At 65.6% G+C, this 55,487-nt stretch carries 54 protein-coding genes, 1 tRNA gene and 3 pseudogenes; 37 read left to right on the forward strand and 21 right to left on the reverse strand.

Annotated features, from left to right (window positions below):
* Positions 1-20: 20 nt before the first annotated feature.
* Both fdhD and ALII_RS0106300 read left to right on the forward strand, forming a co-directional pair.
* On the forward strand, positions 21-842 hold the full coding sequence (gene fdhD / locus ALII_RS0106295) for a formate dehydrogenase accessory sulfurtransferase FdhD (RefSeq protein WP_024586477.1): 822 nt from the start codon (positions 21-23) through the stop codon (positions 840-842).
* Positions 843-873: 31 nt separating this feature from the next.
* Positions 874-1,170, forward strand: coding sequence for a formate dehydrogenase subunit delta (locus tag ALII_RS0106300; protein WP_244437344.1), 297 nt, complete (start codon positions 874-876; stop codon positions 1,168-1,170).
* A gap of 39 nt (positions 1,171-1,209) precedes the next feature.
* Here ALII_RS0106300 and ALII_RS0106305 read toward each other — a convergent pair whose 3' ends face one another.
* From ALII_RS0106305 to ALII_RS0106335, 7 genes and pseudogenes are all read right to left on the reverse strand, one after another.
* Positions 1,210-2,670, reverse strand: coding sequence for an aldehyde dehydrogenase family protein (locus tag ALII_RS0106305; RefSeq protein WP_029660267.1), 1,461 nt, complete (start codon positions 2,668-2,670; stop codon positions 1,210-1,212).
* An 830-nt stretch (positions 2,671-3,500) separates the two neighbouring features.
* Positions 3,501-4,205 (reverse strand): annotated as a pseudogene (locus ALII_RS23070) (ABC transporter ATP-binding protein); the annotation flags it as partial.
* The gene (locus ALII_RS0106315; protein ID WP_024586481.1) at positions 4,198-4,929 is read right to left on the reverse strand and encodes an ABC transporter ATP-binding protein; all 732 of its coding nucleotides are present in this window, start codon (positions 4,927-4,929) and stop codon (positions 4,198-4,200) included. The pseudogene ALII_RS23070 and the gene ALII_RS0106315, both read right to left, overlap by 8 nt.
* 202 nt (positions 4,930-5,131) lie before the next feature.
* Positions 5,132-6,091, reverse strand: a complete 960-nt coding sequence (locus tag ALII_RS0106320; protein WP_024586482.1) for a branched-chain amino acid ABC transporter permease — start codon at positions 6,089-6,091, stop codon at positions 5,132-5,134.
* Positions 6,088-6,954: a branched-chain amino acid ABC transporter permease gene (locus ALII_RS0106325; protein WP_024586483.1), complete on the reverse strand. Its 867-nt coding sequence runs from the start codon at positions 6,952-6,954 to the stop codon at positions 6,088-6,090. The genes ALII_RS0106320 and ALII_RS0106325 overlap by 4 nt, the downstream gene beginning before the upstream one ends.
* A gap of 103 nt (positions 6,955-7,057) precedes the next feature.
* Complete coding sequence (locus tag ALII_RS0106330) at positions 7,058-8,254, reverse strand: amino acid ABC transporter substrate-binding protein (RefSeq protein WP_024586484.1); 1,197 nt, start codon at positions 8,252-8,254, stop codon at positions 7,058-7,060.
* Positions 8,255-8,311: 57 nt separating this feature from the next.
* Positions 8,312-9,760: an aldehyde dehydrogenase gene (locus ALII_RS0106335; protein ID WP_024586485.1), complete on the reverse strand. Its 1,449-nt coding sequence runs from the start codon at positions 9,758-9,760 to the stop codon at positions 8,312-8,314.
* A gap of 161 nt (positions 9,761-9,921) precedes the next feature.
* Here ALII_RS0106335 and ALII_RS0106340 point away from each other — a divergent pair, with 161 nt between their 5' ends.
* Positions 9,922-10,788, forward strand: coding sequence for an AraC family transcriptional regulator (locus ALII_RS0106340; RefSeq protein ID WP_024586486.1), 867 nt, complete (start codon positions 9,922-9,924; stop codon positions 10,786-10,788).
* Between the two features lie 7 nt (positions 10,789-10,795).
* Here the strand turns inward: ALII_RS0106340 and ALII_RS0106345 are convergent, their stop codons facing one another.
* The 7 genes from ALII_RS0106345 to rpmH form a co-directional block, all read right to left on the reverse strand.
* Entirely contained in the window at positions 10,796-11,059 is a 264-nt protein-coding gene (locus ALII_RS0106345; RefSeq protein WP_024586487.1) for a hypothetical protein, read from the reverse strand.
* A gap of 9 nt (positions 11,060-11,068) precedes the next feature.
* Positions 11,069-12,349, reverse strand: a complete 1,281-nt coding sequence (locus ALII_RS0106350) for an amidohydrolase family protein (RefSeq protein ID WP_024586488.1) — start codon at positions 12,347-12,349, stop codon at positions 11,069-11,071.
* 28 nt (positions 12,350-12,377) lie between these two features.
* Positions 12,378-13,034 carry a ribosome biogenesis GTP-binding protein YihA/YsxC gene (gene yihA / locus ALII_RS0106355; RefSeq protein WP_024586489.1) on the reverse strand — a complete coding sequence of 219 codons (657 nt, stop codon included), beginning with the start codon at positions 13,032-13,034 and terminating at the stop codon, positions 12,378-12,380.
* Positions 13,035-13,165: 131 nt separating this feature from the next.
* Positions 13,166-13,717, reverse strand: a complete 552-nt coding sequence (locus tag ALII_RS0106360; RefSeq protein WP_024586490.1) for a fasciclin domain-containing protein — start codon at positions 13,715-13,717, stop codon at positions 13,166-13,168.
* A 131-nt stretch (positions 13,718-13,848) separates the two neighbouring features.
* Positions 13,849-15,675: a membrane protein insertase YidC gene (yidC, locus tag ALII_RS0106365; RefSeq protein WP_024586491.1), complete on the reverse strand. Its 1,827-nt coding sequence runs from the start codon at positions 15,673-15,675 to the stop codon at positions 13,849-13,851.
* 20 nt (positions 15,676-15,695) lie between these two features.
* Positions 15,696-16,034: a ribonuclease P protein component gene (rnpA, locus tag ALII_RS0106370; protein WP_024586492.1), complete on the reverse strand. Its 339-nt coding sequence runs from the start codon at positions 16,032-16,034 to the stop codon at positions 15,696-15,698.
* Positions 16,035-16,068: 34 nt separating this feature from the next.
* On the reverse strand, positions 16,069-16,203 hold the full coding sequence (gene rpmH, locus ALII_RS0106375) for a 50S ribosomal protein L34 (RefSeq protein ID WP_024586493.1): 135 nt from the start codon (positions 16,201-16,203) through the stop codon (positions 16,069-16,071).
* A 382-nt stretch (positions 16,204-16,585) separates the two neighbouring features.
* Between rpmH and ALII_RS0106380 the strand changes: the two genes are divergently transcribed.
* The 5 genes and pseudogenes from ALII_RS0106380 to ALII_RS21850 form a co-directional block, all read left to right on the forward strand.
* Entirely contained in the window at positions 16,586-17,335 is a 750-nt protein-coding gene (locus ALII_RS0106380) for a TVP38/TMEM64 family protein (protein ID WP_029660270.1), read from the forward strand.
* 11 nt (positions 17,336-17,346) lie between these two features.
* Positions 17,347-18,774 (forward strand): FAD-dependent oxidoreductase, encoded by a 1,428-nt coding sequence (locus ALII_RS0106385; RefSeq protein ID WP_024586495.1) that lies wholly within the window; start codon positions 17,347-17,349, stop codon positions 18,772-18,774.
* A 17-nt stretch (positions 18,775-18,791) separates the two neighbouring features.
* Positions 18,792-20,279, forward strand: coding sequence for a HAMP domain-containing sensor histidine kinase (locus tag ALII_RS0106390; protein WP_024586496.1), 1,488 nt, complete (start codon positions 18,792-18,794; stop codon positions 20,277-20,279).
* Positions 20,280-20,423: 144 nt separating this feature from the next.
* Positions 20,424-20,500 (forward strand) — tRNA-Arg (locus tag ALII_RS0106395).
* A 340-nt stretch (positions 20,501-20,840) separates the two neighbouring features.
* Positions 20,841-21,494, forward strand: a pseudogene (locus tag ALII_RS21850) (ArdC-like ssDNA-binding domain-containing protein); the annotation flags it as partial.
* 82 nt (positions 21,495-21,576) lie between these two features.
* Here ALII_RS21850 and ALII_RS0106405 read toward each other — a convergent pair.
* The 3 genes from ALII_RS0106405 to ALII_RS0106415 are packed head-to-tail and all read right to left on the reverse strand — an operon-like array spanning position 21,577 to position 24,775.
* Entirely contained in the window at positions 21,577-22,566 is a 990-nt protein-coding gene (locus ALII_RS0106405) for a tyrosine-type recombinase/integrase (RefSeq protein WP_024586498.1), read from the reverse strand.
* Positions 22,563-23,504, reverse strand: coding sequence for a tyrosine-type recombinase/integrase (locus tag ALII_RS0106410; protein WP_024586499.1), 942 nt, complete (start codon positions 23,502-23,504; stop codon positions 22,563-22,565). Before ALII_RS0106410 ends, ALII_RS0106405 begins: the two co-directional genes overlap by 4 nt.
* Positions 23,501-24,775, reverse strand: a complete 1,275-nt coding sequence (locus ALII_RS0106415; protein WP_244437346.1) for a site-specific integrase — start codon at positions 24,773-24,775, stop codon at positions 23,501-23,503. Before ALII_RS0106415 ends, ALII_RS0106410 begins: the two co-directional genes overlap by 4 nt.
* An 84-nt stretch (positions 24,776-24,859) precedes the next feature.
* Between ALII_RS0106415 and ALII_RS21855 the strand changes: the two are divergent.
* The 11 genes and pseudogenes from ALII_RS21855 to ALII_RS0106475 all read left to right on the forward strand — a co-directional run.
* A pseudogene (locus ALII_RS21855) lies at positions 24,860-25,171 on the forward strand (zincin-like metallopeptidase domain-containing protein); the annotation flags it as partial.
* On the forward strand, positions 25,168-25,509 hold the full coding sequence (locus ALII_RS0106430; protein ID WP_024586502.1) for a hypothetical protein: 342 nt from the start codon (positions 25,168-25,170) through the stop codon (positions 25,507-25,509). The pseudogene ALII_RS21855 and the gene ALII_RS0106430, both read left to right, overlap by 4 nt.
* A 125-nt stretch (positions 25,510-25,634) precedes the next feature.
* A complete protein-coding gene (locus ALII_RS0106435) occupies positions 25,635-27,797 on the forward strand; it encodes a chromosome partitioning protein ParB (protein ID WP_024586503.1) in 2,163 nt (720 codons plus the stop codon).
* 92 nt (positions 27,798-27,889) lie between these two features.
* Entirely contained in the window at positions 27,890-28,150 is a 261-nt protein-coding gene (locus tag ALII_RS0106440; RefSeq protein WP_024586504.1) for a DUF6117 family protein, read from the forward strand.
* Positions 28,150-28,347 carry a hypothetical protein gene (locus ALII_RS21065; protein ID WP_035449427.1) on the forward strand — a complete coding sequence of 66 codons (198 nt, stop codon included), beginning with the start codon at positions 28,150-28,152 and terminating at the stop codon, positions 28,345-28,347. Before ALII_RS0106440 ends, ALII_RS21065 begins: the two co-directional genes overlap by 1 nt.
* A gap of 301 nt (positions 28,348-28,648) precedes the next feature.
* The gene (locus tag ALII_RS23275; protein WP_348265977.1) at positions 28,649-28,828 is read left to right on the forward strand and encodes a hypothetical protein; all 180 of its coding nucleotides are present in this window, start codon (positions 28,649-28,651) and stop codon (positions 28,826-28,828) included.
* The gene (locus tag ALII_RS0106455) at positions 28,821-29,234 is read left to right on the forward strand and encodes an antirestriction protein (protein ID WP_244437348.1); all 414 of its coding nucleotides are present in this window, start codon (positions 28,821-28,823) and stop codon (positions 29,232-29,234) included. The genes ALII_RS23275 and ALII_RS0106455 overlap by 8 nt, the downstream gene beginning before the upstream one ends.
* 158 nt (positions 29,235-29,392) lie before the next feature.
* A complete protein-coding gene (locus ALII_RS0106460; RefSeq protein WP_024586507.1) occupies positions 29,393-33,748 on the forward strand; it encodes a strawberry notch family protein in 4,356 nt (1,451 codons plus the stop codon).
* Positions 33,748-34,788, forward strand: coding sequence for a toprim domain-containing protein (locus ALII_RS0106465; RefSeq protein ID WP_024586508.1), 1,041 nt, complete (start codon positions 33,748-33,750; stop codon positions 34,786-34,788). Before ALII_RS0106460 ends, ALII_RS0106465 begins: the two co-directional genes overlap by 1 nt.
* A gap of 320 nt (positions 34,789-35,108) precedes the next feature.
* Positions 35,109-36,050, forward strand: coding sequence for a DUF2493 domain-containing protein (locus tag ALII_RS0106470; protein ID WP_024586509.1), 942 nt, complete (start codon positions 35,109-35,111; stop codon positions 36,048-36,050).
* A 163-nt stretch (positions 36,051-36,213) separates the two neighbouring features.
* Entirely contained in the window at positions 36,214-36,630 is a 417-nt protein-coding gene (locus ALII_RS0106475; protein WP_024586510.1) for a hypothetical protein, read from the forward strand.
* 115 nt (positions 36,631-36,745) lie between these two features.
* Here ALII_RS0106475 and ALII_RS0106480 read toward each other — a convergent pair whose 3' ends face one another.
* Entirely contained in the window at positions 36,746-38,110 is a 1,365-nt protein-coding gene (locus ALII_RS0106480; RefSeq protein ID WP_152529554.1) for a hypothetical protein, read from the reverse strand.
* Positions 38,111-38,782: 672 nt separating this feature from the next.
* On the opposite strand from ALII_RS0106480, the gene ALII_RS0106485 reads away from it, so the two are divergent.
* Complete coding sequence (locus ALII_RS0106485; RefSeq protein WP_024586512.1) at positions 38,783-39,184, forward strand: single-stranded DNA-binding protein; 402 nt, start codon at positions 38,783-38,785, stop codon at positions 39,182-39,184.
* A gap of 118 nt (positions 39,185-39,302) precedes the next feature.
* Here ALII_RS0106485 and ALII_RS0106490 read toward each other — a convergent pair whose 3' ends face one another.
* Complete coding sequence (locus ALII_RS0106490) at positions 39,303-40,049, reverse strand: sulfite exporter TauE/SafE family protein (RefSeq protein ID WP_024586513.1); 747 nt, start codon at positions 40,047-40,049, stop codon at positions 39,303-39,305.
* A 492-nt stretch (positions 40,050-40,541) separates the two neighbouring features.
* Positions 40,542-41,585 carry an IS110 family transposase gene (locus tag ALII_RS0106495; RefSeq protein ID WP_024586514.1) on the reverse strand — a complete coding sequence of 348 codons (1,044 nt, stop codon included), beginning with the start codon at positions 41,583-41,585 and terminating at the stop codon, positions 40,542-40,544.
* Between the two features lie 213 nt (positions 41,586-41,798).
* Between ALII_RS0106495 and ALII_RS22850 the strand changes: the two genes are divergently transcribed.
* Positions 41,799-41,966 (forward strand): hypothetical protein, encoded by a 168-nt coding sequence (locus ALII_RS22850; RefSeq protein ID WP_173401398.1) that lies wholly within the window; start codon positions 41,799-41,801, stop codon positions 41,964-41,966.
* A gap of 9 nt (positions 41,967-41,975) precedes the next feature.
* Here the strand turns inward: ALII_RS22850 and ALII_RS0106505 are convergent, their stop codons facing one another.
* A complete protein-coding gene (locus ALII_RS0106505; RefSeq protein WP_024586515.1) occupies positions 41,976-42,191 on the reverse strand; it encodes a helix-turn-helix transcriptional regulator in 216 nt (71 codons plus the stop codon).
* Between the two features lie 227 nt (positions 42,192-42,418).
* Here ALII_RS0106505 and ALII_RS0106510 point away from each other — a divergent pair, with 227 nt between their 5' ends.
* The 16 genes from ALII_RS0106510 (at position 42,419) to ALII_RS21865 (ending at position 55,168) form a co-directional block, all read left to right on the forward strand.
* A complete protein-coding gene (locus ALII_RS0106510; RefSeq protein ID WP_024586516.1) occupies positions 42,419-42,682 on the forward strand; it encodes a DUF2285 domain-containing protein in 264 nt (87 codons plus the stop codon).
* Positions 42,683-42,837: 155 nt separating this feature from the next.
* Positions 42,838-43,161 (forward strand): DUF6499 domain-containing protein, encoded by a 324-nt coding sequence (locus ALII_RS22940; RefSeq protein WP_024586517.1) that lies wholly within the window; start codon positions 42,838-42,840, stop codon positions 43,159-43,161.
* Between the two features lie 19 nt (positions 43,162-43,180).
* Positions 43,181-43,648 carry a DUF2285 domain-containing protein gene (locus ALII_RS21860; RefSeq protein WP_244437350.1) on the forward strand — a complete coding sequence of 156 codons (468 nt, stop codon included), beginning with the start codon at positions 43,181-43,183 and terminating at the stop codon, positions 43,646-43,648.
* Between the two features lie 137 nt (positions 43,649-43,785).
* Complete coding sequence (locus ALII_RS0106525) at positions 43,786-44,046, forward strand: helix-turn-helix domain-containing protein (RefSeq protein WP_024586519.1); 261 nt, start codon at positions 43,786-43,788, stop codon at positions 44,044-44,046.
* Between the two features lie 20 nt (positions 44,047-44,066).
* The gene (locus ALII_RS0106530) at positions 44,067-44,930 is read left to right on the forward strand and encodes a replication initiator protein A (RefSeq protein WP_024586520.1); all 864 of its coding nucleotides are present in this window, start codon (positions 44,067-44,069) and stop codon (positions 44,928-44,930) included.
* A gap of 292 nt (positions 44,931-45,222) precedes the next feature.
* Positions 45,223-45,981, forward strand: coding sequence for a site-specific DNA-methyltransferase (locus tag ALII_RS0106535; protein WP_024586521.1), 759 nt, complete (start codon positions 45,223-45,225; stop codon positions 45,979-45,981).
* Positions 45,978-46,472: a DUF2840 domain-containing protein gene (locus tag ALII_RS0106540; RefSeq protein WP_024586522.1), complete on the forward strand. Its 495-nt coding sequence runs from the start codon at positions 45,978-45,980 to the stop codon at positions 46,470-46,472. Before ALII_RS0106535 ends, ALII_RS0106540 begins: the two co-directional genes overlap by 4 nt.
* A complete protein-coding gene (locus tag ALII_RS0106545; RefSeq protein WP_024586523.1) occupies positions 46,469-47,029 on the forward strand; it encodes a S26 family signal peptidase in 561 nt (186 codons plus the stop codon). The genes ALII_RS0106540 and ALII_RS0106545 overlap by 4 nt, the downstream gene beginning before the upstream one ends.
* 34 nt (positions 47,030-47,063) lie before the next feature.
* A complete protein-coding gene (locus tag ALII_RS0106550; RefSeq protein ID WP_024586524.1) occupies positions 47,064-47,390 on the forward strand; it encodes a DUF736 domain-containing protein in 327 nt (108 codons plus the stop codon).
* A gap of 237 nt (positions 47,391-47,627) precedes the next feature.
* Positions 47,628-48,389, forward strand: coding sequence for a lytic transglycosylase domain-containing protein (locus ALII_RS0106555; protein ID WP_024586525.1), 762 nt, complete (start codon positions 47,628-47,630; stop codon positions 48,387-48,389).
* Positions 48,386-48,634, forward strand: coding sequence for a hypothetical protein (locus tag ALII_RS22320; RefSeq protein ID WP_152529555.1), 249 nt, complete (start codon positions 48,386-48,388; stop codon positions 48,632-48,634). Before ALII_RS0106555 ends, ALII_RS22320 begins: the two co-directional genes overlap by 4 nt.
* A complete protein-coding gene (locus ALII_RS0106560; protein ID WP_024586526.1) occupies positions 48,631-50,367 on the forward strand; it encodes a VirD2 family relaxase/mobilization nuclease in 1,737 nt (578 codons plus the stop codon). The genes ALII_RS22320 and ALII_RS0106560 overlap by 4 nt, the downstream gene beginning before the upstream one ends.
* A 148-nt stretch (positions 50,368-50,515) precedes the next feature.
* Positions 50,516-52,558, forward strand: a complete 2,043-nt coding sequence (locus ALII_RS0106565) for a conjugal transfer protein TraG (protein ID WP_024586527.1) — start codon at positions 50,516-50,518, stop codon at positions 52,556-52,558.
* A gap of 3 nt (positions 52,559-52,561) precedes the next feature.
* On the forward strand, positions 52,562-53,002 hold the full coding sequence (locus tag ALII_RS0106570; RefSeq protein ID WP_051375790.1) for a ribbon-helix-helix protein, CopG family: 441 nt from the start codon (positions 52,562-52,564) through the stop codon (positions 53,000-53,002).
* A 427-nt stretch (positions 53,003-53,429) separates the two neighbouring features.
* Positions 53,430-54,682 (forward strand): IS3 family transposase gene (locus tag ALII_RS0106580; RefSeq protein ID WP_152529556.1). Its coding sequence is split into 2 segments (ribosomal slippage): positions 53,430-53,784 and positions 53,784-54,682, totalling 1,254 coding nucleotides; the frame shifts between segments, so codons are not numbered across the junction.
* A gap of 87 nt (positions 54,683-54,769) precedes the next feature.
* On the forward strand, positions 54,770-55,168 hold the full coding sequence (locus ALII_RS21865) for a TetR/AcrR family transcriptional regulator (RefSeq protein ID WP_081718911.1): 399 nt from the start codon (positions 54,770-54,772) through the stop codon (positions 55,166-55,168).
* Positions 55,169-55,487: the final 319 nt, after the last annotated feature.

Here is a 55,487-nt window from a genome sequence, read left to right on the forward strand (position 1 = left end):
CCAGAGGGGGGTGCCTAGCGATGCGCAATCCAATCACCACCCTCCCCCGCCTCGCACACCGCACGACCGGGACCTCGATGGCGGATCGCAACGTTCCCGAGGAAACGCCGGTCGCGCTGTCTTATAGCGGCACCACGCATGCCGTGATGATGGCTTCCCCGGCCGACTTCGAGGATTTCGCGATCGGGTTCTCGCTGACGGAAGGCATCATCGCGTCGCCTGACGAGATCGAGGCGATCGACGTCGAGGATCATGGCGCTGGGATCGACATCCAAATCCGCCTCTTCGACAAGGCGAACACGCGGTTCGAGGCGCGGCGGCGGCGTCTTGCCGGGCCGGTGGGCTGCGGGCTGTGCGGCATCGAATCCATCGAGGAGGCGATGCGTGCCGTGCGTGGCGTATCCGACGCGGCGCTGGCGCTTTCCGCGCACGACATCACGCAAGCAGTGCGGCTCCTGTCCAAGGTGCAGCCGCTCCACAAGGAAACCGGCGCCGTACACGCTGCAGGATTTTACGTTCCGGGCCGCGGCGTCATCCTGGCACGCGAGGATGTCGGCCGGCACAATGCGCTCGACAAGCTTGCCGGCGCATTGGCGCAGGCAGGCGTGGACGGTTCGACGGGAGCGGTCGTCGTCACGAGCCGCGTTTCGGTCGAGATGGTGCAGAAGACCGCCGCGATCGGCGCGTCTTTCATCATTGCCGTTTCGGCACCGACGGCGCTCGCGATCCGCACCGCCGAAGACGCCGGCATGAGCCTCGTCGCGCTGGTGCGCGGTGACGAATTCGACATCTTCACCCATCCCGAACGTCTGACGCCCGAGAGCAGCTCCCATGTCGCATGAGGCCTTCAACCCCTATACGAAGCTGATCCGCATGGCGAACCAGATCGGCACCTTTTTCGAGTCGAAGCCGCACGATCTGGGCGTCGCGGGCGTTGCCGAGCACATCAACAAGTTTTGGGAACCACGCATGCGTGGTCACTTCTTCGAAGTGGTCGACAAGGGCGGCGAAGGGCTGAAGCCGATCGTGCTGGAAGCCGCCGCCACGATCCGTCGCCCGGGCGAACCGATCAGCCCGGAGCAGGCGCACCAGGCCAATGCCAGCGTGCCGGGCGACAAGGGCGAGGCATCCGGCGAAACCAAATCGCGCATCGCCGCATCGCAGGGGTAAGAAAAAGGCCGGGCAATTGCCCGGCCTTTCCCGTTTCGATCAGAACATCGGCGGATAGGGCCGACCGCCACGATCAAGCGTGATCCAGCGCGTCTCGGTGAAGGTCTCAAGCGACCAGCGGCCACCGTGTTTGCCGACGCCCGACGCCTTGAAACCGCCGAACGGAACATGCGGCTCATCGTTCACCGACGAGCAGTTGATGTGGCAATTTCCGGTGTCGAGCTTGTTGACGATGGCAAGTCCCCTGCCCTCGTCGCGGGTCATGACGCCGGCCGAGAGGCCGTATTCGCTGTCATTGGCGATCTCGATCGCCTCGTCATCGGTGCGGAACGGAATGACGGGCACGACGGGTCCGAAGGTCTCGTCCTGGTAGATCTTCATGTCCGACGTCACGCCGGTCAGGATCGTCGGCTCGACGAAGCGGCCCTCGATCTTGCCGCCGAGCACCACCTTCGCGCCCTTGGCGATGGCGTCGTCGAGCTGTTCCTTTACCTTGGCGACCTGCTTGTCGTTGATGAGTGGGCCGATGATGTGCTCCTTGCTCTTGGTCGGGTCGCCGACCTTGAGCTTCTTCGCGCGCTCGACGAACTTCGCCAGGAAATCGTCGAAGATCTTCTCGTGGACGAGGACCTTTTCGACCGACATGCAGATCTGACCCTGATGCATGAACGAGCCGAAATTTGCAGCCTGCGTGGCGCGCTCCATCTCGGCGTCGTCGCAGACGATCAGGGAATCCTTGCCGCCGAGTTCGACGCAACACTTCTTCAGATGCGCACCGGCCTTGGCAGCGACCTGACGGCCGACGGCCGTCGAGCCGGTGAAGGAAATGCCCTTCACGTAAGGATGCTCGATCAGTTCGTCGCCGACTTCGGCCACGTTTTCGCGCGAGCAGGTGACGACGTTGAAGACACCCTTTGGCAGGCCGGCTTCCTCGAAGATTTCGGCGAAGAGCAGGCCACCGAGATAAGGCGTTTCCTCGGACGGCTTGAGGACGATCGTGTTGCCGGCGACGAGCGGAAACAGGAAGCCGCGCGCGGTGAGAATGCAGGGGAAGTTCCAGGGTGAAATGACCGAGACGACGCCCATCGGGCGGCGCGTCGCCATCGACACCTTGCCGTATTCGGACGGCATGACCTCGCCGATCGGATTCCAGACCGACGCTGCAGCGGCGTGGAAGACTTCCGTCACGTAGCCGGTCTCGAACATGCCCTTGCCGAACCAGCCGCCGCCTTCGGCCTGGATCGCATCGACGATTTCCATCTTGCGGCGCTCCCAGATCTCGGCCGCCTTGTGGAGATAATGCGCGCGCTTGGAGAAGGGCAGCGCGGCCCATTCGGGGAACGCCTTGTGCGCAGCCTCGATGGCGGCAGCGGTCTCGGCGCGGCCGGAATCCGGCACCTCAGCCCAGACCGAGCCGTCGGCCGGGTTCAGATCCTTGAAGGTCTTCTTCGTCGCGGACCAGCCGCCGCCGATATACATTCCTTCGAAAACACGAGCCATTTTCAAGCCTCCTTATGCTTCTTCCGCTTCTTGGGCGATTTCTTCTTTGGGTGGGAATCGGCGTCCAGCTTCGCCGCCGGTTGCGGCGGGATCGTGAACGCGGTGAGGGTTTTGCGACGCGCGGCGACGTGCTCGGCCTGGATGGCGGCGGCGCGCGCCACCACGTCGGACAAGTCGATGCGTTTGGGAGCTGCGGCGACCTGCACGTCGTCATCGTCGATGTCGAAGCCGGCGCTGTTGTGACCAACGAGGCCGTGGCCGCCATTGAGCTTTTCTGGCGCCGCGACGACCGACTTGCGCGGCAGGACGGGCCGCTCGATCGGCTTGCGCCGGCTTGCGACATGGGCGGCAAGGCGCCTGGTCGCGCGGTCGGAGAGCGCGGCGGCGTCAAGCGCAAGTTCCGGGCGGCGCGGCTCGGTCGACGGCTTGACGAATGCCGGGCGCTCCGACGGCTGCGGGGTGCCGGCTCCGCGCGTCAGCCGGTTCGCCATCACGTGAGCGACAAGCCGTTCCTGCGCTCGCCGCGCCAGTTCCCCCGCCTGATCGGAGAGGCGGCCGGCATCTGCGGAGGCCGGTTTCGGCTGTGCCGCTTCCCTGGCGGCGACGTCCCACGGATCTGGACCGGCCTTCGGGTCGTAGCGCCCGGCAAAGGCGCTCGGCGCGGCGCTTTCACGGCGCAGATAGCGCACGAAGGCCGTCTGGATCGCGCCGGCGCGACGCGCGAGGTCGCCCGCCATCCCGCCCATCGCCTCGAGCGTTGCCGGCAGGGCGAGGAAAGGCGGCAGTGCGATGCCGCGCTTCGCGCCACGCTTGGCATCGTCCGCCTTGCCGCCGCCGAGATAGGCGTTCGCGACAGCCGGGTCGTTCATCAGATTGACGGCCGTGTCCTCGCCGGTGATGAGGCCGTTCTCGATCAGATAGCCGCGATCGGCGATCTTGAGGCTGAGCTTGGCGTTCTGCTCGACGAGCAGGATGCCGACACCGGTGGCGGCCACGGCTTTCAGTGACTTGAACAGTTCCTTCGACAGGAGGGGGGACAGGCCGAGCGAGGGCTCGTCGAGCATCAGGATATCGGGCTTCGACATCAGCGCGCGGCCGATCGCCACCATCTGCTGCTCGCCGCCCGACATGGTGCGCGCGATCTGGCTCTTGCGCTCGGCAAGGCGCGGGAAGAGTTCGTAGATGCGCTTCAGCGTCTGCGCCTCTCCCTGCCGCGCGCGACCGGCGAAAGCGCCGAGTTGCAGGTTCTCGGCCACGGTCAGGTCGCCGAAAATGCCGCGGCCTTCCGGTACGAGCGCGATGCCTTCCTCGACGATCCGGTGAGCCTTGACGCCCCGGATCGGCTTGCCGTTCATCGTGATCTCGGTGCCGGGCTCGGTCTTCACGAGGCCCGCGATGGCCTTGAGCAAGCTCGATTTGCCGGCACCGTTCGCGCCGAGAATGACGCAGATTTCGCCCTTGGCGATCTTCGCCGATACGCCTTCGAGCGCAAGGTGGCGGCCGTAACGGACGCCGAGATTCGTCACCTCAAGCATCGTCGTCATCCCCGAGATAGGCGCGCACGACTTCCGGCTCGGACAGGACCTTCGCAACGTCGCCCTCGGCGATCTTTGTGCCGGTGTTCATGACGACGCAGCGGTCGCACAGCGTGCGGATTGCGTCCATGACGTGCTCGACCATGATGATGGTGCGGCCTTCGCGGCGCAGATCGTCAATCAGCGCGATGCCGATCTGCAACTCGGTCGGGTTGAGGCCGGCCAGCCATTCGTCCAGCAGCAGCACGCGCGGATCGGACGCCAACGCACGCGCCAGTTCGATGCGCTTCTGGTCGATATAGGTCATCGACGCGACCGGCATGTCCGCCCTGCCATCGAGCCCGACGCGGGCGAGAAGCTTGCGGGCGAGACCATGGGCATCCGCGCCCCATAGCCGGTTGCGCGCGAAGACGGCGCCGGCCATGACGTTTTCCTCCGCGGTCATCGACGGAAGGATGCGCACGAGCTGGAAGGTTCGGGCGACGCCCTGCCGGGCGATATGGTGCGCGGAGTGGCCGGAAATGCGCTCGTCCTTCAGCCGGATTTCGCCAGCGCTGGGGCGCAATGCGCCGGAGATCAAATTGAGCATCGTCGTCTTGCCGGAGCCGTTCGGTCCGATTAGTCCAAGAAGTTCGCCTTCACGGACGTCGAAGGAGACGTCGTTGACGGCGACGAGGCCGCTGAACTTCTTCTGCGCGCGGTTAACGGAGAGGATGGCGGTCATGGGCGACCCCCTTTGACGCTGGAGCCCTGCATACCCCCACCCCTCACCCCTCCCCACAAGGGGGAGGGAGACGTCAGCGAGGCAGACTGTCGGACTTTGTACAGCCAGGCGCGACGCCGGCGAACTCCCTCCCCCTTGTGGGGAGGGGTAAGGGGTGGGGGTGTCACCGCGCAATTGGAACCGAAGAGGGCGAAAGCCACGTTCATGCCACCTTCTCCTCGCCGACCGGCTTCTCCGACCGTTTCATCCTTGCGCGCAACTGTTCCAGCCTTCCGGTCACGCCGTCGGGCAGGAGATAGACGATGGCGAGGAAGGCAAGGCCCATGACGATGGGCGTGTGGTTCGGGAATTGCGCGGAGACCTGATCGAACAGGATGGTGAAGGGAATGACGCCCACCAGCGGACCCCACAGACGCTTGGTTCCACCAAGCAGAGCCATGATGACGACGAGGAACGAGATCATCGGATTGAATGCCGATGGCGGCTCGATATACGCGTAGCGCGGAGCGGAGATGGCACCGGCAATGCCGATGAAGGCGCCGGAGATCATGAAGAGAATGATCTTGGCCCGCGCGGTGTCGATGCCGACATGGCGCGCCACCGTCTCGTCATTGCCGATGATCTTCATGGCAAAACCGAGCCGCGAGCGGCCGATGAGCCAGCCGGCGACGAAGACGGCCACGGTCAGCGCCAGCAGCATCCAGTAAATGTGCATCTCGGTGAAATCGGTGAAGACGTAGAGGCCCATTCGCGTCGAGACCTTGGTCTGCGTCCATGAAACCAACTGGCGCACGAGTTCGGCCAGGCCCAGCGTGAAGATGACGAAATAGACGCCGGAGAGCCTGAGCGTTGCGAGGCCGACGAGCCCAGCCAGCACGGCTGCGACCACTCCGCCACCGAGCACGAGGGCGAAGAATGGCACGTGGTCGACCCACAGTCCGACCGTATAGGTGCCAAGCCCAAAGAAGGCGGCCGTGGCGAGCGAGATGTAGTGTGTCGGGCCGGAGAAGAGCGTCCAGGCCGTGCAAAGCGCGGCGTAGAGCATCAGATTGACGCCGAGCGAGAGGTAGTAGCCCTGGCTGAAAAGCGGCAGCGTCGCGAGAGCGGCGACAGCGATCGCGCCGAGAAGGCCAATGCGGATTTCCGACTGGTCGAGCGTCATGTCGTCTGCCTCCCGAACATGCCTTGCGGGCGGAAGAGGAGGACGATGATGAAGAGCGCATAGGTCGCGGCGATGGTGAGGCCGGGATCGATGAGGCTCGCGACCGCCGTCTCGGTGATGCCGAGGATGAGGGCCGCCAGCACCGCGCCGCGAATGTCGCCGACGCCGCCCATGATGACGATGATCAGCGCCTTCATGGTGAAGACGACGCCCATCGACGCGTTGAACGTATAGAAGGTCGACAGAAGCGCTCCGCCGCAGGCCGTCAGCGCGCCACCCAGCGCGAAGGCGAAGGCCGCGGTCTTGGCGACGTCGATCGCGACGAGCCTGGCCGAGTTCGGATCGACGGCGACGGCGCGAACGGCCGTGCCCTGTCGCGTGCGGTAGAGGAAGAAGTAGAGCCCGATGGCGATTGCGACCGCCGCGCCGAAGGCGACCACACGGTTGAGGCCGAACGGATTGCCGAGGATCATGAAGCGCTCGGCAAGGAAGGTGTAGGAGAAGTAGGAGCCGCCGAACGCGAGCAGCATCAGGCCCTGCAGGAGGAAGAGCAGGCCAAAGGTGGCTAGGATCGAATCCACCTCCAGCATGCCGCGGTTCTTCGCCCGATCGACCAAAGGCTTCAAAAGGATCGAATAGATCGCCCAATTGATCGCGAAAGCGGCCGGCGCGATGACGAGCAGCCCGAGAAGCGGGTTGATGTGCATGGCCGTGAACAGCCAGAAGGCGATGAAGCAGGCCGCGACGAAGGTTTCGCCATTGGCAAGGTTCATGATGCGCGCGACGCCATATTGCAGCGTCAGCCCCAGCGCGATCAGCGCATAGGTGCCGCCCAGCAATATGCCTGTGACGATGATCTGCATTTCCTAGATTACCACTTCGTTCCCTGTCGCAGCATGGGCGAATTGGGCGTCATCCCGGCTCCGCTTCGCTTGGCGAAGCGGCCGGGACGACGCCCCTTCGGTGCTATTCCCAGCCTTCCTTCTTGATCGGCTCGATCGCCCCGTCGATGCCGTTGGCGGCGACGCCGTAGAAGACGCCGTCCTTCCACTGGCCGACGGTCCAGAGGTTGCGGTTGACGTTGTTCTCAAACTTCACCTCGCCCATGACGGTATCGAAGGTGCCGGTCTTGATGGCCTCGACGACGGCTTCGCGGTCCTTGGTGCCGGCGGCCTCGATTGCCTGCTCGAGGACCTGGAGACCCGAATAGGTCACGGCGCTCGCCCAGTAATCGGCGTCCGCGCCCGTCACTTCCTTGTGCTTGGCGCGGTACTCCTTGATCTTCTCGTCATCCGGGTTGGTGCCGCCTGCGCCCAGAACGCCGTTCGCCGTTGCGCCGAAACGGCCGGCATAGGCCGGGAAGGACGCGCCGACGCCGACATAGAAGGCGCCGACGTCAAGGTCCTGGATCTGCGCCTGTTCGGTGAGCGCGAAGGTGTCGCCCGGATAGGAGAAACCGACGAAAGCGTCCGGCGCGGCAGCCTTGGCCTGGCTGACGATGGGGGCGACGTCCTGCGTGCCGAGCGGATAGGATGCTTCGTAAACGATCTCGAAGCCTGCCGCTTCGAGCGCCGGCTTACCGGCACCAGCGAGTTCGAGGCCAAACGCGTCGGCGACATGGACGAGCGCGACCTTGTTGCCGATTTCCCCGGCATCCTTCAGTTTTTTCAATGCGGCGGCAGTGCCCTCAGCCAGTTCCTTCGAGGTGCCGAGCATCCAGAACGAATTCGGCCAGCGGCCGGCGAATTCCTCGACGCCATCGGTGATGGCGCTGGTCGTGATGTGCGGGTAGCCGTAACGCGCGATGATCGGGGCCGTCGCGACGTTGAGGCCGGTCGAATAGGGCGTGACGATGAAATCGACATTGTCGACGGTGGCTAGGCGCTGGATATTCTGGACCGCGGTCTCGGCCGAAGTGCGGTCGTCATATTCGACCAGTTCGATCTGCATCTGCTGGTCGCCGACCTGGAGACCGCCGCGTCCGTTCACTTCCGACACCCAAAGCTGGATGTTAGGCCAGTGACTGACGGTCGCGCCGGCCGCGAGCGGGCCGGTCTTGGGCGCGCTCGCGCCGATCTTGATGGTTTCCTGCGCGGCCGCGTGGCCGGCAAGCGCCAGCGTCGCGGCGCCGGCTGCAAGTGCGATGAACGTGCGTCTGATCATGTCCTGTTTCCTCCCAGTGTTGACAAAGACCCGGCATCCTCCTGCCGGAATTCGGTTTCAGATCGGATAGTCCGGCCGTCCGCTCTGGATGGTGATCCACCGCAATTCGGTGAATTCGTCGATGCCGGCCCGACCGCCGAAACGGCCGTGGCCGGATGATTTGACACCGCCGAACGGCATTTGCGGCTCGTCGTGTATCGTCGCCGAATTGATGTGGCAGATGCCGGTCTCAAGACGCTGCGCCACCATGAGCGCACGCGTGACGTCGCGGCCGAAAACGGCGGCGGACAGGCCGTATTCGGTATCGTTCGCAATCGAGACGGCCTCGTCGATATCGGTGAAGCGGATGAGCGAGGCGACGGGGCCGAAGCTTTCCTCATAATAGATGCGCATGTTGGGCGTCACGCCGTCGAGGATCGTCGCGTCGAGCCAGACCGAGCGCTGTTCGCCCCCGACGACGAGGCGCGCACCCTTCTGCATGGCGTCGTCGATCAGCGCCTTGACGCGCTCTGCCGCCTGTTCGCTGATCATCGGCCCAATTTCGCTCGCGCCATCGCGCGGATCGCCAAGGCGAAGCCGCTTCACTGCGGCGGACAGGCGCTCGAGAAAGGCGTCTGCGATGCTGTCCTGCACCACCAGACGCTCGGTCGACATGCAGATCTGGCCCTGGTTGAAGAAGGCGCCGAAGGCGGCGGCCCGGGCGGCTTCGTCGAGATCGGCGTCGTCGAGTACGATCAGCGGGGCCTTGCCGCCAAGTTCCAGCAGTGCAGGCGTCAGGTGGCGTGCGGCAATCTCCGCGATGATCCGTCCGGACCGCGTCGAGCCGGTGAAATTCACCCGCCGCACGGCCGGATGCGCGATCAGCGCTTCGACGATTTCCTGGGCATGGTCTTCCTGGTTGTGAACGACGGCGATCGCGCCCTCGGGAAGCCCGGCTTCAGCGAAGATGTCGCACACCATCGCATGCGTGCCCGGGCAGAGTTCCGAGGCCTTGAAGACGACCGTATTGCCGCAGGCCAGCGGCATGGCGATCGAACGAACGGACAAGACGATCGGCGCGTTCCAGGGCGCCAGCGACAGGACCACGCCGCAGGGCTGGCGCACAGCCATGGCGAAGGAGCCGGGCCTGTCGGCAGGGATCGTTTCGCCCGTCAATTGCGTGGTGAGCGCCGCCGCCTCGCGCAGAATGGACGCGCCGAGCCGGCAATTGAGTTCGCTCCAGGCGCGCGTGCCGCCAGTCTCGTCGGCGATCTTCGCGACGAACAGTTCGGTGCGTTCCAGCAAGAGGTCGGCGGCGCGGTTCAAGATCGCACGGCGTTCGGATGGAGGGGTCTGCGACCATTTCGGGAAGGCCGCGGCGGCGCGGTTGGCGGCATGCCGGGCTTCCGCAACGCTCGACCCATGGACGCGCGTGACCACCGTCCCCGTCAACGGGCCGACCCGCTCCAGATGGGGGGCTTCGACGACCTCCCCGACGGGAGCCGCGATCCGCGCTGCCTTTGCCAATTCATCCTCCCGCGAAGCGCATTTTCCGCTTCAGCCGCCACGGCTCCTTTGGAGTTCCGTTCTCCCGGCGACCCGATGATTGAAGCGCAAGGCACCCGCACTTGATATGAACAAAACTGGTGATCTATTGTAAGAATCCGGTTTCCACGCGGACTGAAAAGATGGATGTCGCTACAATCGATTGCGGACTGCACGCGCGGTTCTGGTCATTCAACGGGGCGACCGGCGGCGTGGCACGCCAGCTCGTCCTCATGACCGATGGCGGCGGCGAGGCGGAAGCCGGCGGCCAGAGGCTTGCCATCGCCGCGCCCGCATTGCTGTGGCTGGGCGACATGAAGCCGGGACGATTGCGGCTCGAGGCGGGCGCGACCGGGCTTCGGGCGCAGATCGGCGACGACACTCTCGTCGATGCCATCGGCGACGAGGCGCAATCGGTCGCCCTGCGCTACCTGGTCGACCGGGACTTCACGCTTTCGCTTGCCGGTCATGCGGAAGCGCTGGGCTTGATCGAACGATGCCTGAGCGCCGTGATCGCGGAGCGACAACAGCCTCGCGAGGCGTCGGCCCTGTTGCTGTCGGCGCTTCTTCGAATCGTCCTCGTCTCGATGCTGCGCGTTTCCGGCGGCCGGGAATCGCTGCCTGGGGTGGGCGAGCGGATGAGCCTGCTGCAGCGGTTCCGCCAGCTCGTCGAGATGAATTTCCGCAACCATTGGCCGGTGGCGCGCTATGCGGCCGCGCTCGGCGTCTCGCCCGACCGGCTGCACGCGATCTGCACCGACGGGATCGGCAAGTCACCGAAGGCGCTGGTCTCGGAGCGGCTGGCGCGCGAGGCTATGCTGCGACTGGAGAGATCGTCGCTGACGATCCAGCAACTCGGCCATTCGCTCGGGTTTTCGGACCCGGCGCATTTTTCGAGCTTTTTTCGCAAGATGACGGGCACGCCGCCGGGCCGCTATCGCCGCGCGGTCATCGATGCGCGGACCGACCGCCCTGCGCTGCATGCGCCCAGCTTCGCCGAATGGCCGTGATCCGTGTTCAGTCGCGGCGCACGGGCACGAAGACCGGGCGGTAGACGACAGCGGGCGTGCGCGACCAGCGGTCGAACTCGGCGCGGCTGGCGCGTGCTTCCGCGCGGCGGTCGAGATCGATGCGTTGCAAGCACCCCGCGAAGGCATCGGTGCCGACGCGGAAGCCGTAGGAGCGGCACGTCTCCTCATCGAGCGCGCGGCGTTCTTCGGGCGTGATCGTGGTGCATGCAGCGAGAGCCAAGGCAAGAAACGCCAGAACCGCGGATCGCATTTTGGCCTCCTAGCCCAGTTTGTGCCGCCGCCGCACGCTCTGCGGCCGCCCGTTGATGGTCAGGCGGGAATCGTTGCGCTGCTTGCGCGACACGATCTTGCCCTTCGACACCACGCAGAGCCGGTCGGGCCGCAGGCGCAGCGCTTCGATCGGGTCGCCGGCGTCGAGCACGACCAAACTCGCAAGATTTCCGACCTCAAGCCCATAGCCTTCGAGCCCCATGATGGCGGCATTTTCCGTCGTCACCATGTCGAAACAGCGGCGCATGTCGGCCGGGCTCGTCATCTGCGCCACGTGCAGCCCCATGAAGGCGACGTCGAGCATGTCGGCGGTGCCGAGCGAATACCAGGGGTCGAGCACACAATCCTGGCCGAAACCGACGCGAATGCCGGCCTTCAGCATCTCCGGCACGCGGGTCATGCCGCGGCGCTTGGGATAGGTATCGTGGCGGCCTTGCAAGACGATGTTGATCAGGGGGTTCGGCACCGCCGAGACCTCGGCCTCCGCCATCAGCGGAAGGAGCTTCGAGACGTAGTAATTGTCCATCGAGTGCATCGAGGTCAGGTGCGAGCCATTCACCCGGCCGTGCAGACCGAGACGTTGCGTCTCGCAGGCCAGTTGCTCGATATGGCGCGACAGCGGATCGTCCGTTTCGTCGCAATGCATGTCGACGCGCAGACCGCGTTCGGCTGCGATTTCGCACAGTTCGGTCACCGAGCGGCGGCCGTCTTCCATCGTGCGTTCGAAGTGGGGAATGCCGCCGACGATGTCTACGCCCATGTCGAGCGCGCGGATCGTGTTTTCGCGCGCGGTCGGGTCGCGATAGAAACCGTCCTGCGGGAAAGCGACGAGTTGCAGGTCGAGGTATGGCGCCACGGTCTTTTTCACGTCCAGCAGCGCCTCGACGGCGAGCAGCCGGTCGTCGCAGGTGTCGACATGGGTGCGGATAGCCAGAAGGCCCATCGAGACGGCCCAGTCACAATAGGCGAGCGCCCTCTCCTTCGCCGCTTCATGCGTCAAGAGTGGCTTCAACTCCCCCCAAAGGCCGATGCCTTCGAGAAGCGTTCCCGACGCATTGATGCGCGGCGTGCCGTAGGACAGCGTCGCGTCCATGTGGAAATGCGGGTCGACGAAAGGCGGTGCGACGAGGTCACCGGTCGCGTCGACCAGTTCACGCGCATCGCTGCCAAGCTGCGGCGCGATCGCGGCGATACGATCGCCGCGAATGCCGATATCAGCCGTGCGGCCGTCGGCCAGCGTCCCGCCCTTGACGATCAGATCGAAGTTCATCGCCGCCTCTCCCGGTCGCAACCCCCGGTCAGGTTATGCAGGCCAACATGATCGCCTCGCGCAACTCCTCGAGCCCTTCGTTCTTCTCCGACGAGGTCGCAAGGACCACGGGAAACGCGGCCGGGCGGCGCTTGATCTTCTGTGTCGTCTCTTCGATCAGCGGCTCGATGTCCGCCGTCTTGATCTTGTCGGTCTTGGTCAGGACCACCTGATAGGAGCAGGCTGCCTTGTCGAGCAGGTCCATCACGTCGGAATCGTTCTGCTTCACGCCATGGCGGGAATCGATCAGGAGATAGACGCGCTTCAGCGTGACGCGACCCTTCAGATAATCGAAGACGAGTTTCGTCCAGGCGTCGACCTGCGCTTTCGGCGCCTTGGCAAAGCCGTAGCCGGGCATGTCGACCAGCGCCATCGGCGGCAGGTCGCCTGCTTCGCCTGAGTACCCATCAGGCACGAAATAGTTGAGTTCCTGGGTGCGGCCGGGCGTATTGGACGTCCGCGCGAGCCCTTTCCTGACGACCAGGCCGTTGATCAGGGACGACTTGCCCACATTCGAGCGGCCGGCGAAGGCGATTTCGGGCGGGCCTTCGGGGGGCAGGAACTTCATCGACGGGACGCCGCGAATGAAGATCCAGTTCTTCGGGAACGGTGCCGCCACGATGGGTGCCGGGCGGGGGTCTTCCATATCGCTCAACGCAAGTCTCCACGGCCGTCAGGGCCGTTGTTGGCATTGAGCTTTCAGCCCGCCTTGTCAAGCGCGGGCAGACAGGAGCCGCTCGGCCGGACATCTGTTGTCCGGCCGTGCGCTTCTTCCTGTCAGGGAAGGAGGACGCGATTGACGACGTGGATGACGCCGTTCGACTGATTGACGTCGGCCGTGGTGACGACGCTCGTCGTCCCGTTCGAATCGGTCACGGCCACGCCGCGGCCGGACGGCACGACCGTCAGCGTTCCACCCTGGACCGTGGTCAACTGGGCTTCGCCGCCACCGGCATTGGCACGGCGCAGAAGCTCGGGACCGCTGAGCTTGCCGGGAACGACATGATAGGTGAGCACGCTCGTGAGCTGGCCCTTGTTCTCCGGCATGAGGAGCGTGTCGACGGTTCCGGCAGGCAGCATGGTGAAGGCGTCATTCACCGGTGCGAACACGGTGAAGGGACCCGGGCCGGACAGGGTTCCGGCGAGATCGGCGGCCTGGACGGCGGCGACGAGGGTGGTGTGGACCGGTGAGTTCACCGCATTTTCGACGATGTTGCGCTCGACGAGCATCGGCGCACCGCCGACGGTGGGGTTCTGCTGGGCGGATGCCGGAATGGCCAGCGCGACGGCGGCCGATACCAGAAGGGTCGTGATCGAAAGCTTTTTCATAATGCCTCTCCCAAAGCGTTGTTGTGTCGTTGACATCGGCAGTTACGGGAGGGCTGAGCGTCCAGTTTCGAGGTTCACCTAACTGTGACTACAAAAAAGCCCCGCTTGCGGCGGGGCTTTTTATCCATTGCCTACTCGGCCGGTTCCTTGGGCTTTCGGCGGAACATGCCGGACAGATTGTCCCAAAGCTCGATCTTGGCGCCCTGGCGCTTCATGATCAGGCCCTGCTGGAGAACGGACAGGGTGTTGTTCCAGGCCCAGTAGATCACGAGGCCGGCCGGGAACGTCGCCAGCATGAAGGTGAAGACGACCGGCATCCAGTTGAAGATCATCGCCTGGGTCGGATCGGGCGGCGTCGGGTTCATGCGCATCTGCACGAACATCGTGATGCCCATGATCAACGGCCAGACGCCAATCATCAGGAAGGACGGCACGTCGTAGGGCAGAAGGCCGAAGAGGTTGAACAGCGAAGTCGGATCGGGCGCCGACAGATCGTTGATCCAGCCGAAGAACGGCGCGTGGCGCATCTCGATCGTGACGTAGATGACCTTGTAGAGTGCGAAGAAGACCGGAATCTGGAGAAGGATCGGCCAACAGCCGGCGATCGGATTGATCTTTTCCTTCTTGTAGAGCTCCATCATCTCCTGCTGCTGCTTCATCCGATCGTCGCCGTATTTCTCACGGATTTCCATCAGCTTGGGCTGCACCTTCTTCATGTTCGCCATCGACACGTAGGATTTGTTGGCGAGCGGGAAGAAGATGAGCTTGACGAGAACGGTGGTCGCGAGAATGGCAACGCCGAAATTGCCGAACAGACGGAAGAACCAGTCGATGACGAAGAACATCGGCTTGGTGATGAAATAGAACCAGCCCCAGTCGATCAGGAGTTCGAACTGGCGGATGCCATAGGCTTCTTCATAGGCGTCGATGACGCCGACCACCTTGGCGCCGGCGAAGACGCGCGTCTCGATTTCGGTCGACTGGCCGGGCGCGACGGAAACCGCGTCGGACAAATAGTCCGCCTGGTAGCGGACGCGGCCATCGTCGAAATAGGAATAGCGCGGCTGGAACGCCTGACCATCGGACGGGACCATCGCCACCGCCCAGTATTTGTCGGTGATGCCGAGCCAGCCATCATTGCTCTTGCCGGGCGTGATCTGACGATCCTCGGCGAGCGTCGAATAGTCGATCTCCTGCAGCCCCTCTTCCCCCGTCACCCCGATCAGGCCTTCGTGAAGCACGAAGATGCCTTCGATGTCGGGTGTGCCGACGCGCGTGATGCGGCCGTAATTCATCAGTTCGACCGGCTCGCCGCCGGCGTTCGTGACGCTGTCGGAGATGGTGAACATGTAGTCCGCATCGACCGCGATGGTGCGCTCGAAGGTCAGGCCTGCATCGTTGGTGTAGGTCAGCGTGACCGGCGCGTCCTGCGTGAGCTGCGGATTGCCTTCCACGGCCCAGACCGTCTGCGGTCCGGGAACCGCGCCGGCATTGCCCTGCCCGACATAGCCGACTTCGGCATAATAGCCGTTGGCGAGCGCGGACGGGTTCAACAACGAAATGTTCGGCGAATTCGGCTCGACGGTGACGCGGTAGTCCTTCAGCAACAGGTCGTCGATGCGGGCGCCCGTGAGGTTGATCGAGCCGGAAAGACGCGGCGTGTCGATGGCGATGCGATCGGTCGCGCCGATGGCGCCGTCGCGCGTCTGCGGCGCGGCCGACGGGGCTCCGCCGCCGGGCACTTCGGCCTGCGTCCCGGGCGCGCTCGGCACGTCTCCATCACCGGGCGCGACACTGGAGCCCTGCCCCTGGGGGGTGGCCGCCTGCTGTTGCTGCGCCTGGATCTCGGCTGCCTCGCGCTGCGCCTCGATGCGGGGGTTCATGTAGAACACCTGCCAGAGGGTCAGGATCACGACGGAAAGCGCGATGGTGATGAAGAAGTTGCGATTGTTTTCCATCAAGGAATCCCTATCCCCGCTCAGCGAAATCGGCGGGAGAGTTCTGCCTTCAATTCGTCGAACGGCGTCTTGAGCAGTTCGCGGCGGCCGACGATGACATAGTCGGTGCCGCACGCCATGTCACGCGCCGCATGGACGCGAACGGCTTCTTTCAACCGGCGACGAATGCGGTTGCGAACCACCGCATTGCCGACTTTCTTGGTGACGGTGATGCCCAGACGCGGTTCTCCCGCGTCGTCACGCCGCATCGCCTCCAACAGAAAAAGCCGCCCCCGGCGCTTCTCGCCCCGGCGAACGGCCAGAAACTGGGCGCGCTTCTTCAGGCGCGCCGGTGCATTTTCGTGCGGCCGGTCGGTCAATCCCGTTGCCCTATGGCGCCCGGCCCGCGACGACTTACGCGGACAGACGCTTGCGGCCGCGGGCGCGGCGGGCAGCGATGACCTTCTGACCACCCTTGGTGGCCATGCGCGCGCGGAAACCGTGGCGGCGCTTGCGGACGAGTTTGGACGGCTGGTAGGTACGCTTCATTTATTTAATACCGCGGGGTGCGGCCCTTCTTGGTAGCTGTCTCATCGGACGAGGAGCTTCGGCCGGCCATGCGCAACATAAGTCGCGCCAGAACCTGGGCCCGAGCGTGCGCGGCTTATAGAAAGATCGCCCGCGCGAGTCAATCGATGTCGGTCACGTCGGAGTGAAGCGCGCAGGGCCGCTCGTCAACACCGCTTGAGACCAGGCGTGCGGGATTGTGGGCGGACGGAATGCGCGCCATGTGTATCGGCACGACGCATCTCCGCACCGGGAGCATCCCTTGCCAGCCAACCTCGCCAATGCCAAAGCCATGACCAATCTGTCGCGACCGACCCTTCGCGTTGCGGCCGCGACTTCGCGCGAGCGGACAAAGGACGGCGCCATGACAGCAGGCCGATCGAAATCGATCTGGCGTTTCGTGCCGCTCGCCATCCTCGTCGGCGGACTGGCAATTGGTTATGCGCTCGGCTGGCACGAATATCTGAGCCTTGGCGAACTCGCCGCGCGCAAGGACCAGTTGCAGGCCTATGCGTCCTCCTACGGCATCCTCGCGCCATTTCTGTTCGGTCTTCTCTACATGGTGGCGACGGCGTTCGCCTTTCCCGCCGCAGGCGCCCTCACCGTCTTCGGAGGCTTTCTCTTCGGCTGGGCGCTCGCCGGCATCGTGGTCGCCGTTTCGGCGACGATCGGCGCGACGCTGATCTTCCTGGCAGCCCGCTCCGCGCTCGGCGATGCGCTACGCAGCCGCGTCAAGGGACGCGCGGAAGCCTTGTCGAAAGGCTTTGAGGACAACGCGTTCGGCTATCTGCTCGTTCTGCGCATGACGCCGGTCCTGCCCTTCTTCGTCGTCAACGTGGCACCGGCCCTCTTCAAGGTCAGCCTTGGCACCTATGTCGCCACGACCTTCCTGGGCATCCTGCCCGGCACGTTCGTGCTCGCCTATCTGGGAGCCGGCGTCGACAGCGTCCTGACGGCCGCCAAAGCCGCCGGCCGGACGCCGACGCTTGGCGACATCGTGACGACGCAGATCACGCTGGCGCTCGTGGGGCTTGCCCTGCTGGCGATTTCGGCCATGCTCGTCAAGGCCTACTGGACGCGCAGGACCGCATCCAAGGCGCCTGCCGCCGACTGATCGGATCATTCATGCACGAGCATCTCACGCCGGACATCTGCGTCATCGGGGCCGGATCGGGCGGGCTGTCGGTCGCCGCCGCGGCGGCCGCCTTCGGCGTCGATGTCGTGCTGGTCGAACGCGGCAAGATGGGCGGCGACTGCCTCAACTATGGCTGCGTACCGTCCAAGGCGATAATCGCAGCGGGAAAACGGGCGCACGCCATGCGCACGGCCTCGATCTTCGGTATCGAAGAGGTCGACCCGGCGATCGATTTCAGCGCCGTTCACGCCCATGTACGATCGGTGATCGATGCCATCGCGCCCAACGATTCCGTCGAACGCTTCGAGAGCCTCGGCGTCAAGGTGATCGAGGCCGAGGGGCGCTTCGTCGATGAGCGGACCCTCGAAGCTGGCGGTCATCGGATTTCGGCGCGGCGCTTCGTCATCGCAACCGGCTCGTCGCCCGTCATCCCGCCAATCCCCGGCATCGAGACCGTGGAGGCGCTGACGAACGAGACGATCTTCGATCTCGAGCAGAGGCCCGACCATCTCGTCATCGTCGGCGGCGGGCCGATCGGGCTCGAACTCGCGCAGGCGCACCGCCGGCTCGGATCACGCGTCACGGTCGTCGAAGCAGCCGGTTTCCTGTCGCGCGAAGATCCCGATCTGGCAGCCATCGCACTCGATGCTCTTCGCGAGGAAGGGATCGCGCTTCTCGAGCGACATTCGGTCGTTCGTATCGAGCGGACGGATGACGGCTTGCGCCTCGTCGCCAGATCCAAGGATGGTGGCGAGCGCATCGTCGAGGGTTCGCATCTGCTCGTTGCCGCGGGCCGCTCGCCGAACCTGGCCGCCCTCGCGCTCGACGCCGCGAAGGTCCGACACGACAAGAAGGGCATCGCCGTCGATGCGGGCCTGCGCAGTTCCAACCGGCGGATCTATGCGATCGGCGACGTGGCGGGTGGGCCGCAGTTCACTCATGTCGCCAACTACCATGCCGGCATCGCGATCCGCGCGCTGCTGTTTCGTCTTCCGGCAAAAGCGGACTACGCGTCGCTGCCGCGCATCACCTTTCTCGACCCCGAACTCGTGCAGGTCGGGCTGACCGAGGCAGAGGCACGAAAGGCGCATGGCGAAGTGCGGGTGCTTACCTGGCCGGTCCACGACAATGACCGCGCGCAGGCGGAGCGCGAGACGACCGGGCTGATCAAGCTCGTCGCAGACCGACGCGGACGCGTTATCGGTGTTTCGATCCTTGCCAAGGGCGCGTCCGAGATGGGCAATTTCTGGTCGCTGGCCCTGTCGAAAAAGATGCGCGTGCGGGATCTGACCAGCTTCATCTCGCCCTACCCCACCATGGGGGAAATTGGCAAACGCGCTGCCATGTCCTATTTTACGGATATGGCCCGCAAACCCGTCATCAGGCGAATCATTCGCCTTCTTCGGGTCTTCGGATAGGGGTGGCAGGAGACGCCGTGAGGGACCGCGAGACAGAGGGCAAGGCGGTGGCGCTCGACAGGCGCGCAAGCGTCGCGCTGGGCCGTGGCCTTTCGACCAAGCTCCTCGTGCTGACCATGCTCTTCGTGCTCATCGCCGAAGTGCTGATCTTCATTCCCTCCATCGCCAATTTCCGTCTGCGCTGGCTCGAAGAACGGCTGAGCACGGCCGCCGCCGTCGCCACCGTGCTCGTCGACGAAGACGCGTCGAGTCTCTCGCGGGCGACGCAGGACGACGTCCTCGCCTCGCTCGGCGCGAAGGCCGTCGCCGTGCGCGACGAAGGCATGTCCCAACTCCTCGTCGCAGCGGAAATGCCGCCGGCGATCGACGAGCATATTGCGATCGAAGCGACGTCGCCGATTGCGGCGGTGCGCGATGCGCTGTCGACCGCGCTTTGGGGCGGCGACCGGATGCTGCGGGTCTTCGGTCCCGTCGGCGACAGCACGAAGGAATTCGAGCTTATCATTCCCGACGCCGACCTTCGCTCGGCCATGATGGTCTATGCCCGCAACGTGGCGATCCTTTCGCTGATCATTTCAGTGATTACGGCCGGCCTCGTCTTCTGGGCCATCAACCGCATGATGATCCGCCCGATCCGCCGGATGACGCACTCGATGCTCGCCTTTTCCGCCGTGCCGGACGACCCGGCCCGTGTCATCCGGCCCGACCGCCGGACCGACGAGATCGGCATTGCCCAGCACGAACTGGCGAGCATGCAGGGAGAATTGCAGCGCACTTTGGGCGAGCAGAGGCATCTGGCGGAGCTGGGCCTGGCCGTCTCCAAGATCAACCACGACATGCGCAACATGCTGGCGGCCGCACAATTGATGTCGGATCGGCTGCGCCTGATCGACAATGCGACCGTCCAGTCCTTCGTGCCGAAGCTCGTGCGCACGCTCGATCGCGCGGTATCCTATTCCGAAGGCGTTCTCGCCTATGGCCGCACGCAGGAAGCGCCCCCGTCGCGGCGCCGGTTGCGCCTTGCCCAGATGGTCGACGATGTCGGCGAAATCCTCGGCCTCGCGCCCGAGGGCGATATCGAGTTCGTGAATGCGGTCGATCCGGGGCTCGAGGTCGAGGCGGACGCCGATCACCTCTTCCGCGTTCTCGCCAATCTGGCGCGCAATGCCGTCCAGGCGATGCAGACGGATACGGAAAGCGCCGTCGTCAAGCGGCTGACCATCGGCGCGATGCGGGAAGGAACGGTCTCGAAGATCACGATCGAGGATACCGGCCCCGGCCTGCCCAAGCGGGCACGCGAAAATCTCTTCGCCGCCTTCCGCGGTGCGGCGCGAAGCGGTGGCACCGGCCTCGGGCTGGCGATCGCACACGAACTCGTCCGCGCCCATGCGGGAACGCTGGAACTCGTCGAGACACGCGGTGGGCGCACCATCTTCGAGATCTGCATCCCCGACCAACCCATCGCGCTCGACGAAGCCCGCAAGTCGATCCGCCGCCCGGCCTGAGCCGATGGCTTCGCGGCTGCCCATGGGGAATCCTCACGCTGCGCTTTTTTCTCCAAAGGCCGCTTGCTTTTCGCCCGGTCAGTGGCTAGGTAACGGCCACTTCAGGTGCCGGTTCGCCGGCCCCGCGATCTTTTCGATCGCTGCGCGCCCGTAGCTCAGCTGGATAGAGCACCAGACTACGAATCTGGGGGTCAGAGGTTCGAATCCTTTCGGGCGCGCCATTTAACTCTCTGAAAATACGTTATTTTCTGGCTTCTCCGCCGCATCTCCCCAACATAAAAATCCACTTTAGTCTGGGGTTTAGTCTGGGGTTTTTCTTTCGGAAAGGCGCGGAGCAACAGCGCCAGCGGCGCATGAATCCACGTTTCTGATCGCTTTGGCTCGGTTTCGATAATGGTTTTTGGGGGAAAGCCTTCCCCCTGGCCGGCACTACGTTGCCGGCGCACCCCCTTCTGCGGGGAGACCCCGCAACGCCCCCTTAGAGTGAGAGGCAGGCCGGGTTTGCCGTGACGGGCTGGGATCGGGAGAGAGGCTCCCGAGGCCCGTCGCGGAGAAATCCCGATGGCCAGATATGACCGCAGCGCCCGGACCGGCAACGACCGGACGAGCCTTTATGACGACATCACCGACAAGATCATCGCCGAGCTCGAGGCCGGCCGCGTCCCCTGGGTCCAGCCCTGGGGCACGCCCGAGGCGAAGGCGCCGCTGGCGATGCCGAGGAACGCGGCTACCGGCCGCCAATATTCCGGCATCAACATCCTCATCCTCTGGGGCGCCGTCATCGAGCACGGCTATGCCGGACAGAGCTGGCTCACCTATCTCCAGGCCAAGTCGCTCGGCGGCAAGGTCCGGAAGGGAGAGCACGGCACCGTCATCGTCTATGCCGACCGATTCATCCCCGACGACGAGAGGGAGCGCGCGAGGGAGGCCAGCGAGGAACCGCACGCGATCCCGTTCCTCAAGCGCTTCACCGTGTTCAACGCCGCGCAATGCGAGGGCTTGCCTGAGGATGTTGCTATCGAGGCGCCGCCACCGCCGCCCCACATGATCGAGCCAAGGGTCGAGGCGCTGATCCGGGCGACCGGAATCGACTTTCGCATCGGTGGGAACCAGGCCTTCTATGTTCCAGCGCACGATTATGTTCAGGTGCCGCCGCCACAGGCCTATTTCGAGCCGATCGACTGGCACCGGACCGCCCTGCACGAGCTGGGGCATAATGCCGTAACCCGGATTATGCCGCATGGCGTCCGCTGGAGACTGGTCGGTCAGGCATCGGCCACGCGGCAGTTCGGCATAATCAGAGCCCTTCCAGGAACGCGAGGAGCTGATCATCGGGCCGGAAGCGGCTCGACGGCGTGGCTGGGGCGGCCACGCGGGCGAGTGCTTTCTCCTTCAACCTCATGTCGGCATGGATGTAGATCTGGGTGGTCTCGACGTTCTCGTGACCGAGCCAGAGTGCGATTACCGTTTGGTCAACGCCGTTGTGGAGCAGGTCCATTGCAGTGCTGTGGCGCAGCGTATGCGGCGTGATCCGCTTGGTGCCGATGCTCGGGCACGCGCGCGCAGCCGTCAGGCTGTGCTTGCGGACGAGGTGTTCAAGAGCGTCGCGGCTCAATGGTTCGCCCCGGAGCGAGGGGAAGAGCGGTCTGTTCTCTTCGTTGTCGCCGATCCATTTCGCCAGGAGCTTGGCCGTCTCGCGGCGAAGCGGGGTGGCACGTTCTTTCCGCCCCTTACCCACGCAGCGGATATGGGCGCCGGTTCCGAGCACCACATCGCCGCACCGGAGGCCGACCAGTTCGGAAGCCCGCAGACCCGTCTGCACCGCGAGCAGGAGCAGCGCATGGTCACGCCCTCCGGTCCATGTCGTGCGGTCGGGCGCCGCCAGCAACGCAGCTATCTCTTCGCCGTCGAGGAACGTCACCGCACGGCGCACATAGCGCTTATTGGGCATGGCGAGGATGCGCTGGCAATGCAGCAGCCAGGTTGGATCGCTCATGGCGACGTAGCGGAAGAACGATCGGATCGCGGCCAGCCGGGTATTGCGGCTCCGTGCGCTGTTACCTCGTGCGGTTTCGGTGTGGACGAGGAAGTCGCCGACGAGATCAGCATCGATATCCTCGATCGTTAGCTTGACCGGCGGCTTGCCGTGCCGGGCACTCGCATACCGCAACAACAGGCGGAACGTGTCGCGATAGCCGGCGACCGTATGGCGGCTCGCTTCCATCTGGACGCACAGCCGGTCGGTGAAGAAGCGCTGGATCAGCGCAGGCAAGGCAAAAGCGCTCATTGGATCGCCTCCCTGCCATCATCGCTCGCTCGCGCCATCGCCAGATCGAGCAGTTCGGGGACCGCTTCCAGATACCAGTATGTGTTGGAGGGACTGGTGTGGCCCAGATAGGTCGTCAGCCGGATCATCTCGCGCGCCGGGTCTTTGCCGGAGCGGTACCAGCCGAGCATCGTCTTCACCGCAAAGCTGTGGCGAAGATCGTGGATGCGCGGGCCCCGGCCATGCTTGCAGTATGGTTGATGGGTTCGCAGCCCGATCTGCTGGCAGGCCCGCGCGAAGTTGTAGCGGGCGGAGCAATCGGTGAGGCGTGTGGCCTTGTCGGTGACGAACAGCGGCGTGGCCGGATGGCCGACCAGCCGGTCGCGTTCGGCAAGATAGTCGACCAAGTGCCTGACGACGCTTGGATCGAGCGGCAGCAACCTCTCTTTGCCGAGCTTGCCTTGCCGCACGCGCAGCACGTCGGCGACGGTGTCGAGATCGGCGCGGTCGATTGCCAACGCCTCGCTGATCCGCAGGCCAGTCACCGCGATCAGCCCGAACAATGTCGAGCAGGTCAACCCGCGCAGGCCATAGACGGACGGCAACACCGTGGCCGCCGCGATGATCGCTGCAATCTCGGCATCGCTAAATATGTGAGGTCGCGACCGCGCGACCGTACTTGGCAGCAGGCCTTGCGGGGGTACTTCATGCGCAGGATCGAAGCTGCTCAACCACTGTGCGAACAGGCGCACGGCAGTGAGCCTCGCCCCTCGGGTGGAGGGGCAGGCCTCGGCCAGCGTGGCGTGCCAGCGCAGGAACAGCGCGGTATCTATATGAACGGCCTCTTCACAATCGGCGAAGCGGGTGAAGCGGCGAAGGATGCGTGCGGCGGTGCCAAGATCGTAGCCGAGGCTGCGCCGGACGCTCAGATAGCGGTTGAGTTCGATGGCGAGGCTCATTGCACGCCTCCCGCCACCGGCCAGGGTTGCGCGATCGACCGCAACCCATCGATGTCGATCCGCGCGTATATCATCGTCGATGTGCGCGAGCGGTGCCGCAACACGTCACCGACCTCTTCGAGCGAAGCGCCCGTGTTCACCAACTGGGTCGCCAGGCTATGACGCAGCAGGTGCGATCCCACATAGGGCGTCACCGGCTTCTGGCCCGTTGCCTTCAGGGCCTCCTTGAGGATGTCGTTGACAATCTGGCTGTCCTTGAAGGGCCGATGCGGCGCTCGATGGGTGACGAACATCGTACGGCAGGTCGTCGGCCCTCGTTCCTCACGAAGATAGTGGCTCAGCGCATCACCGACCTCCACCGTGATCGGCAGCCGGTCGTGCAGCTTACCCTTGCCGCGCACGGTGAGTTCGCCCGCGCGCCAGTCGATATCGTCGAGTTGGATCGCCATCACCTCGACCGCTCGCAGTCCGAGCCGGGCCATGAGCAGCAGCATCGCGTAGTCCCGCGCGCCGTGCCGTGGATTGTCGCGCACGCTCGCCAGCACCGCCTCGACGCCCTCGGGCGACAGATGGCGCGGCAGCCGCGCGGCCCAGGACTTCGCTGTTCTCGGCAGGCTCAGCGATAGGTTGGTCGGCGTGGCTCCGCATCCGAACAGATATTGCAGGAAGATGCGAACATGGGTCGCAATCGTCTTGTCGCGGCGTGCGCCTGCCAGCACGTGTTCGATGAACCCGATTGCATCTGCGGGACGCAGGCAAGCCGGATCGATCATCTGCTCGCCGAAGCGATAGTCGAGGAACCGGTTGGCGAAGCGCAGCGTGTGGTAGATCGTCCGCTCGCTCAAGCCCCGCTGCTTGACAAGATAGGTCTCAAAGTTCGCCAGCAATGCTGCGCGCGCGATCTGTGCATCGGTCAGCGGCGCCGGCCGCGCCACACCGATATCGATCAGATGGTGGGCGAACCGCCGTGCGAGATTGTACGGTTGGACGGTCTGCCCATGCTTTCGCGATACCATCCGGCCCAGCCGTTCGGCCTGGTCGAGCGTCAGTGCGCAAGGCGTGACCCCTTCCGAATCCATCACCTTGCCGAGCTTCCGGATGATCGACCGGTAGTTCTTGATGGTGGGCGCCTTGTAGTCGGCGACGGCAAGACTTGCGGTGAACGACTCCACGTACGGCTCGACGCAGGTTTGCAGATTGATAGGCATGTTCTTCGTACTCCACGTTGTTGGAGTGACGAAGATTATGCCGAATACGCTCAGCACGATCATGCTGCCAATCGCGCTGTCTCGACACAATGCGGCATAATCCGGGTTACGGCATTATGGACATTATGCCGATATCGGCATAACTTCCACGCCAGCGGCCATCGCTCGCGCCTCGACCGCGATCTCGGCGGCTCCTTCGGCTCGAAGAAATACGCCTTCGAGGAGCTGGTGGCCGAGATGAACGCGGCGTTCTGCTGCGCCTCGCTCGGCATCGTGCCGACCGTGCGCCATGCCGATTACATCGGCTCCTGGCTGGAGGTGCTGCGCGAGGACAACCGCGCCATCGTCCGCGCCGCCTCGCACGCCAGCAAGGCGGCGGACTGGCTGCTCTCCTTCCTGCCGCCCGACGAGCAGCCCGCCGTAGAGACCGTCTCCTCGATCGACAGGAGAGCGGCATGATGACCTATGCCCAATCGCGCACGGCGCTCGCCCGGATGGAGGCGAGCCTCGCGGAAACCCGGCACCACCTCGCCCTTGTCGAGCGCCGGCTTTGCGACGGCGCGGAAGCCAAGACCATCCGGCGGCGCCCGAAGTCGCGCTGGTATCACCGCCGGATGAGCCGCTGGACCGGCGCCGACGAGGCCGAATACCGGCGCATCCTCGATCGCATGACCGATGCCGCGCAGGCCGAGCTTGAGCGGCTTCGCCGCAAGGTCGAGCGGCAGAACGGCGCAATTCTAGCGCTTCGCTGCAAATACCGCATCAACGACGAACGGCCCCGGCAGTTCGCGTTGTGACCGTTCCGGCCGATGGCTGCGCTGGCTTGTGCCGGCGCAGCCGAGAGGAAGAGAGGGGCCGGGTTTTCCGTGACGGGTTGGAAGCGGAGAGAGAGGCTCTCCGCGCCCGTCGTGGAGAAACCACGATGGCAAGAGCTGCCAGGAAGAAGTCCGCCGCCGTCCCGATGATTGTCTTCTCGCGGGCGCGCGATATTCCGTTCAACCGCATCAGGCTGTCGGACAGCAATGTCCGCGAGGTCGACGTCGAGGCCGGCCTGGACGAACTCACCTTCGACATCGACCGCCGCGAGGATCTCGTGCAGGGCCTCAATGTCCGCGCCATCCTCGATGCGGACGGCAACGAGACTGGGGATTTCGAGACCCCGGCGGGCGGCCGCCGCTACAGGTCGATCGCCCGGCTGGTGAAGGCGGGGCGTTTCCCCGAGGACGGCCTTGTTCCCTGCATCGTCAAGAAGGCCGACGCCAAGACCTCGGCCGTGGACGACTCGCTGGCCGAGAACATGCTGCGGCTGGCACTGCATCCGCTCGACCAGTTCCGCGCCTTCAAGCGCATGGTCGGCGGCGGCATGTCCGAGGCGGAGGTCGCGACCGCCTACTTCACCACCGAGCGCTATGTCGCGCAGCGCCTCGCGCTCGCCAAGGTCTCGCCGAAGCTGCTGGAGGTCTATGCCGAGAACGGCATGACGCTGGCGCTGCTGGAGACCTTCACCGCCAATCCCGATCACGGCCGTCAGGAGCAGGTCTGGGATGCGGTGCGGCAGTCGCACTACCGCGAGCCCTGGCACGTCCGCCAGATGCTCACCGAGACCAGCGTTCCCGCGTCCGACAAGCGCGCCATGTTCGTCGGCCTCGACGCCTATGTCGCGGCCGGCGGCCCGGTGCTGCCCCGCTACCTGTTCGACGAGGAGGATAGCGGCTGGCTGGACGACGTTCCTCTGCTCGACAGGCTGGTTGCCGACAAGCTCAGGACCGTCGCCGACGAGGTTGCCGCCGAGGGCTGGAAGTGGATTACCGTCAGCCTCGACCTCCCGCTCGGCCACGAGCGGGGCCTTCGCGTGCTCGCCGGCACCTCGCCCGAACTCACGCGGAAGGAGCGCAAGCAGCGCGAGGCGCTGCGCGACGAGTACGACGCCCTGATGGCCGAGCATGACGGCTGCGACGAACTGCCGGACGAAACCCACCATCGGCTCAGCGAGATCGAGGAGGCCCTGGACGCCTTCGAGAACCGCCCGGCCATCTACGATCCGGCCGAGATCGCCATCGCCGGCGTCTTCATCTCGGTCGACTCCGATGGCGATCTTGTCGTCGAACGCGGCTATGTCCGGCCCGAGGACGAGCCGGCCGCCACCGTCGACGGTGAAGCGCCGGAGGCCGAAGGCGCGGACGCGGATGGCGACGCGGTGCAGGAGCCGCGCGTCATGCGGACCGTCATCACCATCGGCGGCGAGCCGGCCGAGCCGGAGGAGGACGAGGAAGACGTCATCCGTCCCCTGTCGGAAAGGCTGGTGGCGGAGCTGACGGCACATCGCACGCTCGCCCTTCGCGACGCTGTGGGCGCCAACCCGCATGTCGCGCTCACGGCGCTGCTGCACAAGCTGGTGCGCGACACGTTCGGGCGCTCCACCACCGGCGCCGCGGTCGGGGCTTCCGTCCGTGAGGTCTATTTCCGCGAGCAGGGTCCGGACCTAAAGGACAGCCCCTATGCGCAGTCGGTCATGGAGCGGCACGACGGCTGGAAGGCGGACCTTCCGTCCGACGACGACGCGCTCTGGGACTGGCTAGCCGCGCTCGACGAGGCCAGCCGCCTGGCGCTGCTCGCCCATTGCGTCAGCTTCGGCGTCAACGCGCTCTACGAGCGGCCGAACCCGATCAGCGCCACCGGCATCTCGCAGCACGGTCTCGACCTTCGCATGGCCGAGGCCGATCGGCTCGCCCGCACCACCGGCCTCGACATGATCGAGGCGGGCTTCCGGCCCACGGTCGACAACTATCTCGGCCGGGTTCCCAAGACCCGCATCCTCGAAGCCGTCCGCGAGGGCGCAGGCGACCGAGCCGCCGACCTGATCGCCCATCTGAAGAAGGGCGACATGGCCGAAGAAGCCGCACGGCTTCTGGCCGACACCGGCTGGCTGCCAGAGCCGCTGCGTCCGCTCGACGCCGAGCCGGAGCTTGACGCCGGCACGGAGGGCGAGACCGAGGCGCTGCCGGCGTTCCTCGTAGACGACGAGGACGACGTGGCGGCCGGCGCCGAGGGCGGCGATCCCGAGCATCTGGTCGCCGCCGAATAGTCGCGGAGCGGCTCCGGCCGCTCCGTCTCCTTCCAACCCTTCACTCGCGACCCGGCCATGCGCCGGGCCGTTTTTGTTTCAGGAGAACCACGATGGCGATTCCCGACCATGCACGCACCAACTTCAACACGCTGCTGAGAGCGGCAGGCGACGGCAGCCTCGCGCTGATGGAATGCCAGGACGCCGCGACCGGCGACCTGCGCTACGTCATCTGCGCGGTCGGCCGCGACGGCGGCGATTACGTCTTCACCCCGTTCGGCCATCTGGCCGATGGCAACCCCTACGACGCCTACCTTCCGCCGAACCCGGACGATCCGTCCGGCTTCCTGCCTCACGATGACGGAGGCCGGTGATGTTGCAGTCGCACTATCCCTATCTCGGCGTCACCCCGCTCGATACCGACCGGGCCGTGGTCCGGGCGACGGCGAAATACCTGCCGCCCGAAGTCCGCGCCGATCCGTGCCGGCGGCTCATTCGCAGGATGTTCTACTGCGCGATGCTTCGCCGCCACGCGGAGATCCAGCGCGACTTCATGCGAACCCGCCACTGACGCCCTTCGCCCATCTCCCAACCCGCCCGGCCTCGCGCCGGGCATTTTTCGTTTCAGGAGGCTATCATGCCCACCTTCACAATCGAGACCGCGCATGACGTGCCGGTCTACCGTCTTCGCCCCTACGAGGCCGATACCGTCGACAAGGCGTGCCGGCTGGCGGTGGAAGACGACGACTGGTCGATCCGCAAGATTTCCCACGACACCCCCCGGCGAAACCTTCGTCAGCGGCATCTGGGAAGGAAGCGGCGCGCCCCATGCGGCGCGCAGCCTTCCGGTCCCCTCGCAATATGGCGAAACCATGCGCAGGAAGGCGCAGCATTTCGAGGTGCTGCTCGGCCTTCTCAAGATGTTCGCCGCCGCCGATCCGGCGGCGCCCGAACTCGCGCTCTGGCGGCGACGCGCCGTCTCGGCGATCGCCAAGGCGGAAGCGATCATGGCCGGTGCCCGCGATCCCGATGGGAGCGACCGCGATGCCTGAGATCGTCCGCACCGCGTCCCTGGTTCCTGACGATCGTCGCGAAGGCTTCCTGCCGGCTCTGTTCGGCATGCCGCTCCTCATCATCGCGGAGAGCACGGTCTACAGCTTCATGGAGCGGCTCAGCCCGCAGGACTATGGCGGCGGCTTCTGGGCCTTCTACGAATACCGTGGAACGCCGCTCTTTCTCGCGCCGACCTCGAAACCACGTCTTCGGATCGAAGGCGAGATCACTGGATTTCGCGGCGAGGTCTCGGCAGATGCCGCCGGAATCCTGGCAACGCTTCTCACGCTCTCGCATCTTTCCGTCCGATACGAATCCGAGCTGCTGGCGCAGCGCTACTACCGGCTTCGGATCTATTCGCTCCGCCATCCGGAGGCATCGGAGATTTCCCAGGTGCTCGACTGAATATTGCAGGCGTCCCGCCTTTTTGCGAGGCGCCTGTCTCTATGTCGGTCATGCCTGCGGCCTGAGAGCGAGAGGAAGGCCGGGACGGGTTCGAGCCGGTGCGGTCGAGAGAGAGCGCTGCGCGGCTTGTCCCGTTCCCGCTCTCCCGAGGTTCCCCGATGAACATGATGCCCGCTACCGTGGCCGCCAACGCGGCCGCGCCGATCCCGCACGCCTGCGAGCCCGACACCGCCGTCGCCATCCTCGCGGCCGCGCAGCTCCTCCTTCCCCATCTGGAACGCGGCCAGCGCATCGACGCTCCAGCCCTGCGCCACGCGATGGAAACCGCCTTCGGCGGCTCCGACGCGGCAGGCGCCTGGAACTGGAAGACCGCCTACGAATCCTGCGAGGCGGCCACGGTTCTGTTCCTGCGCCGGTTCGGCAAGGCGCTGCTCCGCAAGGGCGGCTCCCCGGCGGCGAGCCTGCCGCTGCTGGCGAGGGTCGCCGCGCTGATGCCGACCCACACGCGCCGTTCCGAGGAGGCGCAGTCATTCCAGCAGTTCTCGACGCCGATCCCGCTCGGCCTGGTCGCGGCGACCGCGGCGGCCATCACGCTGGCCGACCGCGTGCTGGAGCCTTCGGCCGGCACCGGCCTGCTCGCCATCCTGGCCGAGATCGCCGGCGGCACGCTCGTCCTCAACGAGCTGGCCGAGACCCGCGCTGGCCTGCTCTCCTCCCTCTTTCCGGCCCTCTCCGTCACGCGCTTCGACGCGGCCCAGATCGACGACCACCTCGATCTCGCGGCCGTGCCGACCGTCGTGCTGATGAACCCGCCATTCTCCGTCATGGCCAATGTCGAGACGCGCATGGCCGACGCGGCGTTCCGCCATGTCGCCTCGGCGCTGGCGCGTCTGGCCCCCGGCGGCCGGCTCGTGACGATCACCGGCGCGAACTTCGCGCCGGACGCGCCCGAATGGGCTTCCGCCTATGCCCGTCTGCAGGAGCGCGGCCGCGTCGTGTTCTCGGCCGCGATCGACGGCTCGGTCTATGCGAAGCACGGCACGACCTTTCCGACGCGGCTGACCGTCATCGACAAGCAGCCGGCCGACGATCCGGCCGTCTTCCCCGCGTCGCCCGGTCTCGCGCCCGACGCCGCGACGCTGATGGGCTGGGTGGCCGAGCATGTGCCGGCCCGCCTGCCGGTCGATCCCGCCGTCGCGGTCCCGGTCGCGGCCACGCCCGCGCCTCGCACCGTGCGCGGCTATCTCGCTCGGGCTGCGAAGGCCGCGCCCAGAAAGGCGCTGGCCGAGCCGGAGGGCGTCGATTTCGAATACGAGACCGTCGACCGGCAGGACGCCGGGACCGGCCGCATCACCGACGCCATCTATGAAGAATACGCGCTCCAGTCGATCCGTATTCCCGGCGCGCAGCCGCATCCCACGAAGCTGGTGCAGTCGGCGGCGATGGCCTCCGTCGCGCCGCCCAAGCCGAGCTACCGGCCGCGCCTGCCGGCCAACATCCGCGACCTCCTGTCGGACGCCCAGCTCGAAACCCTGATCTATGCCGGCGAGGCCCATTCCGACTATCTCGCCGGCGCGTGGAGCGTGGACGAGACCTTCGATGTCGTGAGCGCCGCTGCCGACGACGCGAGCGGTTCCGTCCGCTTCCGGCGCGGCTTCATGATCGGCGACGGCACCGGCGTCGGCAAGGGCCGCGAATCCGCGAGCATCATCCTCGACAACTGGATGAGAGGCCGCCGCAAGGCGCTCTGGATCTCGAAGTCGGACAAGCTGCTGGAGGACGCGCAGCGGGATTGGTCGGCGCTCGGCATGGAGCGCCTGCTGATTACGCCGCAGTCGCGATTTCCGCAGGGCAAGCCGATCACGCTGCCCGAAGGCATCCTGTTCACGACCTACGCCACCTTGCGGACCGACGAGCGCGGCGAGAAGGCGTCCCGCGTCCAGCAGATCGTCGACTGGCTCGGCGCCGACTGGGATGGCGTCGTCATCTTCGACGAATGCCACGCGCTTCAGAACGCTGTCGGCGGCAAGGGCGAGCGCGGCGACGCCGCGCCCTCGCAGCAGGGCCGCGCCGGGCTTCGTCTCCAGCATGCGCTTGCCGATGCCCGCGTCGTCTATGTCTTGGCCACCGGCGCTACCACCGTTCACAACCTGGCCTATGCCCAAAGGCTCGGCCTCTGGGGCGGCGAGGATTTCCCATTCGGCACCAGGGCCGAGTTCGTCGAGGCGATCGAGGCCGGCGGGGTCGCGGCGATGGAAGTGCTCGCCCGCGACCTACGCGCGCTCGGCCTCTACACCGCCCGCTCGCTCTCCTTCCACGGCGTGGAATACGAGCTGGTCGAGCATGAGCTGACGCCCGAGCAGACCCGCATCTACGACGCCTATGCCGGCGCGTTCGCCATCATCCACAACAATCTCGACGCCGCCATGCAGGCCGCCAATATCACCGGCGGGGGCGAAGGCGGCTCCGGCACGCTGAACAAGCAGGCGAAGTCCGCCGCGCGCTCGGCCTTCGAGAGCGCCAAGCAGCGCTTCTTCGGCCATCTGCTCACCAGCATGAAGACGCCCACCCTGCTGCGCTCGATCGAGCGCGATCTGGAGGCGGGCCATGCCGCCGTGGTGCAGATCGTCTCGACCGGCGAGGCGCTGATGGAGCGCAGGCTGGCGGAACTGCCGACCGAGGAATGGAACGACGTCCGCGTTGACATTACACCTCGCGAGTACGTCCTGGACTATCTCCGTCACTCCTTCCCGGTGCAGCTCTACGAGCCGTTCACCGCCTCGGAGGGCAGGCTGTCGTCGCGGCCGGTTACGCGCGACGGCCAGCCGGTCGAGAGCCGCGAGGCGGTCGCCCGCCGCGATGCCCTGATCGCGAAGCTGGCGAGCCTGCCGCCGGTTCCCGGCGCGCTCGACCAGATCGTGCAGCGCTTCGGCACCGACATGGTGGCGGAAGTCACCGGCCGGTCGCGTCGCATCGTCCGCAAGGCCAGCACCGGCGGCTTTGACCGCCTTGTCGTCGAGACTCGTGCCGGCTCGGCCAACCTTGCCGAGACCGCCGCCTTCATGGACGACCAGAAGCGTGTGCTGGTGTTCTCCGATGCCGGCGGGACGGGCCGCAGCTATCACGCCGAACTGTCGGCGAGGAACACGCGGCTGCGTGTCCACTACCTCCTCGAACCCGGCTGGAAGGCCGACGCCGCCATCCAGGGCCTTGGCCGCACGCATCGCACCAACCAGGCGCAGCCGCCGCTCTTCCGGCCGATCGTCACCAACGTCAAGGCCGAGAAGCGGTTCCTGAGCACGATAGCCCGCCGGCTCGACACGCTTGGGGCAATCACGCGCGGCCAGAGGCAGACAGGCGGTCAGGGCCTGTTCCGGCCCGAGGACAATCTGGAATCGCACTATGCCCGCGACGCGCTGCGTCAGCTTTACATGCTCATCGTGCGCGGCAAGGTCGAGGGCTGCTCGCTGGAAAGGTTCGAGGCGTCGACCGGCCTGAAGTTGATGGACTCGACCGGCATCAAGGACGAGCTGCCGCCGATCACCACGTTCCTCAACCGGCTGCTGGCGCTCACCATCGAGATGCAGGGCATCATCTTCACCGCCTTCGAGGGATTGCTAAACGCGCGGATCGAAGGCGCGATAGCGTCGGGCAGCTACGATGCCGGCCTGGAGACGCTGCGCGCGGAGAGCTTCACCGTGACCGGGCGGGAGACGATCTACACCCACCCCGGCACCGGCGCCGAGACCCGGCTTCTCGCCATCTCCGAGCGCAGGCGCAACCGGCCGGTCACGCTCGATGCGGCGCTCGACCATCTCCTTGACCGGCGCGCCAAGCTGCTGGTCAACGAGCGCTCCGGTCGCGCCGCGGTGCAGGTCCATGCGCCATCCGTGATGACCGACGATGGCGATGTCCAATATCGCGTCCGCCTGATCCGGCCGATGGAGGCGCACACCATCCCGTACGGTGCGATGGTCGGAAGCCATTGGGTCGAGGCGGGCCGCGACGCCTTCGCCTCGGCCTGGGAAGCCGAGATCGCCGAGGTGCCGGAGTTCTCGGACGCCACCATCCACATCGTCACCGGCCTGCTGCTGCCGATCTGGAAGCGCCTGCCGCACGAGTCCTCGCGCGTCTACCGGGTCCAGACCGATGACGGAGAGCGCGTCATCGGTCGCGGGGTCTCGCCCGCCTGGGCCGCGAACGCGGTGACGACCGGCTCGCTCTCGCTGTCGGCCGAGGAAGCGCACACGGCGCTGATGGAGGGAAAAACCATCATCGACCTCGACGACGGGCTCCAGCTTCGCCGCGTCCGCGTCATGGGCGCCCACCGCATCGAGCTGTCCGGCTTCACCGACACGATGCGCGAGCGGCTAACGGCCTACGGCTTGTTCCACGAGATCATCTCGTGGAAACTGCGCATGTTCGTTCCCACGAACGCGAGCGGGGTCGCGGTGCTGGCGAAGCTGCTCGACCGATGGTCGGTCGAGCGCATCAGCGAACGGGAGGCCGCATAATGCCCCGTCTCGACGCTTCGGAACTTGCCCGTCGCCTCGGTCTCCATGCCAAGGCGGCGTGCCGTCATTATCTGTCCAACGGCCACCGGCAGGGCAATTACTGGCTGGTCGGGGACGCCCGCAACGCTCCCGGCCGATCCATGTTCGTCCGGCTGCGCGCTTCGCCCAAGGGTCCGCCCGGCCATTGGACCGACGCCGCGACCGGCGAGCATGGCGACATGCTCGATATAGTCCGCGAGGCGCTCGGCCTCGTCGACTTCAAGGACGTGGCGGACGAAGCGCGCCGTTTCCTCAACCAGCCGCATCCCGAACCGGAGGACGCGGCACGCGATCGCAAGCCCGGCGCCCTCCCATCGGGCTCGCCCGAAGCGGCGCGGCGGCTGTTCGGCATTTCGCGGCCGATCCGCGGCACGCTCGCGCAGACCTATTTGCGCGGCCGCGGCATCACGGACATTTCCGGCCTTTCCTCCCTGCGCTTCCATCCGCGCTGCTATTACCGGCCGGACGAGCACAGCCCGAGGAGGGCCTTGCCGGCATTGATCGCCGCCGTCACCGATCTCGATGACCGGCTGACCGGGGCGCATCGAACCTGGCTCGCGCCGGGCGGTTCGGGGAAGGCCGAGGTCGACACGCCGAGACGGGCGATGGGCGACCTGCTCGGGCACGGCATCCGCTTCGGTGCCGCGGACGACGTGCTGGCGGCCGGCGAAGGCATCGAGACGGTGCTGTCGCCCCGCATGGTCCTGCCAGGCATGCCGATGCTGGCGGCGACCTCGGCCGCCCATCTCGCGGCCATCCTGTTCCCGGCGACGCTGCGGCGGCTCTACGTCCTGCGCGACCGCGATCCGGCCGGCGACGGCACTCGCGACAGACTGGTCGAGCGGGCGGCGAGCGCCGGGATCGAGGTGCTGGTGCTGTCGCCGCGTCTGGAAGACTTCAACGAGGATCTGCGCCATCACGGCCCCGAAGCCCTTCTGGAGCTGATCCGGCCCCAACTCGCCCCGCAGGACGCCTGCCGCTTCATGGCGCTGGCGGCGTAGAGGCGGATCGGGGATGCGGCGGACGTCACGGCCGCCGTCCCCCGGTTCGCTTCCGCGTGGCTTCCGCGATCGTCGGTCTGACCGCGCCCCGGCCTTCCGAGAGGGCGATCGAGCCCACAAACGGCCCGGACAGGCAATGGCGGCGGCCGACGATTTTCCGCCGGCGGGGCAGGCCCCGCCTTTGCATCGCGAAGCAAAATCGCCGGCCTTGGCCATCAAGGCCCTCGCGGACGAGGACTGCCGGTCCGGACCGCCCGTGGGCTTCCGACGCCGTGAAGGCCGCGAGGGTCGCGGTCAGACCGACGAAGGAGACCACGCAGATGAGAAGCGAACACGACGACGGCTACGAGCCGCACCACGCCTCATCACCGACCGACCGCCTCATCACCGAACTCCAGCTCTATGGCTGGCGCCCCTTCCAGGACGAGCCCGATCCGAGGCCGCTGCCCGAGGGCGGCGCGGTGGCCGGAGCCGTCGCAGACATCTTCGACGCCATGATCGCGACGCTTGGCGACACCCGCCTCGAACCCGATCTCGACGACCTGCTCTGGTCGACCGTCAATCTCTTCCACCGCGCCGTCCAGCGGATCGAGCGCACCCTGGACGACAACGAGCAGGCACAGCGCCGGCTCCAGCGGGAGCAGGACGGCACAGAGATCAAGGCGGTCGAGCTGGAGCGCCTCACGGCCGAGGGCCAGACCATGATCGAGCGGCGCGACGCCTTCGAGCTGATGCGCGACCAGGCCGCCGAGCACTACGAGCGCCACACCGGCTCAGGCTGGCGGCCGCGCTCCGGCTCGATGGTCAACCACCGCAACCTGACCTCGGCGCTGGTCGACAGCCGCGACTTCATCGCCGCCCGCCGCAGGGTGGACGCCGAGGTGCTGATCCCGGCCGGGCCGAGGATCGCGGTCTCCGGCGCCAACACCTTCAACGACCACAACCTCATCTGGAGCGTGCTCGACAAGGCTCACGCCAAGTATCCGCAGATGGTCCTCCTGCATGGCGGGGCCAGGACCGGCACCGACCTGATCGCCGACAAGTGGGCCGCCAGCCGCAAGGTGCCGGTTGTCCCGTTCCCGCCCGAGTTCACGAAGTATCCGGCGAAGCAGGCGCCCTTCAAGCGCAACGACGCGGTGCTGGAAACGCTTCCGATCGGCGTCATCGTCTTTCCCGGCGGCGGCATCCAGGGCAACCTTGCCGACAAAGCCCGCAAGCTCGGCATCCACGTCTACGATTTCCGCGACCGGGGCGGCGCTTAGGCGCCGTCCGGAAGGCGGCTTCGGCCGCCTTCGCTTGACGATCGCCAGCAAAAGGAGTCAAATCCGTGCATCCTCGTAGCACCGGCACAGAAGCAAAGTCGCAGGCGGAGCGCATCTTCGGACAGCCTGTCGTGATCTTTGAACCGATCATCCGGAGGCTTCCATGACCCTGATTCTGCTCGCCGTCTCGCTGTCGATCGCGCTCTGCGTGATCGCCTTCAACTTCGCGATCTACGCGCTGCCCTTCATGGTCGGGCTTGCCGCGTTCCGCTACGTCTATGCCAGCGATGCGAGTGTGGCCATGTCGCTCATAGCCGCGCTCGGCGCGGCCGGCCTTTCCGTCGTGGTCGCCGCCGCCATCCTCGCCTTCGTGCGCGCTCCCCTCCTGCGTCTTCCTGTCCTTGCGCTCTTCGCCGCGCCCGCCGCCCTGGCAGGCTATGCGGTCGTGCATGGCGTGGCGCACAACGTCATCGAGTCGACCGTCGCGCTCAATCTTCTTTGCGGCGCCGGCGGCCTGTTCGTCGGCATCGCCGCGCTGATGAACATCAGCTCCCACGCCGCCGCCTTCTCGCCACGCTGAATATTTCCTATTCGCCCCTCCTATTCAGGGCCTTATGACCGTGCGGCAGGCGGCAGATCGCTATGGAGCAGTGTCGTCGCATGATCGACCCCAATCCCTCAGGCGAGCCGGACGCTTACGATTCCAGAGAGCGGAGCAGTTCTTCCCGATTCAGATCAACCTTGTTGTCGGTCAGTTCGAGATACCGTTCTACCGCCTTGGCTACGCTTCGCCGAATGTGTCCAAGGTCGTCCCATGAGATCGTTGCTTTAGGATGACCGAGGCTGTGCAGGTATTCGTCTCGCAACGTGTAACCGCGCTCCAGCCAGCCCGCCTCAGCGTCGTCACCAACGAGGCGCTTGTATCTACTCTTCATCTTTTCGCGGCCGCGATATTCCCTCAGCATCAGGGTCGCCTCGATACAGCTTATGTTCGCGACGATCTCGTCGATCCCTTCCTCCGCTAGAGCTTTGACGAAGAAGTGCTTAGTCAGCGGATGGATGTTCGCTCTGTTCGTCTCTCTCTTTGCTAGCGCCGCCTGAAGCACTCGCCATCGCTGTTCGAGTGTATCGAGTTGTTGTCGGCCAAGCTCGAAAGACTCCGACCGATCCGGAGCTTCGATCTCCTCGTCCGGATGGCCGATGAGGGTCCAAGTCAGAGCCTCGGCATTGGGCGCACGCGGCGCGTCGGCGAACGGATCGTCGGAGAACGAATAGACCCAGGGAACGTCAAACGGTTCCCACGGGCCATCGGTCGACTCTTTGCTGAAACACAACAGCAGCACGAATAGCGCATCCTCCACAGGCGACGGAAACGTCGACTCGAACACCGGAACCTTTCCGATCTCGTCCCATCGCTTGTGAAGCACGCCGAGCCAGGTGCGTTCCCATATGGCTCCAGCCGGCTCGGACTCACTTGTGACCAGCCAATAGAACCCATCCAATCTTTCGACGGGAAATTGCTGCCAACGGCCGAAGCGTTTCAGCGCATCATGCCGCACACGCCGGCCGAGATCGGCGCTTCTGAGAAAGGCGATCTCGTTCGTTCCGAACCGGATATTTTCGACGCTTTGGTGTGCCCGCTCGCTGGAATCCTCCAAATCGAGCCGATCGAGTGGCGCGAAATGATACCGCTTCACCTCTTCGGCCAGAAAGGTCTGGTGCAGCTTCAGCGCTGTCTCTTCTATGCTCGGCCTGCTGCCCGAATGCCAAGGCGTCCCGTTCCAGCGAAAGAAGTTTTCGAGCGCTGTCCGCAGTTCCTTTCGCGATGAGTCACCCGATGGATGCTTCGGGAGCCGGGAACCTTTGATCTGCGGGTAGATCGAAGCGCAATTGCTCTCAAGCAACCGAAATGCTGCCGAACGATAAGCTTCTTCCTCCGTTCGACATCCCGTCCGCCAAAGGTCGGCGACGGCCAGTCGGATCGGTTCGGGCGGATCATTTATTTCCGTTCCCAAGTCATTCCCTCCAGCCTTTTCCAACATCGCACGTTCTGGTGGCATCAGGAATGGTCGATCATCTACGCGCTCGGCCGCTCCCCGGAATGCAGGCCGCGACGGCTTCTGCGCCAGCTCTCCGATCCCTCCTCATGACGGGACCAACGCCGGTGTAAGTTCCCACGCCGCAGCGCGACCTCCGCATCCATCCGGCAGCAATCGCACCGATCGGCATGATCGCGCGCAGGAGGCTATCGACATCTTCCCTGTCGGTCCGTCGTAGCGTGGCGACCGGCCCGGTCCATGCCTCCATCCCTTCGGGCTCGCACGGAACCGTCGCCATCGCCGTTGAGGCGCAGGCGGCACCCTTCGCCCGGACGCCGGTACCGGCGCTGTCCCCGACTTTTCATCCGGGCTGGCATGCGATGGTGGCGAGCGCGTGGGATCGCGCGGGTTCCTGTGACGGCGCGTCCGTCGCCTCGACCGATGGTCGGGCCGGCAAGGAGGAAGGTTCTGCGGTTTCTCCGTGATGCGTTCGCGGAAGGACATGCCCTCCGACTGACTGATCCCCTACGTCCGAGCGGTTTCCGCCCTCAACCCCCGCGGCTCCGGACCGTGTTGGCGCGAAGCGCCTGCCCGCCCCACTCCGGGCCTTAAGGGTTGCTGTCGGCTCCCGGCGGCCGTGGCCGGGTCTCGTCGGAGGGACGGTCCCTCCGGTTGAAGCAACGGAGAACTACCATGCAGAACATCGTCATTCTCGCCGGCAACATCGGTCAGGACCCCGAGGGCCGCACCACCACCAACAACACCCGCATCGTCCACTTCACACTGGCCACCTCGCGCCCCCGCTACGCGGAAGGCAAGGTTCTGCGGGACAAGGACGGCTACCGGGTCCAGGAGACCGAATGGCACCGCATCACCTGCTTCAACGGCCTCGGCAAGACGGTCGAGCAGCATTGCCAGAAGGGGATGAAGGTGCTGGTCCGTGGTCGCATCCACTACACGAAGTGGACCGACAGGGAAGGCGTCGAGCGCTACAGCACGGAGATCATCGCCGAGACGGTGGACTTCCTGAGCTGGCCGAAGCGTGAGGACGACAGCCGCGGCGCCAACGATCCCGACGACGAGATTCCGTTCTGAAAGGAGGTGTCGAGAGCCCGGCGGCGAAAGCCGCCGGGCCTTCCTCACGTTCGCGGCCGGCGGTTCGCGGAGCTGGAAGCGCACAGCCCGGCGCAGCACGCTGGCACAGATGACGTCATTAGAATGCGGTCGCGATCATCCGCGCGGCGGCAACCAGCAGCAGCGCCGCCAGCACCAGCCGCAGCGCGCCCGGCTTGAGGTATCTCGCGCCCAGCCACGATCCGACAAGCCCGCCAATGGCGACGCAGGCCAGCCATGTCGGCAACTGCGCCGGAAGGGTCGGCATCGTCGCCCATGCGCCCAGCAGGGCCGCACCGGAGTTCAGCAGGTTGAACACCGCCGATATTGCGGCCGCCGTCCGCGTTTCCGTCCAGCGCATGGCGAGCACGACAGGCGCCAGGAATATTCCTCCGCCAACGCCCGTCACCCCGGAAACCAGTCCGATCACGCCTCCCACCAGAAGCGACGGGAGGAACGGCGGAACGACCGGCGCTTGCTCGTCGAGCGTCGCGGCGGCCTTCACCGAGCGGAGCATCTGCACCCCGGCAATGAGCAGCAACATGCCCACGACGGGCATGTAGACGGATGCCGGCAGATGCAGCGCACCGCCCAGCAGCGAGAATGGAGCGCCAAGCACGGCGAACGGATAGACGGTGCGCCACGTCAGCATGCCGGCGCGATGGAAACGATAGCACCCGATCGCCGACACCAGCACGTTGAGCGCAAGGGCAGTCGGCTTGATCGTTGCCGGATCGAAGCCGGCCAGGCCCATCACGGCGACATAGCCGGTGCCGCCGGCCTGTCCCACGGCCGAATAGAGGAGCGCCACGACGGCCAGCGCCAGGGCGAACAGAGCGTCAGTCATAAGCGCGCTGTAGCACCCGCCGGCCGGTGCTCGAAAGCAAACTGTTGCCAACTCTCATGTCTGGCGCGCGCAGCAGCTCCGGCACGTCCAGCGCAGGTCAGGACGGCCCGGCTCGTGTCGGCGGATGACCATCCGCGCTCTTTGAGGCTTACCTTGGTTCCAGTCGCGGCCTTCCACGATCAACCCGTGATATGTGGAACGGCCCGCGGTGCAAGGTGCTCTTCATATGTGGAACGGCCCGCGGTGCAAGGTGCTCTTCAGTCTATTTCACCACATGGGAACGGTGCGGTCATATGTCCGGCCTACTTGTGCGGTCATGACCGCTGGCCTCGATGAAGTCCGCGAAGCAGGTGGCTGGATCAAGGGGGCGCGCTTTGTGCGCGTCACGGGTTTCGGCCTGTCCTGTTTCGGGATTTCGTCCCGTGGTTCATCGTCTGTTGTGCACCTCACCTGCCGGCGGTCGCCGGGCAGCTCGTCTCGGCGGTCCTGCGCTTATGCGGCGATAGGTCCTGCCTCAAGTCCTGTTGGGTCTCGGTAGATTCCACCTCTGGTTAGCAATGCCCAGATCATGCGGGCGATCTTGTTGGCAAGCGCCACCGCCACGACCTTGAAGGGGCGCCGCGTGAGCATGTTCTTCAGCCACGGCCAAACTCGGTCGCGATACTGGACATGACGTAGCACCGATGCCGCCCCCGTCGTCAGCAATGATCGCAGCACCGGATTGCCCATCTTCGATATTCGCCCTAACCGTTCTTTTCCGCCGCTGGAATGTGCTTTCGGGGTTAACCCGATCCAGGCTGCAAAGTGGCGAGCGGATTTGAAGCCGGCGGGATCGGGAACGAATGCCTTCACGGCCATAGCGATAATAGCACCAACGCCAGGGATGGTCGCAAGGCGCCGCATCTCGTCATCTTGCCGAGCTTGGACGACGATCTCACGTTCGAGCTTGTCGATCTGTGTGGCAAGCATCTCGATCTGATTGATTATTTCGGTCAGGGCAAACCTCGCAGCGGGAGGCAGTCGGGTGTCTTCCTCATCCCGGATGATTGGTGCCAATGCCTTGACGTTGGCGATGCCGGTTGGAGCGATGATACCCAGCTCTCCCATATGTGCGCGTAATGCATTGATCGCTTGTGTCCTCTGACGCACCAGTAAAGCCCGCGTTTTGAGCACCATCACCGCAGCCTGCTGCTCGGCCGTCTTAACCGGGACGAACCGCATCGTCTTTCGCGTCACCGCCTCAGCTATGGCTTCTGCGTCGGCAGCGTCGGTCTTGCCGCGCTTGACGAATGGCTTGACGTATTGGGGCGGCAGCAATCTGACGTCATGCCCGAAGGCTGATATCTCCCGCGCCCAGCAATGCGCACTGGCACATGCTTCCATACCCACTAGGCACGGCGGAAGTCTTTCAAAGAAGCGCAATACCTCAGCGCGTCGTAGCTTCCGGTTGAATAGCGGCGTGCCCTCGGCGCCCGCGCCAAAAGCCTGGAAAACGTGCTTCGCCAAGTCCAATCCAATAGTGGTAACATCTTTCACGGAACGGTCCCCCCTTGTGGCGTTTGCAGTAACGACCACGTTTTAGCACTTCGATGCTGTCGGAGCGGGCCGTTCCACCTCATCAAGGGTCGGACTACGCAAAGCGTGCCGCCGCTCCCGGCTGCGCCGTCGCGGTGATCGCGGCCGCGGCCGAAACCCATCGGGCGCCTGTCGAGCGGGGATGGTCCCCGCTCCGGAACAGGAGCCGGAACGATGTCCCTTCCAGATGCGCAAGCCTTCGCCTTCAGCCTCGCCGCCACCCTGCTGGTGACGATCGTCATCTTCCGCACCGGCGACGGCACGGTCGGCGCCATGCCGGCCGCCGAATATGACGGCGACGATGACGCCATCATCCGCGAGATAGACCCGTTCGCCCCTTGAGGGCGAACGTCAGCGTTTCGATGTCCGGATCAGTTCGCAGGGATCGACCCCGAATGCGTCGGCCACTTTTCCCAGAACGCTCACGCTCGCCGAAACCTTCCCGCGTTCGATCGAGCCGATGTAGCGAGGGCTCAGCCCCGCGCGCTCCGCTACTTCTTCCTGCGTCATATCCTTGTCATGGCGCAGCCGACGCATGTTGATCGCCATGACCTCTTTGAGATCCATGACGCATGGGAATCAGAACCGGAACTATCGTTCTAGGAACGATCGTTCCGATTCGTTATAGTGGGCCGCATGCGAGAAAAACGGATGCGTCGCAGACGTCGGCTTTCTGTCCAATCGCGGAATGTCGCCATTCCGAGAATCTTCGATGCCAGTCGCGGAACTTCTATTGCACCTCGAAGCGATGACGTATTTGTGAACTACATGCGCGAGGAAGTAAGGACACAACGATGAGCAAGACTCCCTTCAAGGACAGCCCGCCGCTGACCGACAGGGTGAACGCCTATGACGAAGCCCACCTCGCCACCTATCTTCGCCTGCTCGACGCTGCCGAGGAAGGCGCCGACTGGCGCGAAGTCGTGAAGATCGTGTTCGGCCTCGACGTCAACGTCGATCCCGAACGCGCGAAGCACATGCACGACACCCATCTCGCCCGAGCCCGCTGGATGACCGAGCAAGGCTATCCGCATCTGCTGGAACCGCGCATGCAATGACCGGCTCCCGATCGCCGCGCCGTTGACGACGCCCCAAATCGGGATTGCTCGCCCAGGTCGAGATTCACATTCCGATTTTCCATCTTCACGCGCGGCCGACCCCGCCAATACTCGAATCATCCCGATGGCAACGACCGGGCGGGGAGGATTTCGTCATGGAGCCGCTGCACGACTGGCGATCACCGCAGTTCGAGGAACGTCTGAGCCGTCTCGACCGGGGCGGCATCACCTTCGAGTTTCTTCGTCGCAACCGCGACTATCGGCAGGACTATGCCGACACCGTGAGAAGGATCGCCTCCGGCGGCGCAGACAAGGCAGAGGCGATAGCGCATCTGTCCCGCCGCTGGGGGCTTGCCTTTCCCGGCGGACCCTTCTGCATCGGCCTTGACCGCTCGGCCCGTATGGCTGCCCCGGCACTTCCCTGCGGCCGTCATTGTCATGGCTGTCCCCGAAGGCTTTGCAGCTTCTTCGCTTCCTGATCCACGCACGCTGCCTGTCGTGGGCGAGCTGGCCGGCGACGGCCTGCACGCCATCGCCGAGGACGGCGCCGGCGATCACCGCCTCTGGTTCCGAGCCGGCGATGAGCCGGTCAGAGCCGGCATCTTCCTTCCGCTCGACGAGCATTTCTGGTGGCGGCACCGCAATGCGGGCCGCCTGAAGCGGCGGCTGGACGGAAGGCCGTCCGGCCCCTTGCCGCGCCAGCAGCGGCTTTCCGTCTTCCAGATTCGTCGCGCCGCCCTCATGCTGCGCGCCTGGGACGGCGTGGAATCCGGCGCCCCGCGCCGCGTGGTCGCCGCCGTCCTCATCAACCGAACCGTCGAGACGTTGCGCGCCGTGGACTGGAAGAACGCGCCGGAGCGGCGGCGGCTTGCGCGCATCCTCGCGGCCGCCCGCCGGCAGATCGAGCGCGACTATCTGCAATGGCTGATCCCGCACAGACCAGGCGACGGTCCCGACCGCGACTGAGCCCCCGCGGCCAGCCGCTTGAGGGGGGACACTTCTCCTAAGACCCCCCGATTTTTGTCACTCCGCCGGGCCGCCGATTCTTCGCCATCGTCGCACCCGACTCGCCGCCCTCACGGCGGCCGCGACGGAGGCCCACAATGTCCAACAGCACCGCCACCGACTGGCCGCGCTTCGTGCGAACGCCGGAAGCCGCGCGCCTTCTCGACCTGTCGCCGCGCACGCTCGAAAAGCACCGTTGCGACGGCACCGGGCCGATCTACCACAAGCTCGGCGGCCGCGTGGTCTATGCCGTCGCCGACCTCGAAGCCTGGATCGACGCCTGCGCCCGCCAATCGACCTCCGAGGCGGCGTCACGGTCTGCGGACGCATCCGCGTCCGACGCCGGCCCGGCGCGCTGATCGCCCCGGTGTCCGCCTTCATGTCGTCGCGCCGCACATATCAGGGCCAGCAGCTCGAACTCTTCCGGGCGCGCTCCGGCGAGATCGCGGCGCGCGACGCGCAGGATCTCATGTCCTGGCCGTTCTTCTCGCTGGCAAAGTCCCACCGCGTCACGCCGATCGACTTCCGCATGGGCGACGTGTCGATCCGCGTCGAGGCCACGGCCGAGCACGGCATGGCGACGATCTGGGATGCCGACGTGCTGATCTGGGCCGCCAGCCAGATCGTCGACGCGCGCGACAGGGGCCTCACCACCTCGCGCTTCATGTCGTCCACCCCATACGAAATCCTCACCTTCATCGGCCGCACCGACTCCGGCCTGAACTACGACAGGCTGAAGGCCGCGCTCGACCGGCTGCAATCGACCACCATCCTCACCTCGATCCGCCAGCCCTCCGAGCGCCGCCGCCACCGCTTCTCGTGGATCGCCGAGTGGAAGGAGCGCCTCGACACGCAGGGGCGATCGCTGGGCATCGAGCTGATCCTGCCCGATTGGTTCTATGCAGGAGTCATCGACGATGCCCTCGTGCTGACCATCGACCGCCAGTATTTCGACCTGACAGGCGGCCTCGAACGATGGCTCTACCGGCTCGTGCGCAAGCATGGCGGCCGCCAGAACGGCGGCTGGAGCTTCGACGTTCCGCACCTCCATCTCAAGTCGGGCAGCCTGTCGCCGCTCAGGCGCTTCCGCTTCGAGCTGCGCGCCATCGTCCAGCGCCAGCCGCTGCCCGGCTACCGCCTCGCGCTGGTCGACGATCCCGATGGCCGCCAGCGGCTCACCTTCCAGCCGGACGGCCATGACCGGGCGCCGCGCCGGCGCAAGCGCGGCGGAACACGGTCATGACCGCGCCCGGAGCCCTGCACCACGGCAGACGTGGAAATCATGTGGACGGAGCCGTACTATCGGGAACGCCGATTCCCGTCTTTTCGGGAACGCGAATCCCGTACCATCGGGAACGCCGGCGCCCCGCAAGCATCGGATTCGCCAAGCGGAATCCGGCCCCTCTAACTTCCCTAACTGAAGAATCCTTCGGATTCTTGCTAACGCGGTCGCCCATTTCACGAAATAGGGGACAACCGCGCAGCAGCCGTGAAGGCGTGGCGACGATGCTCCTCCGCTTGCCGGGGATCGCGCCATGACGATCCTGCCTCCCACGGTTCTTGCGGGCGATTGCCGCGACCTCATGCCGGCGCATGGTCCCTTCGACCTGATCCTCGCCGATCCGCCCTATGGCGACACGTCGCTCGCCTGGGATCGGCAGGTAGATGGCTGGCTGCCGCTCGCGCGCACCGCCCTGAAGCCGTCCGGCTCGCTCTGGGTGTTCGGCTCGCTGCGCTCCTTCATGACCACGGCGAAGGCGTTCACCGACGCCGGCCTGGCCTACGCGCAGGAGATCGTGTGGGAGAAGCAGAACGGCTCCTCCTTCCACGCCGACCGCTTCCGCAGGGTGCATGAGCTGGCGGTGCAGTTCCGCCGCGCCGACGTGCCGTGGAGCGCCGTCTACAACGAGGTGCAGACGACGCCGGACGCCACGGCGCGCACCGTGCGGCGCAAGATGCGGCCACCCCACACCGGCCGGATCGACGCCGGCCATTATGTCAGCGAGGACGGCGGCCCGCGCCTGATGCGCTCCGTGATCTTCGTGCGCAACGCCCACGGTTACGCGATCCACCCGACCGAGAAGCCCGTCTTCCTCCTCGAAATCCTGATCCGCACGAGCTGCCCGCCGGGCGGCCTGGTCGGCGATTGGTTTGCTGGGTCGGGCGCGGCCGGCGAAGCCTGTCGGCTCACCGGCCGACGCTATCTCGGCTGCGAGATCGACGCCGACATGGCCGAGCGCGCGGGGGCGCGCATCGCGTCCGTGCTGCCCTTCACCGAAGGGGCACGGCCATGACGGCGGGTATCCGCAGCGCCGGCATGTCTCCCGACCGCACAGTGGTCGAGCTGACCTGGCGCGAGAAGCAGATCGAGCACTGGATACGCTTCGGCCGAGCCGCCGAGGATCAGCGCCTCGACCGTCATCGCCGTGTCGTCGTCTTCGCGCCGGGCAGCATCTTCGGCTTCGTTCGCTGGGCCGGCAACGAGCACGGCACGATCATCTCGCGCATCGACATCGTGCGCGCGGTTGCAAGCGGCGAGCCGTTCCAGACGCTGCCCTTCGTGCGACCCGGCGGCGAGATCCTGCTGCGCATCACCGGCTGGCCGAAGGTCGAGGCGGTGCTGAAGGCCGTGGACGCGATCGAGGCGCTCGGCGTCGATCCGGCTGACGTCGCGCCCGACCACTGGCGTCACCTCCACAACCGCATCAGCGTCAACGGGCCGTTCCGAGCCTATGGTCACGAGCAGCACCGCGCCTGGCTGCGCCGCCGCGAGTTGCTGCCATGACCGCGCGCCGCGTGACGCTCATCACCATGCTCGCCGGCGCCGCGCTGGTCGCGGCCCCGGCATTGCATCGGCCGGACGTCCGCGTGATCTGGAACGCATCGGCCAGCGTTCCGGTCGGCCTCTACCGCATCGTGCCGGCCGGGAAGATCGCGGTGACGGACCTCGCCGTGGTCATGCCGCCCGACGAGCTGGCCGCATTCCTCGACGAACGCGGCTACCTGCCGCGCGGACTGCCGCTCATCAAGCGCGTGCTGGCTCTGTCCGGCACCACTGTCTGCCGCTCCGGCGCGGAGATCGTCGCCTACGGCACGACCTATGGCGAGGCCCGCGCGCTGGACACGCGCGGCCGGCCGCTGCCGGTCTGGCAGGGCTGCCGCACGCTCCTCGCCGGCGAAGCCTTCTTCATGAACTGGGACAGCCCCGACAGCTTCGACAGCCGCTATTTCGGGCCGCTTCCCGTCTCCGCCCTCGTCGGCCGGGCGGTTCCCGTCTGGAGCACCGACGACCCCGATCCGGCCACGGAATCCTTCCGCGAGCCGGTCTCCGACGAGCCGTGACGGCTCGCCTCTCAACCCGCGAAAGGAACATCGCATGGCCCAGATCGGCACCTTCACCCGCAACGACGACGGCTATTTCGGCCGCATCCGCACGCTCACCCTCGACGTCGAGGTGGCCATCCTCCCGGCCGAGGAATCGGACGCGGAGAACGCGCCCGAGCATCGCGTTTTCCTCGACGGGCAGGAAGTCGGCGCGGCCTGGGACCGCACCGGCGACAAGGCCGGCAGCTTCCTGTCGCTGACCATAGACGATCCGTCCTTCCATGAGCCGATCCGCGCCCGCCTGTTCGAGTCCGACACCAAGAAGGGCGCATGGAATCTTCTCTGGACGCGCCGGAAGAAAAACGACGGCGAGGCATGACCCGTCATGCGCTGCCGCCGTTCTCGTGATCCTTCAGGCTCACTCCCCTTGATCGGTCGAACGCCGGTCACTCCCCTCGACCCGATCGCCTGTCGGGCGGCCGTCGCGCGCAGCGAAGGTCAGGGGCGGCGGCCTATTTTCCGGGGAGCGTACACGTCTTACGACGATGCCCGTCCGGAAAATACCGGCCGCCGGGGAAGCCTTGCCCTTGGCCGCAGCGAGCACGATGGCAGGCTGATGGCGCATCGGGACGGCGGTGCCCGCGCTGCCGACCGGACGATCATGGCGATGCTGGCCGCATGCGCCATGATCGCCGCCCTGGCCGCTCCGGCGTCGGCCGAGCCGCCGCCCGAGCTGCATAGCGTGGCAGCCGCATCGGCCGATCCGTGGGCGGCCTGTATCGGCGTTGCCGCTCGCCGCTTCTCCATTCCCGAGCGCTGGATACGCGCGGTCATGGTGGTGGAAAGCGTCAACGATCCCGCCGCGCTCTCGCCCAAGGGCGCGATGGGTCTGATGCAGGTCATGCCCGCGACATGGGACGAGCTGCGCAAGAAGCATGGCCTCGGCGCGGACCCCTGGCATGAGTGCGACAACATCCTCGCCGGCACGGCGTATCTGCGGGAGATGCACGACCGCTACGACTCGGTCGACGCCATGCTCGCCGCCTACAATGCCGGTCCCGGCCGCTACGACGACCATCTCGCAACTGGCCGCGCGCTGCCGGCCGAGACCGTCGAATACGTCGCGAAGATCATGCCGATGATCGACGGCACGGCCCCGATCAGGCACATGGTGCGCTCCCCTGCGTCGCAGGCATGGTCCCGCGCGCCGCTGTTCGTCGCCCGCTTCGCGGACCACGATCACGGCGATACGGACAACTCCCTTTCTCCTTCCGGCCGACCTTCCGACGCACCGGCGATCGTCGATCTGTCGGCGCTCGCGCCACCATCCGACGGCCTGTTCGTGGAACGGCCGGCAAGGGAAGGAGATCGGCGTTGACCATCGTGCTTTCTCGCTTCGCGTGGTGCGCAATCGCAAGGATTGCGGTGCTCTGCGGGGCAGCGGCACAACCGACCGAAGGAGGGCGGGATAAAAAGCCGCACATCGCGGCTCGGTCGGGCGGTTGTTGTTGCGGGGTTTTTCGGGATTTCGCGCGCATCGCGGATCAGGCGCGCGAGGTGCGCGGCCTGAGATTGTTCAACGGTTTCAGCGAAACCCGAACATCGCAGCGGAAATCACCATGAGCCGGGACGACGATTTCCGCATCCGCCCCGGCCGCATCCGCTCCTCCAGGGCGCAGCAGGCGAAGCCCTTTGTCGCCCAAGCCCTTGCCGCAGCGCAGAAGGCCGGCGGCCGCGTCTCGCGCTCCGGCAGGATCACCTCCGGCAACGGCTCGCGCTTCGGGCGCGGGCGCGTGGCAAGCGTGCGCGCCAACCGCCTCATCACCAGCCGTTCGCGCGGCGCCGTCATCAAGACCCGCGTGGTCAGGCATACCGCGAGGTCCGCGCCGCTCACCGCCCATCTCAACTATTTGCGCCGCGACGGCGTGACCCGCGACGGCGAGAAGGCGCGCATGTTCGGCCCCGAGACGGACGACGCCGACGTGAAGGACTTCGCCGAACGCTGCGAGGACGACCGCCACCACTTCCGCTTCATCGTCTCTCCCGACGACGCGCTGGAGATGACCGACCTCAAGACCTTCACCCGCGATCTGATGGCGCAGATGGAAAAGGACTTGGGCTCGAAGCTCGATTGGGTCGCCGTCGATCACTGGAACACCGAGCATCCCCATGTCCACGTCATCCTGCGCGGCCGTGCCGATGACGGCAACGACCTCGTGATCGCCCGCGACTACATCAAGGAGGGCATGCGCAACCGGGCGCAGGATCTCATCACCCAGGAACTCGGCCCGCGCGCCGACCTCGACATTCGCCGCTCGCTGGAGCGCCAGGTCGCGGCCGAGCGCTGGACCCAGCTCGACCGCCAACTCGTCCGAGATGCCAACCGCCACGGCATCATCGACGTCGCCCCGTCGCCGGACAGGCAGCCCGACGAGTATGTCACGCTGAAAGTCGGCCGGCTGCGCCATCTCGAACGGCTCGGCCTCGCCGAGACCATCGGCCCGGGCCAATGGATCATCGCCGAGGAAGCCGAACCCACTCTGCGCGAGCTGGGGGAGCGCGGTGACATCATCAAGCGCATGCACCGCGCGCTGACCGAAAGCGGTATAGATCGCGGCCTGACCGATTACGTCATCGCCGGCGAGGCCAATGCCGATCCCATTGTTGGCCGGCTGGTCGAGCGTGGCCTGGACGACGAACTGCGCGGCACGGCCTATGCCGTGGTCGACGGCATCGACGGCCGCACCCATCACATCCGATTCCACGACCTCGACGCGGCCGGCGATTCCGCCCCCGGCTCCATCGTCGAGCTGCGCCGCTACGAAGATCGCGATGGCCGGACACGCACCGCTCTCGCCGTGCGCGCCGACCTCTCCATCGAGCAGCAGACCACAGCCACCGGCTCGACCTGGCTCGATCGCCAGAACATCGCCCGCGATCCCGTCGACCTCGGCGGCGGCTTCGGCCTGGAGGTAAAGCAAGCAATGGAGGCCCGCGCCGATCATCTCGCGGCCGAGGGCCTAGCCCGGCGCGAGGGCACGCGCATGGTCTTCGCCCGTAACCTGCTCGCCACGCTGCGCGAGCGCGAGCTGGACGCGCTCGGCCAGAAGCTCGCGGCCGAGACCGGCACGCCCTTCCAGAAGTCGGCCGCAGGCGAATATGTCGCCGGCACCTACCGGCAGCGCTTCGCGCTCGCCTCTGGTCGCTTCGCCATGATCGACGATGGGCTCGGCTTCAAGCTGGTTCCCTGGACGCCATCCGTCGAGAAGCACATCGGCAAGCACATCTCCGGCGTCGCCCGCGGCGACGCCGGCGTGGATTGGTCTTTCGGCCGCAAGCGCGGGCTGGGACTGTGAGCAGTCGCGACGATTGTTCGCCGCACCGCGCAAGTATTTTCCGCACCATCTGCGACCGGCTTCGAGTCCGCAGACATTCGCCATTGAAACCCGCGCCGCGCTTGTCCTTCTTCGCTCTCGTGAAACGAATTTGAGGAGAATTTCCGCCGTGTCCGCCAGCCGCGTCATGTGGGGACAGATCGTCGTCGTCTTCTCGCTCGTGCTGGTCGCGGTCTGGGGCGCGACGCAGTGGACCGCATGGCGGCTCGGCTTTCAGTCGCAGCTCGGCCAGCCCTGGTTCGAGCTGGCCGGCTGGCCGCTCTATCCGCCGCCCGCCTTCTTCTGGTGGTGGTATTTCTACGACGCCTACGCGCCGACCATCTTCTACGAAGGGGCCGGCATCGCCGCGTCGGGCGGCATCATCGCCATCGCCGTCGCCATCCTCATGTCGATCTACCGCGCGCGCGAGGCGAAGGACGTTCGCACCTTCGGTTCCGCCCGCTGGGCCGAGCGCAAGGAGATCGCCGCCGCCGGTCTGCTCGGCGACGATGGCGTCTTGCTCGGCAAGCTCGACCGCGACTATCTCCGCCATGACGGCACCGAGCATGTGCTGTGCTTCGCGCCGACGAGAAGCGGCAAGGGCGTCGGCCTCGTCGTGCCGACCCTGCTCACTTGGCCAGGCTCGGGTATAGTGCATGACATCAAGGGCGAGAACTGGGATCTGACCGCTGGCCTGCGCGCCCGCTTCGGTCGCGTCCTGCTGTTCGATCCCACCAACGCGCAGTCCGCCGCCTACAATCCGCTCCTCGAAGTCCGCAAGGGCGAATGGGAAGTTCGCGACGTGCAGAACGTCGCCGACGTGCTGGTCGATCCCGAAGGCTCGCTTGAGAAGCGCAATCACTGGGAGAAGACCAGCCATTCACTGCTGGTCGGCGCGATCCTCCACGTCCTCTATGCCGAGACGGACAAGACGCTCGCCGGCCTCGCCGCCTTCCTCTCCGATCCGCGCCGGCCGATCGAGTCGACGCTGTCCGCCATGATGACCACGCCGCATCTGGGCGAGAAGGGACCGCATCCCGTCATCGCCAGCGCAGCCCGTGAATTGCTCAACAAGTCCGACAACGAGCGCTCCGGCGTGCTCTCCACCGCCATGTCCTTTTTGGGCTTGTATCGCGATCCTGTCGTCGCGACTGTCACCGCCCGCTGCGACTGGCGCATCGCCGACATCGTGTCCGGCGCGCGGCCGACGACACTCTACCTCGTCGTCCCGCCCTCCGACATTTCCCGCACCAAGCCGCTCGTGCGCCTCGTGCTCAACCAGATCGGCCGCCGGCTCACCGAGGATCTTCACGCGAAAGGCCGCCGCCATCGTCTGCTCCTGATGCTCGACGAGTTTCCCGCGCTCGGCCGGCTCGACTTCTTCGAGAGCGCCCTGGCGTTCATGGCCGGCTACGGCATCAAGGCGTTTTTGATCGCGCAGTCGCTCAACCAGATCGAGAAGGCATACGGCGCCAACAATTCCATCCTCGACAACTGCCATGTCCGCGTCAGCTTCGCCACCAATGACGAGCGCACGGCCAAGCGCGTGTCGGACGCCCTCGGCACCGCGACCGAGATGCGCGCCATGCAGAACTATGCCGGCCACCGCCTTGCGCCCTGGCTCGGGCACCTGATGGTCTCCCGCTCCGAGGCAGCCCGGCCGCTGCTCACCCCCGGCGAGGTGATGCAGCTTCCGCCCGACGACGAGATCGTCATGGTAGCAGGCATCCCGCCGATCCGCGCGAACAAGGCGCGCTACTACGAGGATGCCCGTCTCACCGAGCGCCTCCTTCCCGTTCCCGCCAACCCGCGCGCCGGCCTGGTCCAGCGCCCCGACGACTGGTCGGCGCTGAAGCCGATCGTCGTGGCGATCCCCGCCCAGGGCACGGCCGCTTCGGCGAACGGCTCCGCTCATGCCGCGAACGGCGCGGCGCGGCCGGCTGCCGCCGCGAAGCAGGACGACGATCCCGCCAATGCCGGTCTGCGCCGCGAGCCGGGCCTGGAGCCGCACAAGGACATCGCGCCGGAGCAGCCGAAGCAGCCCGCCAACGAGTTCGAGCCCGAAGCGGATGAGCCCGACACCGATGCCGCCACCAACCGGGCGCTCGTCCGAAACATGCGGCTCGTCGCGCGCCAGGTCTCGATGGACCCCGGCGACAACATGGATCTGTGAGCGATGCGCGACGCCGACGACAGGCTGGAGCGGCCGGACAGGAAGAAGCGCCTGTCCGTCTACCTCGACCCGGAACTGATGCGGCTGCTGGCCGATTTCGCCGACCGCCGGGAGCAATCCCGCTCGATCGTAGCCGAGGCCGCCATCGCCTCCTTCCTGTCGCCTGATGCCGACGAGCGGAAGGAAGCCGCCATCGTCAAGCGCCTCGACCGGATTGACCGCAACATCCAGCGCCTCGAACGCGACATCGGCATCGCCAACGAAGCCTTCGCCATCTTCATGCGATCCTGGCTGACCTCGACCATATCCCTGCCGGAGATCGTCCAGGGTGCGGCCGCCCGCGCCAAGGGTGGCGAGCGCTACGAAAAATTCCTCGAAGCGCTCGGTCGGCGTCTCGCCCGAGGTCCACGACTGCGCCAAGAGGTTTCGGAGGATATTTCATGAAGGGAACGTGTGCATAAGACATTCTCCTTAACCGTCGGTCACTCTCCTAAGCGAGTAGGGTCGGGGTCAGCGCCATGATGATTTCTGAATAGACCCGAGTTTCGTGGACGCGCTCGGGTTACATTTCATTAACCTGATCGAGCCGGACTTGAAATACGGCGGATTTACCACTCGGAGGCCTATAGCCGGGAGGGGGCTACACCAACCTCGCAGAATAGCCGGCACACGCCACCCGAGGAAGCCAAACACAGAAGCGTATTCACGACCCGGTGCAGATCCGTCTTGCGCGGGAGGCAGATGCTGTCGGTCGAGGCATCGACAGCGCAATTTGGAATGGACACTAAGGGCGAAGCGGCGCTAGCTTCCTGGAGTGCACCCCGTTTTGACCGGACAGGCGGCATAGCCGATAAGGCATAGGCGTACGCCTATGATTATGACTATGACTTCTGATCCGTTCTCTCCTTCGCCTCGTGTTGAAGTGATCACCTCGGTGCAGCGCCGGCGGCGCTGGACGACAGCCGAGAAAGTGCGCCTCGTCGAAGAGGCCATGCAGCCCGGCATGTCGGTGTCCTATGTGGCACGCCGCGCCGGTATTGCGCCCAGTCAGCTCTTTGCGTGGAAGCGCCGTATGCTCGAAGGCGGTGCGACCGCCGTTCAGGCCGACGACGATGTCGTTGGCGCAGGTCGCGTCCGCGAACTCGAGAAACGCGTGCGCGACCTGGAGCGCATGCTGGGCAAGAAGACCATGGAGGTCGAGATCCTCAAGGAGGCGCTCGATCTCGTCGCCCCCAAAAAGCCAACGTTGCGGCTCGCCTCGTTCAACCAGGACGGTTCGCTGTGAAGACGGTTGCCGACACGCTCGGCGTCTCGCGCTCCAACCTCGTCGAGCAGGCGAAGAAACGCCATCTCGAAAGCCCGGCGACGCGTAAGCCATACGCCAAGGCTGAAGATGTGGCCGTGCTGCCCGTGATCCGCAGGCTGGTTGATCAACGGCCGACCTATGGCTATCGCCGCATCACGGCTCTGCTCAACCGCGAGAGGCGTGCCCAGGACCTGCCGCCCGTCAACGCCAAGCGGGTTCTGCGCATCATGCAGGTCAACGGTTTCGTGCTGACGCGCCATACCGCCTATCGCCCGGCTCGCACCCATGACGGCGTCGTCATTGCCTTGCGTTCCAACATCCGCTGGTGCTCGGATCATCTCGAACTCAAATGCCGCAACGGCGAGATCGTGCGGGTGCTGTTCGTCATCGATGCCTGTGACCGTGAGATCATCGCCTGGTCGGCCGTTGCCCATGCCGGCGTCTCGGGCGAGATGGTGCGCGATCTGATGGTCGAGGCCGTCGAGCAGCGCTTCGGCAACGCCAGGACGCTGCATCCTGTCGAATGGCTGTCCGACAACGGTAGCGCCTACATCGCCCGGGAAACGGCGACTACCGCAGCGGCGCTGGGCTTGCGACTGGCCTTCACCCCTGTTCGCTCGCCGCAGAGCAATGGCATCTCCGAGGCGTTCGTCAAAACCCTGAAGCGTGATTACGCCGGAAACGTCATTCTGCCCGACGCCGAAACCGTCCTGGCCTTGCTGCCAAAATGGTTCGACGATTACAATGAAATCCACCCGCACTCCGGCTTGCGCTTCCTCTCGCCGCGTGAGTTCAGGGCCAAGGCCGCTGGTGCTTAATGCAACCCGCCGCCTGTCCGGTCAAACAGGGTAAGATGTCTTCTGTTAAAAATGGTCCTGTAGACAGACTCCCACGATCAGTACAATATGCCAATCACGCAGATAGACTCATCATCGACGGCCATCCGCAATCGCATCCTCGATGCAGCAGTAGCCTGCCTTTCAGATTTTGGCCACGCACGAACGACGATGCAGGAGATTGCAACACGCAGTGGTCTCTCGCGCAGGTGGGTATATAAACAATTTAACAACCGAAATGATGTCCTTGCGGCTGTGCTTCGGCGTGAACTTGCGTCGTTCTACGGCGATTTAAAAATTAAGCTTGATGTCCAATCAAAAACTGACGAATTGATTGTTGAGATAATTGTCGGTTTTGTTGATCTTTCTCGTAATAATCAACTTTTTATTCGTCTATGGACGCTTGAGAGAGATTTGGTAATTTCTTGGATGACTGTCGAATCGGAGTTTCTTCTTCGAACTTCATAAGAAATTCTGACTCCATATTTGAATATTTTAATGCAAAGAAAGGCTATTAGGCAACTAGATCTTAATACAACAGCACGGTGGATCATTCGTGTTGCTGTGATGTTCGTACTCTATAGTGATCGAGAAAGTGTGGATAGTAATGACATCCGTCGGTTCGTGCGCGACTACATCGTCAACGGTCTCTCTGGGCATTGACGCCCGGCGCCAGCTCATCCTGTTGCGTCGGAGAAGGCAAGTCATCGCAGAGAAGCCGCATCTACCGAGATGAGGGGGCTGACGGTGCGCAATCGCCGGGCACGACGGCGAGAGGTACGGTTAC

The sequence above is a fragment of the Aliihoeflea sp. 2WW genome, from assembly GCF_000497755.1.
In the GTDB taxonomy this organism is placed as follows: Bacteria; Pseudomonadota; Alphaproteobacteria; order Rhizobiales; family Rhizobiaceae; genus Aliihoeflea.

What these genes read in the sequence shown, in the direction of transcription:
- ALII_RS0106475 (WP_024586510.1), top strand. Translation starts at nt 36,214, where the DNA reads ATGACCCTGATTCTGCTCGCCGTCTCGCTGTCGATCGCGCTCTGCGTG.
- ALII_RS0106545 (WP_024586523.1), top strand. Translation starts at nt 46,469, where the DNA reads ATGACCGCGCGCCGCGTGACGCTCATCACCATGCTCGCCGGCGCCGCG.
- fdhD (WP_024586477.1), top strand. Translation starts at nt 21, where the DNA reads ATGCGCAATCCAATCACCACCCTCCCCCGCCTCGCACACCGCACGACC.
- ALII_RS0106460 (WP_024586507.1), top strand. Translation starts at nt 29,393, where the DNA reads ATGAACATGATGCCCGCTACCGTGGCCGCCAACGCGGCCGCGCCGATC.
- ALII_RS0106535 (WP_024586521.1), top strand. Translation starts at nt 45,223, where the DNA reads ATGACGATCCTGCCTCCCACGGTTCTTGCGGGCGATTGCCGCGACCTC.
- ALII_RS21865 (WP_081718911.1), top strand. Translation starts at nt 54,770, where the DNA reads ATGCCAATCACGCAGATAGACTCATCATCGACGGCCATCCGCAATCGC.
- ALII_RS0106430 (WP_024586502.1), top strand. Translation starts at nt 25,168, where the DNA reads ATGATGACCTATGCCCAATCGCGCACGGCGCTCGCCCGGATGGAGGCG.
- ALII_RS0106510 (WP_024586516.1), top strand. Translation starts at nt 42,419, where the DNA reads ATGAGCAAGACTCCCTTCAAGGACAGCCCGCCGCTGACCGACAGGGTG.
- ALII_RS0106530 (WP_024586520.1), top strand. Translation starts at nt 44,067, where the DNA reads ATGTCGTCGCGCCGCACATATCAGGGCCAGCAGCTCGAACTCTTCCGG.
- ALII_RS0106305 (WP_029660267.1), bottom strand. Translation starts at nt 2,670, where the DNA reads ATGGCTCGTGTTTTCGAAGGAATGTATATCGGCGGCGGCTGGTCCGCG.
- yihA (WP_024586489.1), bottom strand. Translation starts at nt 13,034, where the DNA reads ATGGAAGACCCCCGCCCGGCACCCATCGTGGCGGCACCGTTCCCGAAG.
- ALII_RS0106455 (WP_244437348.1), top strand. Translation starts at nt 28,821, where the DNA reads ATGCCTGAGATCGTCCGCACCGCGTCCCTGGTTCCTGACGATCGTCGC.
- ALII_RS0106485 (WP_024586512.1), top strand. Translation starts at nt 38,783, where the DNA reads ATGCAGAACATCGTCATTCTCGCCGGCAACATCGGTCAGGACCCCGAG.
- ALII_RS0106550 (WP_024586524.1), top strand. Translation starts at nt 47,064, where the DNA reads ATGGCCCAGATCGGCACCTTCACCCGCAACGACGACGGCTATTTCGGC.
- ALII_RS0106440 (WP_024586504.1), top strand. Translation starts at nt 27,890, where the DNA reads ATGGCGATTCCCGACCATGCACGCACCAACTTCAACACGCTGCTGAGA.
- ALII_RS0106360 (WP_024586490.1), bottom strand. Translation starts at nt 13,717, where the DNA reads ATGAAAAAGCTTTCGATCACGACCCTTCTGGTATCGGCCGCCGTCGCG.
- ALII_RS0106405 (WP_024586498.1), bottom strand. Translation starts at nt 22,566, where the DNA reads ATGAGCGCTTTTGCCTTGCCTGCGCTGATCCAGCGCTTCTTCACCGAC.
- yidC (WP_024586491.1), bottom strand. Translation starts at nt 15,675, where the DNA reads ATGGAAAACAATCGCAACTTCTTCATCACCATCGCGCTTTCCGTCGTG.
- ALII_RS0106560 (WP_024586526.1), top strand. Translation starts at nt 48,631, where the DNA reads ATGAGCCGGGACGACGATTTCCGCATCCGCCCCGGCCGCATCCGCTCC.
- ALII_RS0106410 (WP_024586499.1), bottom strand. Translation starts at nt 23,504, where the DNA reads ATGAGCCTCGCCATCGAACTCAACCGCTATCTGAGCGTCCGGCGCAGC.
- ALII_RS0106465 (WP_024586508.1), top strand. Translation starts at nt 33,748, where the DNA reads ATGCCCCGTCTCGACGCTTCGGAACTTGCCCGTCGCCTCGGTCTCCAT.
- ALII_RS0106480 (WP_152529554.1), bottom strand. Translation starts at nt 38,110, where the DNA reads ATGCCACCAGAACGTGCGATGTTGGAAAAGGCTGGAGGGAATGACTTG.
- ALII_RS0106490 (WP_024586513.1), bottom strand. Translation starts at nt 40,049, where the DNA reads ATGACTGACGCTCTGTTCGCCCTGGCGCTGGCCGTCGTGGCGCTCCTC.
- ALII_RS0106315 (WP_024586481.1), bottom strand. Translation starts at nt 4,929, where the DNA reads ATGACCGCCATCCTCTCCGTTAACCGCGCGCAGAAGAAGTTCAGCGGC.
- ALII_RS0106385 (WP_024586495.1), top strand. Translation starts at nt 17,347, where the DNA reads ATGCACGAGCATCTCACGCCGGACATCTGCGTCATCGGGGCCGGATCG.
- ALII_RS0106345 (WP_024586487.1), bottom strand. Translation starts at nt 11,059, where the DNA reads ATGCGATCCGCGGTTCTGGCGTTTCTTGCCTTGGCTCTCGCTGCATGC.
- rpmH (WP_024586493.1), bottom strand. Translation starts at nt 16,203, where the DNA reads ATGAAGCGTACCTACCAGCCGTCCAAACTCGTCCGCAAGCGCCGCCAC.
- ALII_RS0106505 (WP_024586515.1), bottom strand. Translation starts at nt 42,191, where the DNA reads ATGGATCTCAAAGAGGTCATGGCGATCAACATGCGTCGGCTGCGCCAT.
- ALII_RS0106325 (WP_024586483.1), bottom strand. Translation starts at nt 6,954, where the DNA reads ATGCAGATCATCGTCACAGGCATATTGCTGGGCGGCACCTATGCGCTG.
- ALII_RS0106340 (WP_024586486.1), top strand. Translation starts at nt 9,922, where the DNA reads ATGGATGTCGCTACAATCGATTGCGGACTGCACGCGCGGTTCTGGTCA.
- ALII_RS0106470 (WP_024586509.1), top strand. Translation starts at nt 35,109, where the DNA reads ATGAGAAGCGAACACGACGACGGCTACGAGCCGCACCACGCCTCATCA.
- ALII_RS22940 (WP_024586517.1), top strand. Translation starts at nt 42,838, where the DNA reads ATGGAGCCGCTGCACGACTGGCGATCACCGCAGTTCGAGGAACGTCTG.
- ALII_RS22850 (WP_173401398.1), top strand. Translation starts at nt 41,799, where the DNA reads ATGTCCCTTCCAGATGCGCAAGCCTTCGCCTTCAGCCTCGCCGCCACC.
- ALII_RS0106330 (WP_024586484.1), bottom strand. Translation starts at nt 8,254, where the DNA reads ATGATCAGACGCACGTTCATCGCACTTGCAGCCGGCGCCGCGACGCTG.
- ALII_RS0106540 (WP_024586522.1), top strand. Translation starts at nt 45,978, where the DNA reads ATGACGGCGGGTATCCGCAGCGCCGGCATGTCTCCCGACCGCACAGTG.
- ALII_RS0106350 (WP_024586488.1), bottom strand. Translation starts at nt 12,349, where the DNA reads ATGAACTTCGATCTGATCGTCAAGGGCGGGACGCTGGCCGACGGCCGC.
- ALII_RS0106380 (WP_029660270.1), top strand. Translation starts at nt 16,586, where the DNA reads ATGACAGCAGGCCGATCGAAATCGATCTGGCGTTTCGTGCCGCTCGCC.
- ALII_RS0106300 (WP_244437344.1), top strand. Translation starts at nt 874, where the DNA reads ATGGCGAACCAGATCGGCACCTTTTTCGAGTCGAAGCCGCACGATCTG.
- ALII_RS21065 (WP_035449427.1), top strand. Translation starts at nt 28,150, where the DNA reads ATGTTGCAGTCGCACTATCCCTATCTCGGCGTCACCCCGCTCGATACC.
- ALII_RS0106415 (WP_244437346.1), bottom strand. Translation starts at nt 24,775, where the DNA reads ATGATCGTGCTGAGCGTATTCGGCATAATCTTCGTCACTCCAACAACG.
- ALII_RS0106570 (WP_051375790.1), top strand. Translation starts at nt 52,562, where the DNA reads ATGCGCGACGCCGACGACAGGCTGGAGCGGCCGGACAGGAAGAAGCGC.
- ALII_RS0106320 (WP_024586482.1), bottom strand. Translation starts at nt 6,091, where the DNA reads ATGACGCTCGACCAGTCGGAAATCCGCATTGGCCTTCTCGGCGCGATC.
- ALII_RS0106555 (WP_024586525.1), top strand. Translation starts at nt 47,628, where the DNA reads ATGGCGCATCGGGACGGCGGTGCCCGCGCTGCCGACCGGACGATCATG.
- ALII_RS0106525 (WP_024586519.1), top strand. Translation starts at nt 43,786, where the DNA reads ATGTCCAACAGCACCGCCACCGACTGGCCGCGCTTCGTGCGAACGCCG.
- ALII_RS0106435 (WP_024586503.1), top strand. Translation starts at nt 25,635, where the DNA reads ATGGCAAGAGCTGCCAGGAAGAAGTCCGCCGCCGTCCCGATGATTGTC.
- ALII_RS23275 (WP_348265977.1), top strand. Translation starts at nt 28,649, where the DNA reads ATGCGCAGGAAGGCGCAGCATTTCGAGGTGCTGCTCGGCCTTCTCAAG.